The 54,047-nt window shown below is 72.7% G+C and carries 49 protein-coding genes and 1 pseudogene (1 of these 50 running past the window's edge); 27 read left to right on the top strand and 23 right to left on the bottom strand.

Going from position 1 to position 54,047, the window contains the following annotated elements; all coding sequences use genetic code 11:
* Positions 1-97 precede the first annotated feature (97 nt).
* Both AB0G10_RS35210 and AB0G10_RS35205 read right to left on the bottom strand, forming a co-directional pair.
* Positions 98-1,648: an alkaline phosphatase D family protein gene (locus AB0G10_RS35210; protein WP_360931910.1), complete on the bottom strand. Its 1,551-nt coding sequence runs from the start codon at positions 1,646-1,648 to the stop codon at positions 98-100.
* Between the two features lie 36 nt (positions 1,649-1,684).
* Positions 1,685-2,494: an NmrA family NAD(P)-binding protein gene (locus tag AB0G10_RS35205; protein WP_360931907.1), complete on the bottom strand. Its 810-nt coding sequence runs from the start codon at positions 2,492-2,494 to the stop codon at positions 1,685-1,687.
* A gap of 104 nt (positions 2,495-2,598) precedes the next feature.
* Between AB0G10_RS35205 and AB0G10_RS35200 the strand changes: the two genes are divergently transcribed.
* Entirely contained in the window at positions 2,599-3,534 is a 936-nt protein-coding gene (locus AB0G10_RS35200) for an AraC family transcriptional regulator (protein ID WP_360931905.1), read from the top strand.
* Here the strand turns inward: AB0G10_RS35200 and AB0G10_RS35195 are convergent.
* A complete protein-coding gene (locus AB0G10_RS35195) occupies positions 3,497-4,048 on the bottom strand; it encodes an aminoglycoside adenylyltransferase (protein ID WP_360931902.1) in 552 nt (183 codons plus the stop codon). The two genes, AB0G10_RS35200 and AB0G10_RS35195, sit on opposite strands and share 38 nt — an antisense overlap.
* A 184-nt stretch (positions 4,049-4,232) precedes the next feature.
* Here AB0G10_RS35195 and AB0G10_RS35190 point away from each other — a divergent pair, with 184 nt between their 5' ends.
* From AB0G10_RS35190 to AB0G10_RS35180, 3 genes are all read left to right on the top strand, one after another.
* Positions 4,233-5,288: a discoidin domain-containing protein gene (locus AB0G10_RS35190; RefSeq protein WP_360931899.1), complete on the top strand. Its 1,056-nt coding sequence runs from the start codon at positions 4,233-4,235 to the stop codon at positions 5,286-5,288.
* A 157-nt stretch (positions 5,289-5,445) separates the two neighbouring features.
* Positions 5,446-5,934 (top strand): hypothetical protein, encoded by a 489-nt coding sequence (locus tag AB0G10_RS35185; protein ID WP_360931896.1) that lies wholly within the window; start codon positions 5,446-5,448, stop codon positions 5,932-5,934.
* Between the two features lie 40 nt (positions 5,935-5,974).
* On the top strand, positions 5,975-6,592 hold the full coding sequence (locus AB0G10_RS35180; RefSeq protein WP_360931893.1) for a 2'-5' RNA ligase family protein: 618 nt from the start codon (positions 5,975-5,977) through the stop codon (positions 6,590-6,592).
* On the opposite strand, the gene AB0G10_RS35175 is transcribed toward AB0G10_RS35180, so the two are convergent.
* From AB0G10_RS35175 to AB0G10_RS35165, 3 genes are all read right to left on the bottom strand, one after another.
* Positions 6,589-6,960 (bottom strand): VOC family protein, encoded by a 372-nt coding sequence (locus AB0G10_RS35175; protein ID WP_360931890.1) that lies wholly within the window; start codon positions 6,958-6,960, stop codon positions 6,589-6,591. The genes AB0G10_RS35180 and AB0G10_RS35175 overlap by 4 nt on opposite strands.
* A gap of 25 nt (positions 6,961-6,985) precedes the next feature.
* Positions 6,986-8,599, bottom strand: a complete 1,614-nt coding sequence (locus AB0G10_RS35170) for a methyl-accepting chemotaxis protein (RefSeq protein ID WP_360931887.1) — start codon at positions 8,597-8,599, stop codon at positions 6,986-6,988.
* A gap of 73 nt (positions 8,600-8,672) precedes the next feature.
* The gene (locus tag AB0G10_RS35165) at positions 8,673-9,308 is read right to left on the bottom strand and encodes an HNH endonuclease family protein (protein ID WP_360931884.1); all 636 of its coding nucleotides are present in this window, start codon (positions 9,306-9,308) and stop codon (positions 8,673-8,675) included.
* 132 nt (positions 9,309-9,440) lie between these two features.
* Here AB0G10_RS35165 and AB0G10_RS35160 point away from each other — a divergent pair, with 132 nt between their 5' ends.
* Positions 9,441-10,136, top strand: a complete 696-nt coding sequence (locus AB0G10_RS35160) for a GNAT family N-acetyltransferase (protein WP_360931943.1) — start codon at positions 9,441-9,443, stop codon at positions 10,134-10,136.
* A 25-nt stretch (positions 10,137-10,161) separates the two neighbouring features.
* On the opposite strand, the gene AB0G10_RS35155 is transcribed toward AB0G10_RS35160, so the two are convergent.
* From AB0G10_RS35155 to AB0G10_RS35135, 5 genes are all read right to left on the bottom strand, one after another.
* Entirely contained in the window at positions 10,162-10,479 is a 318-nt protein-coding gene (locus AB0G10_RS35155) for a hypothetical protein (RefSeq protein WP_360931881.1), read from the bottom strand.
* A 74-nt stretch (positions 10,480-10,553) separates the two neighbouring features.
* Positions 10,554-10,715 (bottom strand): hypothetical protein, encoded by a 162-nt coding sequence (locus AB0G10_RS35150; protein ID WP_360931878.1) that lies wholly within the window; start codon positions 10,713-10,715, stop codon positions 10,554-10,556.
* A 31-nt stretch (positions 10,716-10,746) separates the two neighbouring features.
* Entirely contained in the window at positions 10,747-11,157 is a 411-nt protein-coding gene (locus AB0G10_RS35145) for a VOC family protein (RefSeq protein ID WP_360931876.1), read from the bottom strand.
* A 10-nt stretch (positions 11,158-11,167) separates the two neighbouring features.
* Positions 11,168-11,587, bottom strand: a complete 420-nt coding sequence (locus AB0G10_RS35140) for a helix-turn-helix transcriptional regulator (RefSeq protein ID WP_360931874.1) — start codon at positions 11,585-11,587, stop codon at positions 11,168-11,170.
* A 66-nt stretch (positions 11,588-11,653) separates the two neighbouring features.
* Complete coding sequence (locus tag AB0G10_RS35135) at positions 11,654-13,240, bottom strand: GGDEF domain-containing protein (protein ID WP_360931872.1); 1,587 nt, start codon at positions 13,238-13,240, stop codon at positions 11,654-11,656.
* Positions 13,241-13,323: 83 nt separating this feature from the next.
* Between AB0G10_RS35135 and AB0G10_RS35130 the strand changes: the two genes are divergently transcribed.
* The 4 genes from AB0G10_RS35130 (at position 13,324) to AB0G10_RS35115 (ending at position 17,829) form a co-directional block, all read left to right on the top strand.
* Positions 13,324-14,511 (top strand): MFS transporter, encoded by a 1,188-nt coding sequence (locus AB0G10_RS35130; RefSeq protein WP_360931869.1) that lies wholly within the window; start codon positions 13,324-13,326, stop codon positions 14,509-14,511.
* A 74-nt stretch (positions 14,512-14,585) separates the two neighbouring features.
* Positions 14,586-15,677, top strand: a complete 1,092-nt coding sequence (locus tag AB0G10_RS35125) for an endo-1,4-beta-xylanase (protein WP_360931866.1) — start codon at positions 14,586-14,588, stop codon at positions 15,675-15,677.
* 103 nt (positions 15,678-15,780) lie between these two features.
* Complete coding sequence (locus tag AB0G10_RS35120; protein WP_360931940.1) at positions 15,781-16,428, top strand: hypothetical protein; 648 nt, start codon at positions 15,781-15,783, stop codon at positions 16,426-16,428.
* A 24-nt stretch (positions 16,429-16,452) separates the two neighbouring features.
* Positions 16,453-17,829, top strand: a complete 1,377-nt coding sequence (locus AB0G10_RS35115; protein WP_360931863.1) for a hypothetical protein — start codon at positions 16,453-16,455, stop codon at positions 17,827-17,829.
* Positions 17,830-17,961: 132 nt separating this feature from the next.
* Here AB0G10_RS35115 and AB0G10_RS35110 read toward each other — a convergent pair whose 3' ends face one another.
* From AB0G10_RS35110 to AB0G10_RS35100, 3 genes are all read right to left on the bottom strand, one after another.
* Positions 17,962-18,678, bottom strand: coding sequence for a DUF4097 family beta strand repeat-containing protein (locus AB0G10_RS35110; protein ID WP_360931860.1), 717 nt, complete (start codon positions 18,676-18,678; stop codon positions 17,962-17,964).
* Positions 18,679-18,829: 151 nt separating this feature from the next.
* The gene (locus AB0G10_RS35105) at positions 18,830-19,243 is read right to left on the bottom strand and encodes a VOC family protein (protein ID WP_360931857.1); all 414 of its coding nucleotides are present in this window, start codon (positions 19,241-19,243) and stop codon (positions 18,830-18,832) included.
* A gap of 153 nt (positions 19,244-19,396) precedes the next feature.
* Positions 19,397-20,563, bottom strand: coding sequence for an acyl-CoA dehydrogenase family protein (locus AB0G10_RS35100; RefSeq protein ID WP_360931854.1), 1,167 nt, complete (start codon positions 20,561-20,563; stop codon positions 19,397-19,399).
* An 82-nt stretch (positions 20,564-20,645) separates the two neighbouring features.
* Here AB0G10_RS35100 and AB0G10_RS35095 point away from each other — a divergent pair, with 82 nt between their 5' ends.
* Together AB0G10_RS35095 and AB0G10_RS35090 are read left to right on the top strand one after the other, a co-directional pair.
* Positions 20,646-22,115, top strand: a complete 1,470-nt coding sequence (locus tag AB0G10_RS35095; RefSeq protein WP_360931851.1) for a GGDEF domain-containing protein — start codon at positions 20,646-20,648, stop codon at positions 22,113-22,115.
* Positions 22,116-22,212: 97 nt separating this feature from the next.
* The gene (locus AB0G10_RS35090; RefSeq protein ID WP_360931848.1) at positions 22,213-24,525 is read left to right on the top strand and encodes an RICIN domain-containing protein; all 2,313 of its coding nucleotides are present in this window, start codon (positions 22,213-22,215) and stop codon (positions 24,523-24,525) included.
* A 66-nt stretch (positions 24,526-24,591) separates the two neighbouring features.
* On the opposite strand, the gene AB0G10_RS35085 is transcribed toward AB0G10_RS35090, so the two are convergent.
* The 5 genes from AB0G10_RS35085 to AB0G10_RS35065 all read right to left on the bottom strand — a co-directional run bounded on the left by AB0G10_RS35085 (position 24,592) and on the right by AB0G10_RS35065 (position 32,411).
* Positions 24,592-25,254: a GNAT family N-acetyltransferase gene (locus AB0G10_RS35085; RefSeq protein WP_360931845.1), complete on the bottom strand. Its 663-nt coding sequence runs from the start codon at positions 25,252-25,254 to the stop codon at positions 24,592-24,594.
* 117 nt (positions 25,255-25,371) lie between these two features.
* Positions 25,372-28,416 carry an EAL domain-containing protein gene (locus AB0G10_RS35080; RefSeq protein WP_360931842.1) on the bottom strand — a complete coding sequence of 1,015 codons (3,045 nt, stop codon included), beginning with the start codon at positions 28,414-28,416 and terminating at the stop codon, positions 25,372-25,374.
* Between the two features lie 71 nt (positions 28,417-28,487).
* Positions 28,488-29,396 (bottom strand): 5'-3' exonuclease, encoded by a 909-nt coding sequence (locus tag AB0G10_RS35075; RefSeq protein ID WP_360931839.1) that lies wholly within the window; start codon positions 29,394-29,396, stop codon positions 28,488-28,490.
* A gap of 10 nt (positions 29,397-29,406) precedes the next feature.
* Positions 29,407-31,725 carry an ABC transporter permease gene (locus tag AB0G10_RS35070; protein WP_360931837.1) on the bottom strand — a complete coding sequence of 773 codons (2,319 nt, stop codon included), beginning with the start codon at positions 31,723-31,725 and terminating at the stop codon, positions 29,407-29,409.
* Complete coding sequence (locus AB0G10_RS35065) at positions 31,722-32,411, bottom strand: ABC transporter ATP-binding protein (protein WP_360931834.1); 690 nt, start codon at positions 32,409-32,411, stop codon at positions 31,722-31,724. Before AB0G10_RS35065 ends, AB0G10_RS35070 begins: the two co-directional genes overlap by 4 nt.
* A gap of 163 nt (positions 32,412-32,574) precedes the next feature.
* On the opposite strand from AB0G10_RS35065, the gene AB0G10_RS35060 reads away from it, so the two are divergent.
* From AB0G10_RS35060 to AB0G10_RS35045, 4 genes are read left to right on the top strand one after another with little or no spacing between them, the layout of a single operon-like run.
* Positions 32,575-33,369: a histidine kinase gene (locus AB0G10_RS35060; RefSeq protein ID WP_360931831.1), complete on the top strand. Its 795-nt coding sequence runs from the start codon at positions 32,575-32,577 to the stop codon at positions 33,367-33,369.
* Complete coding sequence (locus tag AB0G10_RS35055; protein WP_360931828.1) at positions 33,362-34,027, top strand: response regulator transcription factor; 666 nt, start codon at positions 33,362-33,364, stop codon at positions 34,025-34,027. Before AB0G10_RS35060 ends, AB0G10_RS35055 begins: the two co-directional genes overlap by 8 nt.
* Positions 34,028-34,048: 21 nt before the next feature.
* Entirely contained in the window at positions 34,049-35,188 is a 1,140-nt protein-coding gene (locus AB0G10_RS35050) for an acyl-CoA dehydrogenase family protein (protein ID WP_360931825.1), read from the top strand.
* Positions 35,189-35,203: 15 nt separating this feature from the next.
* Positions 35,204-35,662, top strand: coding sequence for an Lrp/AsnC family transcriptional regulator (locus AB0G10_RS35045; protein ID WP_360931822.1), 459 nt, complete (start codon positions 35,204-35,206; stop codon positions 35,660-35,662).
* Here the strand turns inward: AB0G10_RS35045 and AB0G10_RS35040 are convergent.
* A complete protein-coding gene (locus AB0G10_RS35040) occupies positions 35,659-36,567 on the bottom strand; it encodes a GNAT family N-acetyltransferase (RefSeq protein ID WP_360931819.1) in 909 nt (302 codons plus the stop codon). The genes AB0G10_RS35045 and AB0G10_RS35040 overlap by 4 nt on opposite strands.
* Before the next feature lie 202 nt (positions 36,568-36,769).
* Here AB0G10_RS35040 and AB0G10_RS35035 point away from each other — a divergent pair, with 202 nt between their 5' ends.
* Complete coding sequence (locus tag AB0G10_RS35035) at positions 36,770-37,333, top strand: maleylpyruvate isomerase N-terminal domain-containing protein (RefSeq protein ID WP_360931816.1); 564 nt, start codon at positions 36,770-36,772, stop codon at positions 37,331-37,333.
* A gap of 608 nt (positions 37,334-37,941) precedes the next feature.
* Here the strand turns inward: AB0G10_RS35035 and AB0G10_RS35030 are convergent.
* Positions 37,942-38,811 carry a LysR family transcriptional regulator gene (locus AB0G10_RS35030; RefSeq protein ID WP_360931813.1) on the bottom strand — a complete coding sequence of 290 codons (870 nt, stop codon included), beginning with the start codon at positions 38,809-38,811 and terminating at the stop codon, positions 37,942-37,944.
* Between the two features lie 69 nt (positions 38,812-38,880).
* Between AB0G10_RS35030 and AB0G10_RS35025 the strand changes: the two genes are divergently transcribed.
* The gene (locus tag AB0G10_RS35025; protein WP_360931810.1) at positions 38,881-39,894 is read left to right on the top strand and encodes an EamA family transporter; all 1,014 of its coding nucleotides are present in this window, start codon (positions 38,881-38,883) and stop codon (positions 39,892-39,894) included.
* A 157-nt stretch (positions 39,895-40,051) separates the two neighbouring features.
* On the opposite strand, the pseudogene AB0G10_RS35020 reads toward AB0G10_RS35025, so the two are convergent.
* A pseudogene (locus tag AB0G10_RS35020) lies at positions 40,052-40,462 on the bottom strand (class I SAM-dependent methyltransferase); the annotation flags it as partial.
* Between the two features lie 115 nt (positions 40,463-40,577).
* Here AB0G10_RS35020 and AB0G10_RS35015 point away from each other — a divergent pair.
* The gene (locus tag AB0G10_RS35015) at positions 40,578-40,769 is read left to right on the top strand and encodes a CsbD family protein (RefSeq protein ID WP_127552726.1); all 192 of its coding nucleotides are present in this window, start codon (positions 40,578-40,580) and stop codon (positions 40,767-40,769) included.
* Positions 40,770-40,833: 64 nt separating this feature from the next.
* Here AB0G10_RS35015 and AB0G10_RS35010 read toward each other — a convergent pair whose 3' ends face one another.
* The gene (locus AB0G10_RS35010) at positions 40,834-42,186 is read right to left on the bottom strand and encodes a lysine 2,3-aminomutase (RefSeq protein WP_360931807.1); all 1,353 of its coding nucleotides are present in this window, start codon (positions 42,184-42,186) and stop codon (positions 40,834-40,836) included.
* A 133-nt stretch (positions 42,187-42,319) separates the two neighbouring features.
* Between AB0G10_RS35010 and AB0G10_RS35005 the strand changes: the two genes are divergently transcribed.
* From AB0G10_RS35005 to lnt, 9 genes are all read left to right on the top strand, one after another.
* A complete protein-coding gene (locus AB0G10_RS35005) occupies positions 42,320-43,333 on the top strand; it encodes an L-erythro-3,5-diaminohexanoate dehydrogenase (RefSeq protein ID WP_360931804.1) in 1,014 nt (337 codons plus the stop codon).
* 4 nt (positions 43,334-43,337) lie between these two features.
* A complete protein-coding gene (locus AB0G10_RS35000) occupies positions 43,338-44,891 on the top strand; it encodes an amidohydrolase family protein (RefSeq protein WP_360931801.1) in 1,554 nt (517 codons plus the stop codon).
* An 11-nt stretch (positions 44,892-44,902) separates the two neighbouring features.
* On the top strand, positions 44,903-46,447 hold the full coding sequence (locus AB0G10_RS34995; protein WP_360931799.1) for a lysine 5,6-aminomutase subunit alpha: 1,545 nt from the start codon (positions 44,903-44,905) through the stop codon (positions 46,445-46,447).
* Positions 46,444-47,187 carry an OAM dimerization domain-containing protein gene (locus AB0G10_RS34990; protein WP_360931797.1) on the top strand — a complete coding sequence of 248 codons (744 nt, stop codon included), beginning with the start codon at positions 46,444-46,446 and terminating at the stop codon, positions 47,185-47,187. Before AB0G10_RS34995 ends, AB0G10_RS34990 begins: the two co-directional genes overlap by 4 nt.
* Positions 47,184-47,549, top strand: a complete 366-nt coding sequence (locus AB0G10_RS34985; protein ID WP_360931794.1) for a hotdog domain-containing protein — start codon at positions 47,184-47,186, stop codon at positions 47,547-47,549. Before AB0G10_RS34990 ends, AB0G10_RS34985 begins: the two co-directional genes overlap by 4 nt.
* The gene (locus tag AB0G10_RS34980) at positions 47,546-48,805 is read left to right on the top strand and encodes a glutamate mutase L (protein WP_360931791.1); all 1,260 of its coding nucleotides are present in this window, start codon (positions 47,546-47,548) and stop codon (positions 48,803-48,805) included. Before AB0G10_RS34985 ends, AB0G10_RS34980 begins: the two co-directional genes overlap by 4 nt.
* A gap of 139 nt (positions 48,806-48,944) precedes the next feature.
* On the top strand, positions 48,945-50,744 hold the full coding sequence (locus AB0G10_RS34975; protein WP_360931788.1) for a hypothetical protein: 1,800 nt from the start codon (positions 48,945-48,947) through the stop codon (positions 50,742-50,744).
* 134 nt (positions 50,745-50,878) lie between these two features.
* Positions 50,879-52,978, top strand: coding sequence for an RNA polymerase recycling motor ATPase HelR (helR, locus tag AB0G10_RS34970; RefSeq protein WP_360931785.1), 2,100 nt, complete (start codon positions 50,879-50,881; stop codon positions 52,976-52,978).
* Positions 52,979-53,467: 489 nt separating this feature from the next.
* Positions 53,468-54,047: the beginning of an apolipoprotein N-acyltransferase gene (gene lnt / locus AB0G10_RS34965; RefSeq protein WP_360931937.1), read on the top strand. Its footprint extends 1,040 nt past the window's final position; only the first 580 of its 1,620 coding nucleotides appear in the window; the start codon lies at positions 53,468-53,470; its stop codon lies beyond the right edge, outside the window.

Raw genomic sequence — 54,047 nt, 5'->3', positions numbered from 1 at the left:
CCGTTACGAGGCAACGGTTACCGTCGCCTCAATCATGATCTGGCTCCGTGCGAAACCCGACCGGAGCCGACCATGATCCGTCAGATTCGCTCTAGGTCTAGACCTGGTGGGCGCCGGGCCGGCCGCTCTCCACCACGAAGGTGGCGTGCGTGTACTGCGGCGCGTCCCGGCGGGCGACCGTGGTGACCATCCGGGCCTCCATCCGCAGAGTGTCGCGGTCGATCCGGAAGCGCTGGTGGCCGCGCCGGTCGCCGTCGAAGAAGCGGATGTGCGGGTTGTATTCGATCATCGGGCCGTAGTAGGGGCCGTACGGCGTGCCGTCGCCGTTCGACGAGATCGAGGTGCCGACGAACTCGGTCGCCACCACCGGTGAGCCGGGCCGGTCGAAGTCGGCGTGGATGTCGTTCACGAACGTCGAGTGCCAGTCGCCGGTGAGCACGACCGGGTTGGACACCCGGTGGCCGGTCCAGGCCCGGGTGATCCGGTTGCGGGCGGCCGGGTAGCCGTCCCACGCGTCGTGCCAGAGCTTGTCGCCGGCGTCGCCGTCGTGGTCGAGCCGGGCCATCATGACGTTGCTGCCGAGCAGGTTCCACCGGGCGGACGAGGCGGCCAGCCCGGCCGAGAGCCACTTCTCCTGGTCGAAGCCGAGCATCGTGACGTCCGGGGCGTACTGGGCGTCGCAGGCGTCGCCCTCACCCCACGAGCAGGCCGGCCCGGTCCGGTACTGCCGGCCGTCCAGGATGTCGAGCTGGGCGAGCCGCCCCCAGTGCAGGCGGCGGTAGATCCGGGGCAGGCGGCGGACCGGCTGGTGCTCGTACCAGGCCTGGTAGGCGGCGGCGCGCAGGTCCGCGATGTCCGTCTCCTGGTACTGGCTGTGCGTCCCGGCGTAGTCGTTGACCACCTCGTGGTCGTCCCAGGTGACCGCGAACGGCACCCGGGCGTGCGCCGCCTGCAGATCGGGGTCGGACTTGTAGAGCGCGTACCGGATCCGCCACTGGTCGAGGGTCTTCGGCGCCGGCCGGGCGGTCTCCGGGACGGCGACGCCGCGGTACCCGCCGGTCGCGCCGATGCCGCCCTCGTAGACGTAGTCGCCGAGGTGCAGCACCAGGTCGACGTCGTCCCGGGCGATGTGCGCGTACGACGGGTAGTAGCCGTTGTCCCAGGACTGGCAGGAGACGACCGCGAGGTCGAGCCTCCCGCCCGGGCTGCGCCGGGCCGGGGCGGTCCGGGTGCGGCCGATCGGGGAGCGCTGGTCCCGGTACGCGAACCGGTAGAACCACTCGCCGTCCGGCGCGAGCCCGTCCACCTCGACGTGGACGCTGTGCGCGAGCTGCGGCAGCGCCCAGGCGAGGCCCTCCTTCACGACGTGCCGGAACCGTTCGTCCCGGGCCACCTGCCAGCGCACCGGCAGCGCCGTGGCGGGCAGCCCGCCGTCCGGCTCGTACGGCTCCGGCGCGAGCCGGGTCCAGAGCACCACCCCGGACGGGGTGGGGTCGCCGGAGGCCACGCCGAGGGTGAACGGGTACTTCCGGCCGGGCAGCGCCGGCGCCGCCGCGACGGTCTCGGCCGGCACCTGGGCGAGCGCCGCGGCACCGGCGACCGCTCCCGCGCCGGCCAGCAACCGGCGACGATCGATGTTCGAGGTCATGGACCAACGTGTATACGGCGGATCTGAACGCCCGCCCTACGCGCCGAGAACCGTGCGGAGCGTCTCGGTGATCTCGGTGGCGCAGCGGACCGTGCGGTCGCCGCGCGGCTGGAGGAGGCCGTCCTCGGCGGCCTCGTGCAGGGCGACCAGTTCCGCCGCGAGCACCGGCGGGACGGCCGCCGCCGTGAGCGCGCCGAGCCAGCCCTCGCGCGGGATGGTGACCACCTGGAGCTGCTTGCCGAGCCGCTCGCCGAGGGCCTCGGCGACCTGCCGTTCGGTGTACTCCGGCGCCTCCAGCACGACGATCTCGCTGGAGGCCGGCGGGCCGGTCAGCGCGCGGGCCGCCACGGCGCCGATGTCCCGGGTGGCGACCATCGGGATCGGCACGTCGGCGGAGGCGCCGAAGACCGGGTAGACGCCGACGCCGGTGGCCGCCTCGAGCACGGTCTCCACCTTCTCCTGGAAGTGCGGCGACCGGATCGCGGTGAGCGTCGTGCCGGTGTCGCGCAGACCGTTCTCCAGCTCGTGCAGCCACCGGATCGGGCCGGTGCCCCCGGCGAGGTCGGCGCCCCACGAGGAGAGCAGGACGGTGTGCGGCAGGCCGCTGTCCCGGACCGCGGCGACGATCGAGCCGGCGATCTCGCGGTGCGCCGCGCCGGTGAACGGCGGGACGGTCGGCAGCAGGACGAACGCGCCGTCGCAGCCGTCGAACGCCTTGGTGAGCGCGGCGGTGTCGGCGAGATCGGCCTCGCGCCGGCTGACGCTCCGGACCGGCGCGCCCTTCTCCCGCAGCGCGCGGATCGTCGCGCCTCCGACATGACCGGTGACGCCCGTGATCGCGTACATCTGAAGCTCCTCTGGTGTGAAGGTGCTTTCAGTCAATCCGCGAACGGTGAGACGATCCATGTTCGGGAGCCTCGGCCGCATGTCTGAGCGTCTACCATGCCGCCATGGACCCGCTCGGCGATCTCCTCGACGGGGTACGTGCCCACACCGCCGCCTTCTGCCAGGCCGTGCTCGATCCACCCTGGTCGCTGCGGATCTGCGACGAGGCGCCGCTCGGCCTCGCCGTCCCGCTGCGCGGCCACGCCTGGGTGGTGCCCGACGACGGCGAGCCGGTCCTGATCGAGGCCGGTGACGTGGCGGTCGTGCAGGGGCCCGCGCCGTACACGGTGGCCGATGCCGTCACGACCGAGCCGACCGTTTTCGTTCATCCGGGCAACCGGTTGGTCACGGCGGACGGCGAGGACATCACGATGCGGAAGCGGATCGGCGCGAGCACCAACGCCCTCGGTCTCGGCGGCGCCGGCTCGACCCTGCTGGCGAGCGGCGCCTACCAGGTGCGGAGCGTGGTCTCCGGCCGGCTGCTGGCCGCCCTGCCCACGGTGTTGCGGGTGCCGCGCGAGCAGGTCCAGTCGCCGATCATGGACCTGCTGCACGCCGAGGTGAACCGGGACGCGCCCGGCCAGCAGATCGTCCTCGACCGGCTGCTCGACCTCGCCCTGATCGCCACGCTGCGCGCCTGGTTCGCCCGGCCCGGCGGGGATCCGCCCGGGTGGTACCGCGCGCACGGCGACCCGGTCGTCGGCCGCGCGCTGCGCTTCGTGCACGAGGATCCGGCGCGGCCGTGGACGGTCGCCGGCCTCGCCGCGGTGACCGGGGTGTCCCGGGCCTCGTTCGCCCGGCGCTTCACCGATCTGGTCGGCCAGCCGCCGATGGCGTACCTGACCCAGTGGCGCCTCGACCTCGCCGCCGAGTCGCTGCGCGGCTCCGACGCGACGCTCAGCGCGATCGCGCGCCGGGTCGGCTATGCCAACGCGTTCGCGCTGACGGTTGCGTTCAAGCGGGTCAAGGGGACGACTCCGCAGCAGTTCCGGGCCGGTTGAGGGCGGCTTCCAGCCGCCTGACGTCCTCGTCGTCCTTCGGCCGCCTCGGCAACCCCGGGACCCAGACCGGCATCATCCGCTTGATCTCTTTCTGGGCGTACGGGTGGATGACCGCACAAGCGACCGCCCCGATCCGGCCGACCGGCCCGGCCAGCATCCCGTCCGGCCACCGCTCGCCGGCCCAGGGCCCACCGGCCACCACGACGTGCCGCTCCGCGTCGGTGGTGATCAGCGCGAAGCTCAGGTCGACGCCGTCGGAGACGAAGTCGAGCTGCCGGTCGTGCGGGGGTTCCGGCAGCAGCTCCCAGCCCCGCGCCGTCAGCTCGCCGGTGATCCGGCCGGCGTCGGCGGCCCAGGCGAACCAGTCGACGTCGCGGTGCGGCCGGGTCACGTGACCGAGGAAGAAGTCGACGGCCCACCCACCCCGCAGCCAGACCGGGATGCCGAGCCCGGCGACCTCGGCGATCGCGGCCAGCTGCCGTTCCGTGGCGGGGTCCGTTCGGTGCGTATTCATTGAGGAATCCTTCTCATGACGACACGCGGGGTGACCGGCATCACTGGTGGGAGCGTTCCCGCTGCCCCGCCGCGATCCCACCGCCGCGCGGCCGTCCGATGTGCTCGCCGGGACGGGGACATGCGCCAAGATACGGCGCTGCGGCGCGCAGATCGCGCGCCGGACGACACGGGGAGACGGTTTCGTGAACGGCTTCGACAGCCCCGGCCCAGCGCCCGGCGGCGGCGGCGCGGGCGGCGGCGCGGGCGGCGGCGTGGGCGCTGGTCGCGCAGGCGGCGGTGGCGCGGCGGGCTCGGGTGGCCCGGGCGGCGGTGGCGCGGCGGGCTCGGGCGGCTCGGGCGGCGGTGGCGCGGCGAGCTCGGGTGGCCCGGGCGGCGGTGGCGCGGCGGGCTCGGGCGGCGCGGGGGCGCGGCGGCCCACTCGGGCCGGGAATCTGCGGCTCACCCGGATGCCGCAGCGCCCGCCCTCGCGGACCGGACCGTCTTCGCCGGCGCCGGACTGGCTTTTGTCCGCGCAGCCGGAGGAGGGCGCGGCGGCCGGGGCGGCGCGCGGGTCGCGGAAGCGGGGGCGGGTGGTCACCGGGCTTCTCGCCACTCTGCTGGTGGTGGCCGGGGGCGCGGTCTACGCGTACACATCGGGCTGGGCGCGAGAAGGCACCCGGCCCTCGCCCTCGCAGGAGGGCGACCCGGTCGGAAGCGGGGATGCACCTCTGACCGGAAGTGTTCAGCCTGTTCCGGTGTCCTCGATGGATGTGGCGAGTGCGGAACCGCCCAGCTCTTCCTCGACGCCGAGCCTTTCCTCGTCGTCGGCGAGTCCCTCCTCGTCGCCTGCGGTCGCCGGGAAGGCCAATCCGCGCGGCGTCAACCTCGCACTGGGCGGCGTGGCCACCGCGTCGGCGGTCGAGGGCGATCCGTGGAAGGCCGGGAACGCGATCGACGGCGACGAGAGCACCCGCTGGTCGAGCGGCTTCTCCGACCCGCAGTGGATCACCGTCGATCTGAAGGAGCGGTGGCGGATCTCCGAGGTGACACTGCACTGGGAGGCGGCCTACGGGGTGGCCTATCGGGTCGACGCCTCGCTGGACGGCCGGAAGTGGACGGCGCTCTACGCGACGAAGACGGGCAAGGGCGGCAGCGTCACGGTGAGCGCGTCGGGTGAGATCGCACGATATATCCGGATGTATGGTACCGAGCGCAACAGTCGCTACGGCTTCTCCCTGCTGGAGTTCGCGATCCGTTGACGCGGCGTAACGGTTGACGGTTCAATTCTTGACAATTCGCCGCTTCGGGTGACGATGAGTGACGATCGCATGGCGGGTGGTCGATCCGGAAGACCTAGGTCACAAACCCGCTTGCCCCGGCACGCCCGTGATGACCGGATCGGTAGCGTTGCCCGCCATGCGAGCAACCACCGCAGTGATCGCCACAAGCGTGCTGCTGACTCTGGCCCTGACCGGCTGCGGCAGCAACGACGACAACGCCACCGCTCCCGGCGCCGCCACCGCGGCCTCCGTGGCGGACCTGTCCGGACTGGACGAGAGCACCGCGACCGCCTGCACCCTGGCGGAGAACGCGGTCCTCGGCAAGGCCGGCCACGACCTCGACCTGGAGTCCGCGAACCAGATCATCACGGCCGGCAAGACGGCCAAGAGCACGCTCGTCGCCACCCAGACCGGCGTTCTCGAGCTGAGCGTCCGCAAGGCCGAGGCCGCCGCCGGCAACCCGGACGAGCAGACCCTGACCGCGCAGGTCAGCACCGAGATCCTCAAGTTCCGTACGGTCTGCCAGGACGTCGACTCCCTGAAGGCGAGCATCCCGGAGGAGACCACCGGCGGTTCGGGCGCGAGCGCCGACCCGGACGAGCCGGTCGACCGCAGCGTGAACTGAGACCGTCCGGCAGCGGCGGCAATCTTCTACAGTTGCCGCCGTGAAACCCTTTGCATTCCGGCACGGAACCGGCAAGTGGCCCGCGGGCGAGACGCTCCTGCACGTCTATGCGATCCCCGACCTCGCGCGGAATCCCGAACTGGCGAAGCTGGCCCAGGGCTGCCGCGACGCGCTGGCGCCCTATCCGCTGACCATGGTGGAGGACCGCTGGCTGCACATGACGCTCATGCAGATCGCCGACAAGTTCGGCGCCCGCTACTCGGCGGCCGAGCGGGCCGAGCTGGCCGCCGCGCTCCGATCGGATCTCGCCGGGTTCGGCGCCTTCGACCTGACGATCGGGAGCTGTCTCGCGCAGAACACCGTCGTGATGTTCGACGTCCACCCCGACGAGCGGATCGGCGCCCTGGCGAAGCGGGTCCACGACACGGTCGGCCGGGTGCGCGGCGCGGGGGCGCTCGCCTACGACGCCGGCATCCCGCACATGACGATCGGCTATGCGAACGGCGAGGCCGACAACGCCGACATCCAGCGTGACCTGCGGCGGGTCCGGCCCGGTCACGCCGTCATGACGATCGCGGCCGTGCAGTTCGTGGAGGTGACCGTCGACGCCGACGCGAAGACCGTGACCTGGTCGCTGCTGGAGACGATCCCGCTCTAGTGCTCCGCGACGCAGAAGCGGTTTCCCTCGGTGTCGGTGAGCACCACGAACTCCGGCTCGCCCGGCCCCGCCCGGTGCGGCCAGTCCACCCGCCCGGCGCCGAGCCCGACGAGCCGCTCCACCTCGGCCTCCAGCCCGTCCGGGCCGGCCCGCAGGTCGAGGTGGATCCGGGGATACTCCTCGACCCGGCTCTCGCTCTGGTCCATCGCGATCGGGGCGCCCTCCACCCCGGCCGGCGGTTCGAGGACGATCCAGTCGTCGCCGTCCCACCGCGGCGCCCGCCGCACGTAGCCGAGCGCCCCGCTCCAGAATGCGGCGGCCCGCTCCGGTTCCCCGACTCCCAGCGAGATCTGCGCGATGAAGGCCATGCCCCCACCGTACGGAAGGAAGCCGTCAGAGCTTGAACCCGGCGACCAGGCCGTGCAGCTCGGCGCTGGTGCCGGCCAGGCTCTCGGCGTTGTGCTGCGCCCGGCCGGCGACGGTCGTGGTGGCGCCGACCGCGGTCGCCACCCCGGCGATGTTCGCGGCGATGGCCGCGCTGCTGTCCGCCACCTCGGCGACGTTGCGGCCCATCTCGCTGGTGGTGGCGGTCTGCTCCTCGACGGCCGCGGCGATCAGGGTCTGGAAGTCGCTGATCCGGGCGACCACGTCGCCGATCTCGCTGATCGCCCCGACCGCGTTGGACGAGTCGGCTTGGATGGCCTTGACCAGGCGGGCGATCTCGTCGGTGGCCCGGGCGGTCTCCTGGGACAGCTCCTTGACCTCGCCGGCCACCACGGCGAAGCCCTTGCCCAGTTCGCCGGCGCGGGCCGCCTCGATGGTGGCGTTCAGGGCGAGCAGGTTCGTCTGCTCGGCGATCGACGTGATCATGGCGACCACGTTGCCGATCTCGGTGGACGAGGCGCCCAGCTTGCCGACGGTGTGATTGGTCTGGTTCACCACGGTGACCGCCTCGCCGGCGACCCGGGCCGCTTCGCCGGCGTTGCGGGCGATCTCGTCGATCGCCTGGGTCATCTCCGAGCTGCCGGCCTGCAGGGTGTGCACGTTGCCGGAGACGTGCTCGGCCGCCGCCGCGACGGCGGCCGCCTGCGAGCCCATGTCGGTGCTGGCGCCGGCGATCTGGGCGGACACCTCGGAGAGCTCCCGGGAGGCGCCGGAGAGGGTGCCGGCGTGCCCGGCGATGGCGGACACCGTCTCGCGCAGGGACCCGGCCGTCTGGTTCAGCGCGTCGCCGAGGCGGCCGAGCTCGTCCCGGCGCCTCAGGTCGACGTGCGCGGTGAGGTCGCGGCCGGCCAGGCGTTTCAGGGCGACCACCACGGCGGTCAGCGGGCCGGTCACCGAACGCGTCACCCAGACGCCCATCAGCAGCGCCAGGACGATGGCGAGCGCCAGCGAGACGCCGAGCACCGCCGACGCGGTGCCGCGGACCCGCTCGACGTCGTCGCGCAGCGCACCGGCCCGGGCGTTCACCGATTCGTCCAGCTCCGCGGTGATGTCCAGGATCTTTCCGTACGCGTCCGAGGCCTCCCCGCCGTTGATGCTCGTCATCGCCTTGGCCCGGGACGCCCTGGTGTCCGCCGACAGCCACTGCATGACGGTGTCGTCCCAGGTGAAGAAGTCGTCCCAGGCCGTCTTCAGGCCGGCGAACGTGGCGCGCTCGGCCTCGGTCATGGCGGCCGTGCGGGTCGCGGTCAGACCGGCGTAGACGGCCTCCTTCGCCTTCAGCTCACCCTGCCGGTTGTAGCCCTCCGGGCCGGTCGCGTGCGCGTACCCGAAAGCACCCACGTCCGCGACGACCAGGCCCTGCCAGCCGGTGACGTCGGCAGCGGCGTACTCGGCCGCCTGGATGTCGTCGCGGACCTCCTCCAGCGCGGTGAGCCGGTCCTGCGCCGTCTCCTGCTGGCGCAGGCCCCACCAGCCGGTGCCGGCCGAGGCCACGAGCAGGACGCTCAGCACCAGGTAGGACGCCCCGAGACGCTTGCCGACGCTGACGTCGTAGATACGCATGGGCGGTCTTCCTGTGAGCGGCGATCCGGCCCGTGGCAACGGTGATCTCCATCAGTATTCCGGGAGACGGTCCTCAGCCGCAGGAGTTCAGCGCCGTCTGCAGCGCCGTCTTCTCGGAGGCCTGGAGTTTGAGCGCCCAGTAGTGCTTCACCGCGATCCACATGCGGGCGTAGGTGCATCGGTACGAGCTCACCGACGGCTGCCAGGTCGACGGGTCCTGGTCGCCCTTCGACTGGTTGACGTTGTCGGTCACGGCGATGAGCTGAGGTCGGGTCAGGTCGTTCGCGAAGCTCTGCCGCTTGCTGGTGGTCCACGCGCTGGCCCCGGAGCGCCACGCCTCGGCGAGCGGCACCACGTGGTCGATGTCGACGTCGGCCGCGGCGGTCCAGGTGGCGCCGTCGTAGGGGGAGTACCAGGAACCGGACGTCGCGGCGCAGGCCGAGCTCGTCACCACGCTGGAACCGTCCCGCTTGAGCACGGTCTCCCGGGTGTTGCAGGTGCCGCTGATCGTGATCCAGTGCGGGAACAGGTCGCGGTCGTAGGTGCTCGCGTTCGCCTCGGCGGCCACGGTCAGCGCGTTGAGGTAGGTCTGCGCGGTGGCCTTGCTCGGGATCCCGGAGGGCGCCGCCTCGGCCGGGGCGCCGAGGAACAGGCTGATCAGGATCGCCGCCAGGGTGGCGGGGACGAGGGGGCGGGGGGACAGGCGCATGGTGGCTCCCATCGATACGGTGCCCGTGTCGGACACGCATAGATCTACGGGAGCCGGGCGTCACAAGATGTCGATGAACGTGAATTTCTTGTGTCCGGACGAGAAAGAACGGCGGATAGCATTCCGGCCGTGATGGGAATGCACGTGGGGAATGCGGCGGCGATGTGGGCCTCGAAGGGCCCGGATTCCGTGCGCGGGGACGACTATCTGCTGGCCGAGCACGACACCGGGGCGCGCGTGATCCTCGTGGGCGGGGCGGCGCGCGCGGCGGAGGTGCTGGCGCTCGCGCCGCGGCGGACGCTGATCGTGGAGGATGCCTTCGGCATCCTGGGGGCGCACGAGCCGGGGACCCTGCGCATGCCGATCATGGTGCGGCGGCCTGGGCGGGTGGTTGCGGCGGCTTCGAGGGTACGGGTGGAAGAGGTCCGCGACGAGGCCGGGCTGGCCGCCGCGGAACGCGTGATCGTCGACGGTTTCCCGCTTCCCGCCCATCAGCCGTGGCGGCGGGGCGGGGCGATGCCGGCGGACGTGCTCGGGCGGCCCGGCTGGCGGGTGTGGCTGGGCCGGTGCGACGGCGACGGTGAGCCGGCGGCGGCCGCCTACACGTTCGACGACGGTACGGCCGTCGGTGTCTACTGGCTGGCGACGCTGCCGGAGCACCGTTCGAAGGGGGCCGGCCGCGCGGTGCTCACCACGGCGCTCGCCGCGGCGCCGGACCGGCACTTCACGCTGATCGCCACCGAGGCCGGGCTGCCGCTGTACGAGTCGGCCGGCTTCGCGGTCGCCGGCACCTCGGTGTGGCACACCCGGCCACCGCTGGAGGGATGACGCGGAAAGAGATCGGCCGGGTGGCTCACGCGAGGACGCGGAGCGCGGCCACCGCGACCGGCGCGATGCTGGTGACGGCGAATCCGGCCGCTGCCGAGGAGGATGCGGCGGCGGTGAGGAGGGTGGCGGTAACGGTGGGAGAGCCGGCTGCCGAGACGGTCGTGGGGGAGACGGCGACGCCGTGGTCGGTGTGGCGGAGGGCCGCCGTGCTGCCGGCCGTGCCGAGCACGACCGCGGCCGCCACGGCCGCGCCGCGGAGGCGCCAGCCGGCCGCGAGGGAGCCGGCCGTGGAGGCGAGGGTGGCGGGCTGGGTCTGCGGGAAACGGATCGCGATGTCGGTCATGGGAACAACGATCGGCCCCGCTCTTGGCCCTGGCCCATGAAGGATCTGTGGGCCTCCTGTGTGAGCGAGGCCCCTCAGCCGGCCGGCTCGATCTGCGGCGCAGGCACGCCCGGCTCGTCCTCGGCCGGCTCCGGGCGCTTCTCGTCGTCCTGCCGGTTCTCGTCGCTGTTGCGGACATCCTGGAGGTCGATCGGGCGCTCGATGTCCGGCTGCTGCTGCGGTTCGCTCGCGGTCATACCGGGAGGCATACCCAGCGGAGACCCGAACTCACTTCCTCTGGTTGATCCGGATCATGTTGCCGGCCGGGTCGCGGAAGGCGCAGTCGCGGACACCGTACGGCTGGTCGATCGGCTCCTGGAGCACCTCGCCGCCGGCGGCCCGGACCTTCTCGAACGTGGCGTCCACGTCCTCGGTGGTGAGCAGCACCGAGCGGAGCAGGCCCTTGGCGAGCAGCTCGGCCATCGTGGCGCGGTCGGCGGGGGAGGCGCTCGGGTCGGCGAGCGGGGGTTCGAGGACGACCTCGACGTCCGGCTGGTCGGGGGCGCCGAGGGTGATCCAGCGCATGCCCTCGAAGCCGACGTCCTTGCGGACCTCCAGGCCCAGGGCGTCGCGGTAGAAGGTGAGCGCCTTGTCGTGGTCGTCGACGGCGATGAACGCGGTGGCAATCCTGACTGTCATGCGGACCACGCTACGGACGGGCGGCCCGGCCGGCTTCTCCGTTCCTGACCGGTCTCGTGTAAATCTTGGCGTAGCAGGCCGGGATGGCCGCGCCGGCCCGATGGTCGCGGGCCCGGTACGCGCTCGGGCTCTCCCCGACGAGCTCGGTGAACCGGGAGCTGAACGAGCCGAGCGACGTACAGCCGACGGCGAAGCAGACCTCGGTCACCGACAGGTCGCCGCGCCGCAGCAACGCCTTGGCGCGCTCGATCCGGCGGGTCATCAGGTAGCTGTACGGCGTCTCGCCGAACGCGGCCCGGAAGCTGCGGGAGAAGTGACCGGCCGACATGCAGGCGTCGCGGGCCAGCGCCGGGACGTCGAGCGGCTCCGCGTAGTCGCGGTCCATCCGGTCCCGGGCCCGGCGCAGGCGCACCAGGTCGTCGAGGGTCACGCGCCCACCATCGCACAGGGTGGCCCCGGGACGCTTCCCCCCGTACCCGGAATCAAGCGCAGGCGATCAGCCTGCCTGGACCCTCACGAGACCCGGATGGAAGGTTCGCCAGCACCCCTTGCCGGCCCGCTTCGCCGCATACATCGCGATGTCGGCGTCGCGCAGGAGCGTCTCGATGTCGGCGTCGGCGCCCGCGGTGGCCGCCCCGATGCTCGCGTTCGCCTTCGCCATCGCGCCGTCGCCCACCTCGATCGCGCCCTCCATCGACAGCAGGATGCGGCGCGCCGTGTGCTCGGCCGCGGTCTCGTCGCAGTCGCGCAGCAGCACCGCGAACTCGTCGCCGCCGAGCCGGGCCACCAGATCGCCGGCCCGCACCGACTCGGTGAGCTTGCGGGACACGCCGACCAGCAGGGCGTCGCCGGCCGGATGACCGAGCGTGTCGTTCACCGCCTTGAAGCCGTCCAGATCGATCAGCAGCAGCGAGATGGTCCCCGGCTCGTGGTCGTCGAGGGCCGCGGTCATCTCCTCCTGGAGGTGGGTGCGGTTCGCGAGGCCGGTGAGGCCGTCGGTGTTCGCCTGGTGGCGCAGCCGGGTCTCGTGCTCGCGCAGCTCGGCCAGGGTGTGGTCGAGCTCGGAGATCAGCCGGGTGTTGTCGTGGAACGCCACGAGCTGCCGGCCGGCCACCAGCGCGATGATCACGCCGAGGCCCGCGATGACGCCCCAGAGCTTGCCCTCGTCGCCGCGCTCGAAGGACTGGCTGGAGCTGACGATGAAGACGAGCGCGCCGAAGACGATCGCGATCGAGCCGTAGGGGAGCAGACTGTAGGGCTTGCGCCGCTTCGCGCCGAACGCCGTCTCGTCGAACCGGGCGATGATCTCCTGGGTGCGCGGGCCCGCCGCGATGAGCAGGCTGGGCAGGAAGCGCACGGCGAAGACGTACGCGGGGAGCTCCTCGACGCTGCCCGGCGCCAGGAAGAAGCCGACGCTGTTCACCCCGGCCGACAGGATCATCGGCAGGACCGCGGCCCGGTGCATCGGGGCGTTGCCGCTGAGGCTCATCTTGGCGGACGCGAACGCAGCGGTCAGGATCACGGCGCCGGCCGCGAGGGTGGCGATCAGGTCGCCGGTCGTGCCCTCGGTGTCGGCGGCGAAGCACCAGGCCACCACCGCGCCGCCGACCAGCACGGTCGCCGAGTCGAGCCAGAAGGCGAGCCGTTCCCGGCCGGAGCGGGACGGGTGCGGGTGGGCCAGCATGGCGAGGATCAGGATGCCGAGGCCGGCCGCGAAGCAGGTGCTCTGCACGGCGCCGCCGTTGGTGAGGCCGCCGGTGCCGCCGAGCAGCACGGTGAGCGTCTGGGTGGTGTCGCCGACGACGAACAGCACGCCGCAGGCGGTCAGGACGCGCCAGAACCGCCGGATCGGACCGGTCGCGACCCGGGAGACCCGCCAGGACGAGTACGCCAGCAGCAGGTCGAGCGGCACCTGGAAGGCCCAGTAGATCCGGACCTGCGCGTCGGTGTGCCCGGACAGCGTGAAGAGGAGGATCACCGCGAGGATGGTCCACCAGCCGGCCGCGGTGAGCAGGGGATCCTGACGCAGGGCAGGCGCGATGATCTCGCGACGCCGCTCCGCGGCCTTGGTTGACCTACTCACGCATGCGTTATCGGCCGTACCGCCGTGAGCATGAGGAAAGACGGATGTGTACAGACGTACATAGCGTATGTACGATCGTACGCATGTCCACCGCCACCCGCATCGCGCCCCCTCGTGAGGCGCGCCTGGCCCGCATGGCCGTCGCCCTGGTGTTCCTGACCAACGGCGCCCTGTACGCCAACGTCGTACCCCGGTTCCCGCAGCTCAAGGCGGAACTGGGCCTCACCAACGCCGCCCTCGGCTCGGCCATCGCCGCGATGCCGCTCGGCGCCCTCCTCGCGGGTCTGTTCGCCGCCACGGTGATCCGCCGGTTCCGCTCGGCGCGGGTGGCGTCGATCGGCATCGTGCTCCTCGCGGCCCTGGTCTTCCTGCTCGCCTTCGCGCCGAACGTGTGGGCGCTCGGCGCGGTCTTCTTCGTGGCCGGCGCGCTCGACGCGATCATCGACGTGGCGCAGAACGCGCACGGCCTGCGGGTGCAGCGGGTCTACGGGCGGTCGATCCTCAACTCGCTGCACGGGCTGTGGAGCGTCGGGGCGGTGCTCGGCGGCCTGATGGGGTCGGCGGCGGCCGGGCTGGCGCTGTCGTTGCCGCTGCACCTGGGGATCTCGGCGGTCGTCTTCTCCCTCGTCGCGATCTTCGCCTTCAGGTTCATGCTGCCGGGGCCGGACGGCGGCGTCACCGAGACAGCGGGTGGTTCGGGAACGAAACGGGCGTACAGCGCGCACGCCGTCAAGATCCTCGCGGTGCTCGGCGTGCTGGCCGCCTGCGGCGCGCTCGTCGAGGACGCCGGCTCCTCGTGGGGCGCCCTCTATCTGCGCAACGAGCTGCTGACCAGCGCCGCCGTGGCCGGCCTCGCGTTCGTGGCGCTGCAGGTCGCGATGACCTTCGGGCGGCTCACCGGCGACCGGGTCGTCGACCGGTTCGGCCAGCGGGCCGTGGTCCGGGCCGGTGGCGCGCTCGCGGCGGCCGGCATGGGCCTCGCCCTCGCGTTCCCGTCGGTGACCACCACGCTGATCGGGTTCGCCTGCGCCGGCCTCGGGACGGCCACCCTGGTCCCGGCCGCGATGCACAGCGCCGACGCGCTGCCGGGGCTCCCGGAGGGCGTCGGGCTGACCGTCTCGAGCTGGCTGCTGCGCGCCGGCTTCCTGCTCTCGGCGCCGCTCGTCGGTGCGGTCGCCGACCTCTCCAGCCTGCGCGTCGCCCTGCTCACGGTGGTGGTGGCGGGCGTTCTCACGGTGGTCTGCGCCAGGGTGCTGCCGCGCCGAGATTGACGGCGGGCGATCGAGTGCCTAACTTACGAGTGGGTTACGTAAGTTTCGCGCTCCTCCCCACCGAAGGAGTTCCGTTGAGAAAGGCAATCCTCGCCGCGCTCACCACGGCGGCGATCCTGGCGCCCCTCGGCCCGCCCGCGTTCGCCCACGGCTCCGCCGATTCGCTGCGGGAGGCCGCCCCCCGATACTTGCGGATCGGTTCCGCGGTAGCGGGCGGCGGCCACCACGTCGACCAGCCCTATCCCGACCCGTTCCCCAACGACAGGCAGTACCGCCGCGTCCTCGCCCGGGAGTTCTCCTCGGTCTCCCCGGAGAACCAGATGAAGTGGGAGTTCATCCATCCGGCTCGTCACGAGTACAACTTCGGGCCGGCCGACGCGATCGTGGCGTTCGCCCGGAAGAACGGCCAGGCCGTCCGGGGGCACACCCTGCTCTGGCACAGCCAGAACCCGGCGTGGCTGCAGGAGGGCACGTTCACGAAGGCCGAACTCCGGAAGATCCTGAAGGACCACATCTTCACCGTCGTCGGCCGGTACCGCGGCAAGATCCAGCAGTGGGACGTCGCCAACGAGATCCTCAACGAGAACGGGGAGTACCGGCAGGAGAACATCTTCATCCGGGAGCTCGGCCCGGGGATCGTCGCGGACGCGTTCCGGTGGGCCCACCAGGCCGACCCGCACGCACAGCTGTTCCTCAACGACTACGGCGTCGAGTGGCCCGGAGTGAAGGTGGACGCCTACGCGACGCTGGCCCAGCAGCTGCTCGCCCAGCGGGTGCCGCTGCACGGGTTCGCCTCGCAGGCGCACCTGAGCATGCGGTACGGCGCGCCCGACCAGCTGGCCGGCGTGCTCCAGCGCTTCGACGACCTCGGCCTGAAGACGGCGATCACCGAGCTCGACGTCCGGATGGACCTGCCCGCCTCCGGGGTCCCGACCGCGGAGCAGCTCGCCACCCAGGCCACGTACTACAAGACCGCGCTGGACGCCTGCCTCGCGGTCGACGGCTGCAACTCGTTCACCATCTGGGGCTTCACCGACAAGTACTCGTGGGTGCCGGTGTTCTTCCCGTCCGAGGGCGCCGCGACGGTGATGTGGGACGACTTCGGCAAGAAGCCCGCGTACTTCGCGCTGAAGAAGACCCTGGCCGAGGCGCCCCGCCGCCGCTGACGTTCCGCGATCTTGAGCGATCCTCCGCCGCGCCGGTTTTTTCTGCCGCGCTGGTGGAGGATCGCTCAGATCCGAGCGAGGTACGCGTTACGGTACGGACGTGATGCTGGGACCGGACGAGACGCCCGCGGAATCGTGGCGTGAGCAGACCTGGGACGCATTCACCGCGTCGGTGCTGACCGAGGCCGGCATCCCGGAGGGGCGGCCGATCCTGGTCGCCGTCGACGGTCGCGGGGGCGGCGGCAAGACCACCCTGGCCGAGCAGCTGCTGCGCCGCGTACCGGGGTCGGCGATCGTGCACACCGACGACGTGGCCTGGTGGCACTCCCGGTTCGGCTGGTCCGACCTGATGGCCGACGGGATCCTCAAGCCGCTGCACGCCGGCGAGGCCGTGCACTACCGCCCGCCCGCGTGGGAGGAGCGCGGCCGCGACGGCCACATCGAGGTGCCGGCCGGGTGCCCGGTCGTGTTCGTCGAGGGCGTCGGCGCATCCCGCAAGGACCTCGCCGAATACTTCGACGTGGCGGTCTGGGTGCAGTCCGACTTCGTCGAGGCGGAACGCAGGGGCATCACCCGCGACATCCGGCTGCACGGTCACGACGAGGAGGTCGCGAAGCGCGAGTGGGACGAGTGGATGGCCGAGGAGATCCCGTTCCTCAGCGAGGACCGCCCGTGGGAGCGGGCCGCCTTCCTCGTCCTCGGCACCGGCGACGGAGCTCCCGGGACGGTGAGCACGTCGAAGCGGGCATGAAGCGGTGCGCTAGCGTTTCGACCCATGTCGATGTTCGTCAGCTACTGCCAGTACGGGGTGTACACCGGCGACGGCGGCGACGGCCTTCCGATCTACACCGTCGGCGACGAGCTTCTGCACGTCGGCGGCCCGGCGGAGTGCACCGGCTTCACCGGCGTGCACACCGGCGAGATCGACATCCGGATCGTGGTGTCCGAGGCCGAGCCGCCGCTGATGAGCGACGACGACTGGGATGCCGCGAGCGAGACCACCCTCTGGTCGGCGGACGGCCGGGTCACCGTGCTGGGGCTGATGGCCGGTCCGCGCGAGGGACTCACCGGCGTGCCCCTGCCGAGGCCCGGGCTGGCGAGGGTACGGATCTACGCCCGCAACCGCATCCACGAGTCCGTCCGCACCGACGAGGATCCGCCGGAGCAGCACGAGGTGCACATCTGGCCGGCGACCGAGGAGCAGGGCCTGCGCACCCTCTTCGACGACGGCTCCCGGGGCCCGTGGCCGCGGAGGACGGCCGAGGCGGCGGTGTGGGCGATGGAGAAGCTGCTGGCCGGCCCTCCCGCGGGACCGGACGCCGACCGGGTGACTGTCGTCCGGAACATCACGCCGCCCTGGGCGCCGCCCCCGGCGATCTCCGCGGGGAACCTGGAGATCCGCCTCGAACCGGCCGGCGACGGGTATGCGTTCGCGTGGCACCCGCAGGCGTCGGACTCCCGGCCCGATGACGCCACCGGCCACGTACGGATCGATGGTCTGACCTTGAGGCACGAGAACGTGGCCGCTCACCAGGCCGTGCTGCTGGGCCTGATCTGGGACCATCTGCTGGAGTCGCCGCCGGGCCGGGAACCCGCCTGGGAGGCGCCGATGCGGGCGCGGATCGCCGCCGAGTCCCGGCGTGCTGAGGAACGGCGCCGGGAGAGGGCGGCGCGGGAGGCGGCCGCGTGGGGTGGGAGCCCGCCCACCGAGCGGTTGCGCGGGCTGCGCGCCCGGGCGAGGAGCCTGGCCGAGCTGGACCGCCCGCTGCTCGACGGCCTGGTCGCCCTGCCACCGGACCGCCGGCGCGCCGTCGCGAACTGGGCCGCCCGCCGGGCCCTGGAGTCGGCCGGCCTCGATCGGGTCGGCTGGATCGCGGAGGCCCTCGCCACGGTGGAGGCCGGCGAACCGCTGCCCGCCTCCCTCGCCGATGACGGCTTCGGCCGCCTGCTCGACGATCCGCGGGTACCGCAGACGCTGCTCGACACCGGCGGCCACACCCGCATCCTGCACCAGGCCGTGGCGTTCCCGGCGCTGCTCGCCCTCGACGAGGAGGACGACCTCGCGGCGGCGGTCGAGGCCCTCTACATAGCGGCCCAGGCGTCCGGCGCCCGTTTCCGGACCTTCCTCGCGGACGCCCGCGCCCAGTTGTGAGCGCGGCTGTGAGTGCGGTTGTGATCGCGCCGGTGAGTGCGGCTTCGAGCGGGTCGGTGAGCGGGGTGGCTGTGGGCGCGGCTCTGAGCGGGGCTGTGATCGCGGCTGTGGGCGCGGCGGTGAGTGCCATGGTCAGAGCGTCCGGGCCGTGAGGGCGCCGGGCGACGTCGTGGCGGTGAGAGTGCCGGGCGACGTCGTGGCGGTGATGTCGCCGTGCGACGTCGTGGCCTTGATGGTGACCGCGGCGGTGCCGTCGTTCCGCAGGGCGTTCGCGACCCTGCCGTAGCCGGTGCCCGCGTCCAGAGCCGCCGATACCCCCGCCGCCGTGACGACCGCGATGTCACCGGACTGCGTGGTCAGCACCAGGTCGCCGCGCACCGCCTCGGCGATCCGGATGTCGCCCCGGGCCGTGGTGATCTCGGCCGGGCCGGTCAGCCGGCCCACCTCCACGTCACCGTCCAGGGCGGACAGCCGGACACCGGACGCCTCGTCGATCTTCGCCTGCCGGTGGGCGCCGTCGAACACGACCTCGCCGAGCCGGCCCACGCCGCGCAGCTCGGTCCCGGCCGACGCGCCCTCGACCCGGGAACCGGCCGGCAGCTGAACGGTGACCTCGACCGAACCGGGCCCGAAGAGCTGGTTGCGGGCGTTCGGGGTGCTGACCCGCAGCACGCCGTCCGCGTAGGAGACCGTCGTCTGCTCGGAGGCCCGCACGTCGCGGCTCTTACCCGGATCGGCCGGCCGGACATCGACGGTGGTGTCCGCCCGATCGGCGGCGATCAGCTGGATCCGCCCGGCCGGGATCTCGAGCACGGTGGCGATCGGGGCGGGGGTGGCGAAGCTCTGCATGGTGGCCTCCTGAGCCGGTCCGTTGTTTCCGATGTAGGAAAAGCTACGTTGCTTTCCATATTACGGCAACAAGCGGATTGCAACTATCGGATATACTCCCAGCTCAGGAGGTCTAAACTGTTGCAATGGGGTGGAGGTTCAATGCAACGCTTCAGGCCGCTACGCAGAATTCGTTGCCCTCGGGGTCGGACATGACGATGTGGTGGCCGTCGACAGTGGTGAGGATCCGGCCGCCCGCCGCTTCCAGTTGGGCGGATTTCGCGCGGATGCGCTGCCAGGCGTCGTCGCCCTTGCCGACGCGGACGTCGATGTGCAGGCGGTTCTTCGCGGTCTTCGGCTCGGGGACGTCGAGGAAGCAGAGCCTCGGCCCTGCCCCGGCCGGGTCGCGCAGCCAGGCGCCGCCGCCCTCGTCGTCGTCCGGCTCGCCGAAGGAGGCGGCCCACTCCGCCCGCGTCGCGAACGGCGCGGGCGGCGGCTCGTCCTCGTAGTCGAGCGCCAGCTTCCAGAACTCGGCCAGCGCCTCGGCGTTCACCGTGTCGAAGGTCAGATCCACTCGTATGCCCATGCCCGCATGCTGCCACCCGGGTCCGACAAAAAAGGGTGACGGCATCCCCGGGGCCGGCGCCGTCGTGCGCCGGGGGAACGGACCGTCAGGTGTCGGCACGGACGGGACGGGCCGATTCGTCCCGGACGGGCGTCATTCTTCGTACGAATATGGTCAGATCTGCCCGTGGTTGGGCGGAAGGACGTCCGAGAGCTCGAATGCGGCGATATGCGTGTATTTCCAGTCGAGCGGATCGTGGATGCTGTGGGTGCGCGCGTTGCGCCAGTGCCGGTCGAGATCCCACTTCGCGGCGGCGGCGCTGGTGCCGCACATGACGAAGAGCTCGGAGCCGGCCTCGACCGCGACCTCGCTGGCGAAGGCCTTCGCGGCGGCTACCGTGAGTGACCCCTGGGCGGCCTCCTCGGGAGACGACGGGATCAGGCCGATCTCCTCGAGCGTGCCGGCGGCCGACGCCAGCAGCGCCTCGGCGGCACGCACCCGGCTGGCCAGGCGGCCGTAGCGGTAGCGCACGTTCGGATCCTCGGCGGCGCTGCCGTGACCCGCGCGGACGGCCTCCGACGAGGGGCGGGCCGTGGAGCGGAGATAGGAGCGGGCGTCCCGCAGGGCCGCGCCGGCGATGCCCGCCTCGATGGCGGTGTGCACGAGCTGGGCCCGCGCGCCGAGCTGCTGCGGAACCTCGTAGGCCGAGGCGTAGTCGATCACCAGGGACACCGGGACGTCACGGAAGGTGGCCGTTCCGCTGATCGTGGCGCGCTGGCCGATCACGTCCCAGTCGGTGTCGACGGTGACGCCCCCGGCCGTCCGCGGCACGAAGGCCAGCACCAGGCGGCCGTTCTCGTCGAGCGCGCTCACGGCGATCCAGGCGCTGGTCAGGGCGCCCGTCGTGTAGAACTTGACGCCGTTCAGCAGGCCGCCGGAGACGCGCGTCCTCAGATCCTGCGCGTGCTTGCCGCCCCGCTCGGCCAGGCCGTTGCCGAGCCGGCGGCCGGCCAGGACGTCGCCGAAGAGCCGCTCGCGCGCCTCGGCGGTCCCGTGCACGGCCAGGATGTCGACCATCAGGAAGTGGCCCTGCGGCACCTGCGCGATCGCCGGGTCGGCGGCGGCCAGGATCCGGGTGACCTCGGCGAGCGTGCGCGGGCCGAGGCCGGGACCGCCGTCGGCGACCGGGATCGTGATGCCGAGCAGGCCGGAGCCGTCGAGGGCGGCCAGGGCCTCGGCCGGGATCACCGTGGCGCCGTCGCGATCGCGCTGGGCCGCGCCGGGCTCGAGCTCGGCGGCGAGCCGGTGAGCGGTGCTGACTGCTACTTCGTGGGTGAGCATCCGGTGATCTTAGGAAGGCTTCCTCAAGTCGCCGGTGGCCGGGACCGATCACCAGCAGACCGGACCGGCGGAGGAGGACCACTTGCACACCTGGACCACGCGTGTGCCACCGGCGCGCCGGGTGCCGGTCGCCTACGTCGCGCTCGGCGTCCTCTACGTCGCGGCGATGCTCGGCCTGGCCGGCTCGTCGGCGCTGCCGGAGTCCTTCACCGCGGCCGAGGCGGCCCGGTTCGGATTCGGCCTGTTCGGCGTGTTCGCGGCCGTCCGCGCGGCCCGGCTCCCGCACCTGCCGCGCCGGCTGCGGCAGGCCTGGGCCGCGGTCGCCGGCTGCTTCGCCGTGCTGGTCGTCAGCGTCCCGGCGCTGCTCGTGATCGGCACCTCGGACACCGCCGACGACGTCATCCACATGGTGTTCGTGGTGGCGCTGCTGATCGCCCTCCAGCTCTTCCCGCTCGCCCGGACCAGCCGCCGGGACCGGCTCAAGACCGCCGTCGACGCGCTGACCGTGCTGGTCGGCGGCTCGATGGTGCTCTGGTACACCGCCTTCGACCCGCTGCTGCAGAGTGGCCGGCTCACCGTCGACATGACCGTGAGCGCCGTGCTCTACCCGATCGGCGACCTCGCGCTGCTGTTCAGCGTCTCCCGCGCCCTGCTGCGCGGCGCCGACGACACCGCCCGCCGGCCGTTGCAGCTGCTCACCGCGGGCACGCTGGTGCTCTTCCTGGGCGACGCGGTGAACGGCTACCTCGACGCGCACGACCTCATGCTCGACTCCACCTGGCCGTTCTACTGGTGGATCACGACGGACGCGCTGCTCGCCGCGGCGGCCGTGGAGCAGAGCCGGCCCGCCGTGCCGCGGGCGGTGCGCTCCGGCTTCCGGATCGGCCGGTTCCTGCCGTTCGTCGCGGTCGTGGTGGCGCACGCGCTGATGTTCGAGGCGGCCGTGAAGTCCGGGGACTTCTCGCCCTGGGGCGGCCTCGCCCTCGGCGGCGCGGCGCTCAGCGCGCTCGTGCTGTACCGGCAGACGCTGGCGCAGCGGGAGTCGGACGAGCAGGCGCTCACCGACCCGCTGACCGGGCTGGCGAACCGGGCGCGGTTCCGGGCGACGTCGCACCGGAGCCTCACGCGCGGCACGACAGCGATCCTGGTGATCGACATGAACAGCTTCAAGGAGATCAACGACACCCTCGGGCACCAGGCCGGCGACCTCGTCCTGGTCGAGTTCGCCGAGGTGCTGCGGCGGTGCGTGCCCTCCTCCGGCCTGCCGTGCCGGCTGGGCGGCGACGAGTTCGCGGTGGTGCTCTCCGATCTGGCGTCACCGCGGCATGCGTACGAGGTCGCCGGCCGGATCGCCGCCGAGCTGGGCCCGGTGGCCGTGGACGGCAAGCTGATCACACTGGCCGCGAGCATCGGCGTCGCGGTGTCGGCGGCCGGCGAGCTGCACCACGACGAGCTGGTGCACCGGGCCGACCTGGCGATGTACAAGGCGAAGGGTCTCGGCCCGGAGACCCGCTGGGCGGTCTGGCAGGAGGCGCTCGAAACAGCCGCCTGAAAAAGCGTTGTCGCGCGGGTGGCGGCGCATCCACTGGGTTGGACTCCCCGGTCCGCACATCCCCAGTGGAAGGATCCCCATGAGATCAAGGCGTGCCTTGGCTCTGGGGGGCGGCATCACCGTCCCCCTCGTCATCCTCGGCATCTCGATGATCCCGGCCGGCGCCGCCGTCGCGCCCGTCGCGAACGGCGTCTACACCCTCGCGGCGGGCGCCAGCGGCAAGTGCGTCGACGTGGCCGGCGCGTCGGCCGAGAACGCGGCGCTCCTCGTCCAGCTCGCCTGCGGCACCACCGCGACGAACCAGCAGTGGAAGGCGGTGCCGCAGGCGAACGGGCAGTTCAACCTCGCCAACGGCAACAGCGGCCGGTGCGTCGACGTCCCCAGCGCCTCGACGGTGTCCGGCACCCAGCTCCAGCAGTACGGGTGCGGCGACGGCCTCAAGACGAACCAGCTGTGGACGTTCAGCGCGTCCGGCGCGGCGTCCGGCAAGTATCTGATCAAGAGCGTCGCGACCGGCCTGTGCATCAGCGACAAGGACGGCTCGACGGCGGGCAACAACCCGATCGTGCAGGAGACGTGCTCGGACATCTCCCGCATGCAGTGGTCGTTCAACCACATCTCTGGCCCGACGGCACCGCCGGCCACGACCCCGCCCGCCGGGACCGGCCGGCAGATGGAGGATCTCGACCGCGGCCTGATCAGCGTCCGCTCCGGCAGCGCGAACCTGGTCTCCTGGCGCCTGCTCGGCACCGAGGCACAGTCGACGGGGTTCAACGTCTACCGGGGTACGACGAAGGTCAACGCCACGCCGATCACGAACTCCACGAACTACCTGGACGCCGGCGCGGCGGCGAACGCCACCTACACGGTGCGCGCCGTCGTCGGCGGCACCGAGCAGGCCGCGTCGGCCACCTCGCTGACCTTCGGCAACGGCTACCTCGACGTCCCGCTGAGCGTCCCGGCCGGCGGCACCACCCCGTCCGGTGAGGCGTACACCTACGCGGCGAACGACGCCTCGGTGGGCGACCTGGACGGCGACGGCGACTACGAGATCGTGCTGAAGTGGGACCCGTCCAACGCCAAGGACAACTCCCAGTCCGGATACACCGGCAACGTCCTGGTCGACGCGTACACCCTGCAGGGGCAGCGGCTGTGGCGCATCGACCTGGGCCGCAACATCCGGGCCGGCGCCCACTACACCCAGTTCCAGGTCTACGACTACGACGGCGACGGCCGGGCCGAGGTCGCCATGAAGACCGCCGACGGCACCCGGTCCGGCACCGGCGTGGTGATCGGCTCGTCGAGCGCCGACCACCGCAACTCCTCCGGATACGTGCTGTCCGGCCCGGAGTACCTGACCATGTTCGACGGCCGGACCGGCGCGGCGCTCTCCACCGTGAACTACACCCCGGCCCGCGGCACCGTGTCGAGCTGGGGTGACAGCTACGGCAACCGGGTCGACCGCTTCCTGGCCGGCACGGCCTACCTGGACGGCAGCCGGCCGTCGCTGATCATGGCGCGCGGCTACTACACCCGGGCCGTCGTCGCCGCCTGGGACTTCCGCAACGGCACGCTGACCAGCCGCTGGACCTACGACTCCGGGAACGGCAACACCGGCGCCTACGGGCAGGGCAACCACCAGCTCTCCATCGCCGACCTGGACGGGGACGGGAAGGACGAGATCGCGTACGGCGCGGCCGCGATCAACGACAACGGCACCCTGATGTGGCGCAGCGGCCTCGGCCACGGCGACGCCCTGCACGTCGGCGACCTGATCCCGGCCCGGGCCGGCATCGAGGTCTACCGGCCGTCGGAGAGCACCACGCAGCCGACCGACGCGATGCTCGACGGCCGGACCGGCGCGGTCATCTGGTCGCACCCGGCCTGCGGCTGCGACAACGGCCGGGCGGTGGCCGGCGACGTCTACGCCGGCAGCGCGGGCGCCGAGGCCTGGTCATCGTCGGTCTCCGGGCTGTCCAGCACGTCCGGCGCCAACGTCGGCCGCAAGCCGTCCTCGACCAACTTCCTGGCCTGGTGGGACGCCGACCCGGTCCGCGAGCTCGTCGACGCCACCCGGGTCGACAAGTACGGCACGAGCGGCGACACCCGCCTGCTGACCGCCTCCGGGGTGGCCTCCAACAACAGCACGAAGCAGACCCCGGCGCTCTCCGGCGACATCCTCGGCGACTGGCGTGAGGAGATCATCTGGCGGACGTCGGACTCGTCGGCGCTGCGCGTCTACAGCACCCCCACGGTCACCGACCGCCGCATCCACACGCTCGTGCACGACGCGCAATATCGCGTGGCGATCGCCTGGCAGAACACCGCCTACAACCAGCCGCCGCACCCGAGCTTCTTCCTCGGCAACGGCATGAGCACCCCGGCGCAGCCGAACATCCACGTTCGCTGACCGGGGAGAACCCGTCCGGGCCCGGTGCTCGTCAGGCGCCGGGTCCGTCAGGCGCCGGGTCCTCCGTCAGGCGGCGGTGTGCCGGAAGGACGCGAAGACCACGTCGCCGCTGTGCTCGAAGCCGAGGCGCTCGTAGAGCCGGATCGCCGTGTCGTTGTCGTGCACCGTGTGCAGGAACGGCAGCTCGCCCCGGGCCAGGATGCCCGCCGCGACGGCCAGGGTCAGCCGCGCGCCCAGGCCCTTGCCGCGGAACTCCGGGTCGGTGCAGACGGCGCTCACCTCGGTCCAGCCCGGCATCCGGAAGCGCTCGCCGGCCATCGCGACGAGCCGGCCGCCGTCGCGGATGCCCAGGTAGCGGCCCAGGTCGACGGTCCGCTTGCGGAACGGGCCGGGCTGGGCGCGGGCGACCAGCTCCAGCATCTCCGGCACGTCGGCCTCGGTGAGCACCACCGCGTCCGGGTCCTCGACCCCGGTCATGCTCTGGCCGACCATCTGGACGCCGGCCATCACCTCGGTGGTCTCCCACCCGGCGAGCGGGGTGATCGACGGCCCGGTGAGCACGACCTCGGAGGTGAGCCCGGCGAGGTCACGCCAGGCCGCCGGGTCGGACGGGTCACGCAGGGCGCCGAAGGGCGCGATCTCGGGAGAGAAGCGGGCGGCGTCTCCGGCGGCCTCGGCGAAACAGGCCTGCGGCCCGGAGAGGGCGGCCCACACGGGATTGTTCAGCACAGTTGCGACCCTGCCCCTTACTGGTTCGCCGCGCCAGTGGATATCGGACCTGCCACCCGCGCGGGAACGCACACTCGTCTGCCGGTTCTGTCAACGATCCGGCAGACAAATGGGCAACTACAGGGAAGCGGCGAGAGTGCGGGCCGCCGCGGTCAGCGCCGGGATGTCGGCCGGCCACTGCGGCTTGGCGAACAGGTAGCCCTGGCCGTACTGGCAGCCCATGGTGTCGAGGGCGGCGTGCTGCCCGGCGTCCTCGATGCCCTCGGCCACCACGGCGAGGTCGAGGTTGCCGGCCAGGGTCACGATCGCCTCGACGAGCGCGCGCTGCTGCCGGCTGTGCAGAATGTCGTCGATGAACGACTTGTCCAGCTTCAGCACGTCCACCGGCATCTGCCGCAAGTAACTCAGCGAGGAGTACCCGGTCCCGAAGTCGTCGATCGCCACCCGCACGCCCAGGGCCCGCAGCGCCTTGAGGTCGGACAGCACCTTGTCGGCGTCCCGGAGCACCAGGCTCTCGGTGATCTCCAGGAGCAGCCACTCCGGGCGGGCGCCGCTGTCGGCGAGGGCCCGGCGGACCACGTCGGCGAAGTCCGGGCTGCGGAACTGCCGCGCCGAGACGTTGACGCTCACGTAGCGCAGGGTGGTCGACGGGTCGGCGGCCTTCCACGCGGCGAACTGCCGCAGCGCCTCGCGCAGCACCCAGGTGCCGATGCCGACGATCGCGCCGCTCTCCTCGGCGGCCTCCACGAAGTGGTACGGCCCGAGCAGCCCCCGCACCGGGTGCTGCCAGCGGACCAGCGCCTCGACGCCGGTGACCGCCTGGTCGGCGAGCTCGACGATCGGCTGGTACTGGAGCACGAACTGCTCGTCCTCGATCGCCTCGATGAGCTGGGTGCGCATCTCGAGCCGCTGCACCATCCGGGTGTGCAGGTCGCGCTGGTACCGCTGCCAGCCACCCTTGCCGAGGCCCTTCGCCAGGTAGAGCGCGAGGTCGGCGTGGCGCAGCATCTCGGTGGCGCCGGCGGCGTCCGTGTTGGTGGCCACGCCGACGCTGGCGGCGCCGTTGACCAGGTGCACGCCACCCTCGCCGTCGGCCAGCTCGATCGGCGCGGCGAGCGCGGCGACCAGGCGGGCGGCCACGTCCTCGGTCGCGGCGGCGTCGTGGCTCGGCGCGACCAGCACGGCGAACTCGTCGCCGCCCATCCGGGCCGCGGTGCTGCCGGCCCCGACCGCCGCGGTGATCCGCTGCGCCACGCTGATCAGCAGCTGGTCGCCGACGGCGTGCCCGAGGGTGTCGTTGACCTCCTTGAAGTCGTCGAGGTCGACGAAGAGGACGCCGATGGTGGCGCCGTCCCGGGCGGCCGCGGCGTACGCCTGCTCCAGCCGGTTCCGGAACAGCACCCGGTTGGCGAGGCCGGTCAGCGAGTCGTGGTACGCCTGGTGGGTGAGGTCGTCCTCGAGCCGGCGGCGCTCGGTGACGTCGCGCATGGTGAGCACGATCCCTCGTACCGTGGGGTCTTCGCGCAGATCGCGCAGATCGCACTCGATCTCCACCCGCCGCTCGCCGCGGTAGGCGGCGAGCGCGACACCCTCCAGATCTCCGGCGCCCGGCGTGAACATCGTCTGGAGCACCGGCCGGACGTCCGGGGCGAGCAGGCCGGCGAACGAGCCGCCGGCGGAGAAGGAGTCGCCGAAGAGCTTGCCGGCGGACGGGCTCGCGTAGCGGATCGACCCGTCCGCGTCGACGATCATGATGACGTCGGCGGCGCTCTGGATCAGCGTCCGGAAGTACGCCTCGCTGTCCCGGCGGCTCACCTCGTCGGTCAGCGTGATCCGGTCCAGCACCACGGCGATCTGCGCGGCGAGGGTCTCCAGGGAGCCCTGCATCGCGCGCAGCACCGGGTCGGGGGCGCCGAGCACGATGATCCCGTGCCGGTCGCCGGGGAGCGCCTGCGGCGAGCACAGCGTGTGCGCGAACCCGCCGCTGCCCAGGCCGGCGGGCAGGTCGGCGGCGGCCACCCAGGTCACCCGCAGGTCGGCGGCGCCTCCCGGGCGGGGGTCGGCGAACTGCAGGTGGTAGGGCTGATCCGGGGGCATGAGCCGGGCCACCGCGCTGCGGATGCACTCGACCAGGTCGTCGACCGTGGTGGCGGCGACCAGCAGCGTCCCGGCCTCGCGCAGCGCCCGCTCCCGGCTGCTCGCCTGCCGCTGCGCCAGCGCCAGGTCGCCGACCCGGGCCAGGACCAGCAGGAACATCACCGCCGCGGCGCCCGCGATGACCGGCGCGTCGACGACGCCCCCGCGGGCGAGCTCCACCTCGTGGCCCTGCGCGTATTCGAGGGCGAGCACGGCCGGGGCGATCAGGGCGGCGGCGCTCAGCCAGAACAGCCGGTTCCGTCCCATCCCGCTCTCGGTGGTGTGCTGGCCGGCCGGCTCGGTGAGCAGGCGCATCGACGGCCGCAGCGCCGCGTAGCCCATCGACGCGTAGAAGACGATCCAGCCGAAGTCGACCGGCCCGCCCAGCTCCCACGCGCTGTTGAGCTGGGACTGGCCGTAGAAGACGTCGGAGACCAGCAGGCCGACCATGGCGACGCCGATCGTGCTGACCGCGCCGGGCTTGCGGCCGGAGCCGGTGAGCATCCGCAGGATCATGGCGAGCACGAGCACGTCGCCGAGCGGGTAGCCGATCGAGACGACCTTCTCGAGCAGCGACAGCTCGGCCGAGCGGGTGAACGGCGCGATCCAGTAGACCCAGGCGAGCAGGCCGAGGCCGACCGTCGGCACCAGCGCGTCGAGCAGCGCCCCGCGGTCCCCGCCGCCCGACCGGACCCGGATGAAGATCAGCAACCCGGCCGTGAGCAGCGGGTAGACCAGCAGGTAGAACACGTCGGCGAGGCCGGGGAAGCCCGGCTCCCGGCCGAGCTCCAGCACGAGGTTGTACCAGCTGTCACCGGTCGTGAAGAACGCGATCGCCGCGCTGATCAGGTACCACGGCAGGCGCCGGGCCGGCCGGTGCATCCGGGCCCCGACCAGCACCGCCGCGGCCGCGGAGTAGCCCAGCGCCGCCCAGGTGTAGAGGTGAGCGTCCGGGAACGCGTAGTAGAGCCCGGTGATCACCACGATCCAGGTGGCGAAGCACGCGCGCACGGCTCGCGTCGACAATGCGTACTCCGATCGTGAGACAGCAGGGTTGCTGACTCACGATCGGAGGGATCGGCCCCCGATCTGAGGATTTAGCCGGCGAGAGCGTCCACCAACCGGCGCGCCGAGCCTGCCAGATTCCACCGCTCGGCGAGCGCGAGCAGCGCGTCCGGATCCTGCGGGGCCTTCGGCAGGGCAGGATCAAAAGCGGGCAAGGGTACGTCGAGAGCGACCTTGCACACCGGCAGCGCCTTCGCCAGGTAGTCGCGGGACGCGTCGAGCTTCGTCCGGACCCCCGGGGCGAAACCGGCGTCCGGGTCGCCGAGCGCCGCGAGGATCTGCTCCACGCCGCCGTAGCGTTCGATCAGCCGGGCCGCGGTCCTCTCGCCGACGCCGGCCACGCCGGGCAGGCCGTCGCTCGGGTCGCCGCGCATCGCCGCGAAGTCGGCGTACCACCGGGCGGCGACGCCGTACTTCGCCAGGACCAGGGCCTCGTCGGCGTCCTCCAGCTTGGCCACGCCCCGGCCGCAGTAGAGCAGGCGGGTGCCGCGGGCGTCGTCGACGAGCTGGAACAGGTCGCGGTCGCCGGAGACCACCTCGACCGGCGCCGGCTGGGTCGCGGCGAGGGTGCCGAGCACGTCGTCGGCCTCGTAGCCGGGCACCCCGAACGCCGGGATGCCGATCGCGGCGAGCACCTCGAGCAGCACCGGGACCTGCCGTTCGAGCGAGGCCGGCACCTCCTCGACGTCCCCGTGCGCGACCCGGTGCTTCTTGTACGACGGGACCAGCGCGACCCGCCAGGCCGGCCGCCAGTCCGCGTCGAGCGCGCAGACGAGGCGGTCCGGCCGGCGGGTCCGGATGAGCTGGGCCAGCATGTCGAGGAAGCCGCGGATCGCGTTGACCGGCTCGCCGGCCTCGGTCCGCGCCGCTTTCTCGGGGATGCCGTGGAAGGCCCGGAAGTACAGGCTCGGTGCGTCGACGGCCAGCAGCGGTGAGGTCACGCCGAACACCCTATTCGTTGTGCAACACCCGTGCGATCGTCAGCCGCGCCGCGGCGCGGGCCGGCAGCAGCGCCCCGGCCACCGCGATGCCCACCCCGCTCGCGAGCAGCACCGCGAGGGTCGCCGGGTCCCAGACCTGCAGGACGTACTCCGGGAGGCGGATCTTCGCGGCGTCCGCGGAGAGCGGCACGACGAACCGGTGCGCGGCCAGGCCGATCGGGATGCCGATCACCCCGGCGGCCACCCCGAGCGCCGCCATCGACGTCACCATCATGACGACGACCTGCCGCGGGGTCATCCCGATCGACTTGAGCATGCCCAGGTCGCGGCGGCGCTCGGTGACGTTCAGCGCGACCGTGTTGAGCACGCCGAGCGCGGCCACGGTCGCCAGCAGCAGCGCGAGCACGACGGAGAACGCCGTGATCACGGTGGAGAACGAGTCGCCGCCGGTGTTGTTCCAGGCGTCCAGGCCGGGGTCGGCCTCGGTCACCCGCGAGGCGTACGCGTTCAGGTCGGTGCCGGGGACGGTCTGCACCTGGTAGAAGTACGCGTTCGGGTCGGTGGCCGGGAAGTCCCGCCAGGCGGCGAACGCGCCCTCCGGGCCGGGCAGGCCGCGGACCGTCTCGCCGACGATCGTGAACCTGGCCCAGGCGCCGTCCAGCGCGACGGTCACCTCCTGGCCGATCGCGAGGCCGCGCTCGTTGAGCAGCTGGGTCGGCAGCACGAGCTGGTCGGCGGCGGTCATCCAGTGGCCCTCGTAGAGCTGCTCCTCGTAGCCCATCGCCGCCATGTCGCCGCGCACGAAGTTGACCTGCAGGGGCTCGCTCTGGCCGGCCACCGACAGCACCCGGTTCACCGCGACGCCGACCCGGGCCGTGCCGGGGATGCCGCGCAGCATCCGCTCGACCTCGGCGTCGGACTGCCGGCTCGGGGTGTGCTCGCGCCCGTTGAACGGCCGGACGCCGATCTCGCCGGAGGCGCGCGCCCCGACCTCGCTGATCCGGATGACCGTGTCGGACAGCCCGAGCGCGAACGTCACCGAGGCCACGCCGAGCAGCAGCGACGCCATGGTCAGCGCGGTCCGGGCCGGCCGCGCGAAGGGCAGCCCGAGGCCGAGGCTGATCGGGCGGGGCAGCCGGGACCCGCTGAGCGCCCGCTGCGCCCGCAGCCCCCGGCCGCGCCGGGGCGCGCTGCCCGCGCTGATCGCCTCGGCGGCGGAGAGCCGGTGCGCCCGCCGGGCCGGCAGCAGCGCCGCGATCAGGACGATCATCGGTACGCCGGCCAGCGCCGTCACGATCACCCAGGGGCGGATCTCCGCCTCCTGCCCGAAGCCGAGGCCCCGGAACGTGTCGGTCAGCATCGGCCGTACCGCGGCGACGCCGAGCGCGGCGCCGAGCACCGCCCCGGCGACGGCCGGCACCGAGACCATCGTGAGGTAGACGGCGACGACCTGGCGCGGGGTGAAGCCGAGCGACTTGAGCACACCGATGTGCCGGAATCCGGAGATCACCGCCCCGCTCACCACGTTGCCCACGATGATCACCGCGACGAGCAGGCCGAGGACGCCGAACGTGCCGAGGAACGGCAGGTAGACGCCGGGCCCGGCGGCCGCGTCCTCCTTCATCACCAGGTACGGCCGGCTGGCGAGCAGCGCGTCGCCGGGGAGCCCCGTGGTCACCCCGGAGACCTGCGCCGCCAGCGCCTCACGATTCGCGACGTCGCCGGTGAAGCGGTAGAGCATCTGGGTGCCGGTCGGCTTCATGCCGGCCACCTGCTCCGGGGTCACCCAGCCGTCGGCCGATCCGCTGATCGAGAACGCGTAGCCGACGACCTTCAGGGTGCCGAGCGGCGTGACCAGCTCGGTGACGGTGGCGAGCGGGCCCCTCCGGAAGTCGTCCTCGGTCGCCGGCGGTTCGTTGAGGACGATCTCCCCGGGGGCCGACGGCCAGCGGCCGTGCCACACGTGGATCCGGTCGACCGGTCCGGCCGGGTCGGCGCGCCCGACCACGGTGAGCGGCTGCCCGAAGACCGGGCCGACGTCGTTCCGCGGCTCGGCGATCACCTGGCCGAAGGGCCCGGCGGCGGCCTGCACCCCGGTCGTAGCCGCGCCCAGTTCCGCGGCGGTGACCCGGGCCGGGTCGTACGTGACGACCGCGTGGGCGCCGCTCTGCGCGTCGAAGGCCCGCTGGAAGGGTGAGCTCGCCGCGTCGAGCAGGGCCAGCGAGATCAGCGCGCTCGTGGTGCAGGCGAGCACCACCAGGAAGATGACGAAGGTCTGCGCCCGGCGCCGCCGCACCGCGGCCCGGGCGGCGGTCCACACGGCCGTCATACCCGGTCCAGGGCGGACTCGCGGGCGATCCGGCCGTCGGCCAGCTCGACGAGCCGGTTCGCGCACCGGTGGGCCAGCCGCTCGTCGTGCGTCACGATGAGCAGCGTCTGGCCGATCTGGTTCAGGTCGAGCAGCAGGTCCATCACCTGCTCGCCGGCCCTGCTGTCCAGCGCGCCGGTCGGCTCGTCGGCGAGCAGCAGCGCCGGCCGGTTCATCAGCGCCCGGGCCACCGCGACCCGCTGCCGCTCGCCGCCGCTCAGCGCGGCCGGGTAGACGTTGCGCCGGTCGGCGATCCCCAGCTCGTCGAAGAGCTCCAGGGCGCGCCGCCGGGCGTTCCCGGCCGAGCTGCCGGTGAGCTGGGCGGCGAGCGCCACGTTGTCCAGCGCGGACAGGTCGTCGAGCAGGTTGAAGAACTGGAAGATCATGCCGAGGTGGTGGCGGCGGAACAGCGACAGCTTCGTCTCGCTCATCGTGGTCAGGTCCTGGCCGTGCACGGTGATCCCGCCGGCGGTCGGCCGGTCCAGCCCGGCGATCATGTTGAGCAGGGTGGACTTGCCGCATCCGGACGGCCCCATCACGGCGACCGCCTCGCCGGTCCGGATCTCCAGCGAGACGCCGTCGAGGGCGACCGTGTCGCCGTACTCCTTGCGGACGCCGTCGAGGCGTACCACCGGGTTCTCTGTCATGCGGGGATGCTCTGTTCTGTCATGCGGGGAACGGTACGGACATCCGTACCCATGAATCATCGGCCGGAGGATGCAACCAGCCGGCGGCGTCATCCCCCGGATGTAGGCGCCTCGGCGCCCGGGATGATGCGGCGGCGGGCGCCCGTCTGACAGGGTGGGGCGCATGGTGATCCTGGGGCTGGTGGTGGCCGTCGTGGCCGCCGTCGTGCTCGCGGTGGCCCTGCGCCGGGCGCGGCGGCGTTACGACGCGGCCGTGGGGGAGCGGGGCTGGCTGCTGGAACGCGAGCGGGAGAGCGCCGCGCAGTCCGCCGCCGACGCCGAGCGGGCCAGGATCGCGAGCGAGCTGCACGACATCGTGAGCCACAACGTCAGCGTCATGATCGTGCAGACGTCGGCGGCCCGCGAGGTGCTGCGGACGATGCCGGACGAGGCCCTCGCCGCGCTGGAGGCGGTCGAGAAGGCGGGCCGGGACACCATGACCGAGCTGCGTCATCTGCTGGGCCTGCTCAACCCCTCCTCGCCGGAGGACGACCTCGGCCCGCAGCCCACCCTCGACGGCCTGAGCGCGCTGGTCGACCGGATCGCGTTCGCCGGCCTGCCGGTCGAGGTGCGCGTCTCCGGCGAGATCCGGCCGCTGCCCTCCGGGATCTCGGCGACCGCCTACCGGATCGTGCAGGAGGCGCTCACCAACGCTCTGAAGCACGGCAGCGGCGGCAAGGCGGAGGTCACCATCCGGTACGCGCCGCGTGCCCTGCGCGTCGAGGTGCTGACCACGGGGCCCAGTGTCTTGAAGGAGTCCCGTGTCCTGACCGGTTCCCCGTCGAGTCCTCTCAGCGAGGGTACGGGGAGAGGCCTGCTCGGTCTGCGCGAGCGGGTGGCCGTCTACGGCGGCGACCTGGACGCCCGGCGGCGGCTCGGCGGCGGCTACCGGGTCCGGGCGAGGATCCCCCATGAGTGAGCCGCGGGTGCTGATCGTCGACGACCAGGAGCTGATCCGGACCGGGTTCAGGCTCATCCTGACCGCCCGCGGCATCGAGGTGGCCGGCGAGGCGTCCGACGGGCACGAGGCGGTCGAGGCGTGCCGGCGGCTCGCGCCGGACGTCGTGCTCATGGACATCCGGATGCCGGGGATGGACGGCCTCGAGGCGACCCGGCGGATCCTGGCCCGCGACCCGCGCTCCCGGGTGCTCATCCTGACCACGTTCGACCTGGACAGGTACGTGTACACCGCGCTCGCGATCGGCGCGAGCGGCTTCCTGCTCAAGGACGTGACGGCCGACCACCTGGCCGCGGCGGTGCGCCTCGTCGGCACCGGGGACGCGCTGCTCGCGCCGTCGATCACCCGCCGGCTGGTGGAGCGGTTCGCGTCCTCCGGCGACGCCGAGCCGGCCGTGCACCGCGACCTCTCCGCGCTCACCCCGCGCGAGCTCGAGGTGCTGACGCTGCTGGGCCGGGGGCTCTCGAACACCGAGATCGCCGCCGCCTTCCACCTGAGCGAAGCGACGGTCAAGACACATGTGGCCCGGATCTTCGCCAAACTGGAGCTGCGGGACCGGGCGCAGGCCGTGGTCCTGGCGTACGAGACCGGGTTGGTGACGCCTTCTCGTGGTGGCTGAACGTTCGTTAAGCTGACACGCATGACTGTGGATCGGCTGCTTCCCACCCCAGAGGCACACGACCTTCTCGACCTCACCCGCGAGCTCGTCACCCGTGAGCTGGCCGGCAAGGTCGACGACTTCGAGGCGCGCGGCGAGTTCCCGCGCGAGGTGCTGCGGACGCTCGGCCGGTCCGGGCTGCTCGGCCTGCCCTACCCCGAGGAGGCCGGCGGCGCCGGTCAGCCGTACGAGGTGTACGTGCAGGTCCTGGAGATCCTCGCGGGCACCTGGCTGTCGATCGCCGAGGCGGTCAGCGTGCACACGCTCTCCTGCCTGCCGGTCGCCTACTTCGGCACGCCGGAGCAGCGGAAGATGCTGCCCGACATGCTCGGCGGCGAGCTGCTCGGCGCGTTCGCGCTCTCCGAGCCGCAGGGCGGATCGGACGCGGCGGCGCTCACCACGAAGGCCGTCCTGACCGGCGACTCCTGGGAGGTCACCGGGACGAAGGCGTGGATCACGCACAGCGGCTTCGCCGACTTCTACAACCTGTTCTGCCGCACCGGCGGGCCCGGGCCGAAGGGCATCTCCTGCCTGCTCGCCGACGCCGGCACCCCCGGCCTCCAGCCCCAGCAGCGGGAACGGCTCATGGGCCTGCGCTCGTCGGCGCCCGCGCAGATCGTGCTCGACCAGGCCCGGGTGCCGCGCGACCGCCTGGTGGGCGCGGAGGGCTCGGGGTTCGCCATCGCCATGAAGGCGCTCGACGCCGGGCGTCTCGGCATCGCCGCGTGCGCGGTCGGGCTCGCGCAGGGTGCGCTCGACCACGCCGCGTCGTACGCGCGGGAGCGTGAGCAGTTCGGCCAGCCGATCGGCCGCTTCCAGGGGCTCGGCTTCATGCTGGCCGACATGGGCACGCAGATCTCGGCCGCCCGGGCGCTGCTGCTGAACGCGGCCCGGCTCAAGGACGCCGGCCGGCCCTTCTCGATCGAGGCGGCCAAGGCGAAACTGTTCGCCACCGACGTGGCCATGAAGGTCACCACCGACGCGGTGCAGGTGCTCGGCGGCGCCGGCTACGTGAGCGACCACCCGGCCGAGCGCTGGTTCCGCGAGGCGAAGGTCCTCCAGATCGTCGAGGGGACGAACCAGATCCAGCGAATGGTGATCGCCCGTTCGCTTTTGGGGTGATCTAGGGTTACCTGCGTGGAAGAGATCGACCAGGCCATCGTGTCGGCGCTCACCGTGGACGGCCGGCTGTCGTACACCGACCTGGCCGAGCGCGTGGGCCTCAGCGTCTCCGCCGTGCACCAGCGGGTCCGGCGCCTCGAACAGCGCGGCGTGATCGCGGGCTACACCGCGCGCGTCTCCTACGAGGCGCTGGACCTTCCGCTGACCGCGTTCGTGGCGATCCGCCCCTTCGACCCGTCCCAGCCGGACGACGCCCCGGAGCGGCTCGCCCACCTCACCGAGATCGACTCCTGTTACTCGGTGGCCGGCGAGGATTTCTACATGCTGCTGGTGCGCGTGAAGTCCCCGGCCGACCTCGAACGGCTGCTCCAGGACATCCGGACGGCCGCCAACGTGACGACGCGGACGACGGTGGTGCTGTCCACGCCGTACGAGGGGCGGCCGCCGCGGATCGTCTCCCCCTCGGGGGACTAGCCCCAGGTCATGTCGATCTGGTTCTCGAACGTGACGTAGCCGGCCCGGGCGAACGCGGCCGCCATCGGCACGTTGCCGACGTCGGTGGACGCCCGGATCCGGGGCACGCCCTCGCCGGCCAGGACGCGGGTGCCCTCGGCGAGGACGTCGTCGATCAGGCCGCGCCCGCGGAAGGCCGGCAGCACCCCGAGGTACGCGATGATCGGGTTGTAGCCGTTGTGCGCGGGGATCACGAACCCGGCCGGCTCGCCGTCCCGCGCGACGGCCACCCGCCACCAGTCGTGCGGACTCGCGTACCGATCAAGCTCGGTCTTGAATTGCTCCTCGGCCGCCTCCCGGGCGGTCATCCGGGTCAGCTCGGCGCGGCTGTACGCGTCGAGCGAGCCGTCCAGCACCTGCGTCATCAGGCCGATCAGCTCGTCGGCGTCCGCCACCGGACGGAACGTGAGACGGGTGCCCGGCCCGGGAATCGGCGTGCCCGGCCGCCATTCGAGCCGCAGGCGCTCGACGAAGAGCTTCGCGCCGGTCCGCTCGAGGGCCGCCATCCGGAGGTCGTTCGCCCCGCGGATCTCCGGGTCGTCGCGCCAGCCCGGCGGCAGATAGCGGAGGTACTCCGGGGGAGTGGCGCCGTCCGGGGCGATCGCGGGCAGGGCGGCCCGGAGCAGCTCCACCCCGGCCTCCTCGTCCGCGATGTCGAAGACGTCCATGAGCAGCGGCTGCTCGTCGCCGGGACGGGACCACCAGGCGGCACGGGCCACCACGCGGTCGTCGCGCAGCGCGAGCCAGAGCCACTCCGGGCGGCGGCGGCCGGCTTCCAGATCGGCGGCGATCTGGTCGTTGAGCTGATAGTGCAGCGTGTTGAAGAGATCCAGTTCGCCGGGGCCGGCGAGAGGGCGGATGATCAAGGCGTTTCCTTCGGTTCGGGGAATCGCCCGGTCCTGCTCCGGGAGTGTCAGACGGTCTGCACGGCCCGGGAGGTCGCGAGCGCGGTGTTCGGTGCGGACATCGGCCGGCCTCCTTTCTCTCGTCGCGTAGTTTCCTACCGGACCATCGCCGGTGCTCGCAAAGGATTAGTTATGGCCTTCGAGGGCGGGTGACACTGGGCGCATGGATGCTGATCACGTCGATCGGGCGGCGGGGGAGCTGCTCGCGGTGCTGACCCCGCTCGCCGGCCGGGACTGGGAGATCCCGGCGTACGGCCTCGACTGGACCTGCCGGCAGACAGCGGCGCACGTCGCGCACGACCTGACCGCCTACGCCACCCAGCTGACCGGCCGACCGGACGACGACTACCTGCCCCTCGACCTCGTGGTCCGGCCGTCGTCCCCGGCCGCGACCCTGCGGGTGACCGCCGCCTGCGCCGGCCTGCTGTCGGCGGCGCTGCGGACCGCCGGACCCGGCACCCGGGCATGGCACTGGGGCCCCACCGACCCGTCCGGGTTCGCCGCCCTCGGCGTCAACGAGATGATGGTCCACACCTACGACATCACCCGGGGCCTCGGCGTGGACTGGCGCCCGCCCGGCGATCTGAGCGCGGCCGTGCTGGCCCGCCTCTTCCCGGACGCCCCCGACGGTGACCCGGCCGAGGTCCTGCTCTGGTGCACGGGCCGGATCGCACTGCCGAACCTGCCGAAGCGCCCATCGTGGACACTCCAGGCCGCCGTCACCTGAGCCCGCCGCAGCCTCGTGCCAGCCCGCCCCGCCCCACCCCGCCGATCTTGGACGCCGGACCACCGCCCTCTCGCAATCTTGAACGCCTGCCGACCGCCCCTCCTCAGATCTTGGACGCCTGCCGACCGCGCCCTCGCAATCTTGGACGCGTGCCCACCGCCCCTTCGCGATCTTGGACGCTTGCCCACGACTGCGCGATCTTGGACGCGTGCCCACCGGAATCGGTAGTGAAGCGTCCAAGATCCGGCGGTGGGGGTCGATCGTCCAAGATCTGCGGGCGCGCGGTGGTCCGGCGTCCAAGATCTTGGAGGCGCGGTGGGCAGGCGTCCAAGATCTGAGGGGAGGCGGGGGTCAGACGTTCAAGATTCGTGTGGGCGCGGTGGTCGGGCGTTCAAGATCGGCGTGGGCGTGGGCGTGGGCGTGGGCGTGGGCGTGGGCGTGGGCGTGGGCGTGGGCGTGGGCGTGGGCGTGGGCGTGGGCGTGGCGTGGCGTGGGCGTGGGCGTGGGCGTGGGCGTGGGCGTGGGCGTGGGCGTGGGCGTGGGCGTGGGCGTGGGCGTGGGCGTGGCGTGGACGTGGGCGTGGGCGCGGGTGGAGGCGGGGTCGGCGTTCATGGATTGGGGGCGGGGCCGGCGGTTATCGACCGGGCGAGTGTCACCAGGTCGGGGACGGCGGGGTGGCTCGGCGGCTGCTGCCAGGCCAGATGGACGATCACCTCGGGGGCGTCCAGGACCGGGACGTAGGCCACCGCCGGGTGGCTGTACATCACCGCGGTGGCGGTCACGGTCAGGCCGATGGCGCGGCCCGCGATGATGGTGGCCAGCCAGTCGTCGGTGTTCGTGACGATCACGGTGTGCGCCGGGGTGGAGGAGGCCGGCCACAGGTCGGGGGTGGTGATGCCGGCGATCCGGTTCACCGCGATCGGCTCGGAGGCCAGGTCGGCGAGGGTGAGGTGGGGCCGGGCGGCGAGCGGGCTGTCGGTGGGTACGGCGGCCACCCGCTGTTCGACCAGCAACGGCACCGACCGCACCCCGGAGAGGTCGGCCGGGCCGCGGACGATGGCGATGTCGACGGCACCGCGGCTCAGGCCGGCGTCGCGCTCGTCGACGCGGAGGAGTTCGAGCGGGGTGCGCGGGTGCTCCTGTTTCCAGCGGCGCAGCAGCGTCGTGGTGTGCACGCCGAGCGCCGACCAGGCGTGGCCGAGCCGCAGCGGCCAGGTGCCGGCCCGGGACGGGTCGAGTACGTCGTCGACGGCCGCGACGGCGGCCCGGGCCCGGGACTCGAAGGCCTGCCCGGCCGGGGTGAGCGACAGGTGGTGGGTGGAGCGGTCGACCAGCCGGAGGCCGAGGTGGTCCTCGAGCTGCCGCAGGGTGCGGGAGAGCGCCGGCTGGGTGACGTGCAGGTCGGCGGCCGCCCGGGTGATGGCGCCGGTCGCGGCGATCGCCAGGAACGCCCGGAGATGACGGACGTCGACTGTCATAACCGGAGAGCATAACCGCGGGCGGATAGGCATTTCTCAGTCCGGACATCCGCTGGAAACGTGAGCGGGGTGCCAACGATTTTCGTCCTCGCCGCCGTGCTGTCGCTGCAGTTCGGCGGCGCCGTCGCCACTCTGCTATTCCCGAGGGCCGGCGTGCACGGCGTGGTGGCCCTGCGCCTGACCATCGCCGCGCTGATCCTGCTGGCCGTGTGCCGGCCCTGGAGAAAGAGCCGAAGCCGGTCCTGGGGAAAGAGCCGAAGCCGGCCCTGGAGAAAGAGCCGAAGCCGGCCCTGGAGAAAGAGCCAAAGCCGGGCCGACTGGCTGACGATCGGCGCGTTCGGTGTCGCCCTGGCCGGCCTCAACACGCTCTTCTACCACGCGATCGACCGCATCCCGATGGGCACGGCCGTCACGCTGGAGGTGCTCGGCCCGCTCACTCTGTCGGTGGTCACGGCGCGCAACCGGAAGTCCTGGCTCTGGGCGGGCCTGGCCCTGGCCGGTGTCGCGCTGCTGGGCCGGGAGGGCTTCGGCCGCCTCGACCCGGCCGGCGTCGGCTTCGCGCTGGGCGCCGCGGTCATGTGGGCCGCCTACATCGTATTGAGCGCCCGGGTCGGCCACCGCTTCCCGAAAGCGGACGGCCTGGCCCTCTCGGTCGCCGTCTCCGCCGTGATCATGCTGCCGTTCGGGGTGGCCGGGGCAGGCACGGCGCTGCTGGACCCGGCAGTCGTGGCGATGGGCGCCGTCGTCGCGGTGCTGGCGTCGGTGCTGCCGTACACGCTGGAGATGCTGGCGCTGCGCCGGATGCCCACGACGACGTTCGCGGTGCTGATGAGCCTCGGCCCGGCGGTGGCCGCGACGGCCGGCTTCCTGTTGCTGGGTCAGGACATGACGATCGTCGAGTGCCTGGCGATCGCCCTGGTGATCACGGCAGCGATCGGCGCGACCCGACAGAATCGGAACGCACGCACTCCGTCACGTAGGGGAGCTCGTAGGACCCCCGCCCCAGCAGCGCCGGATGCGTCGCCGTCAGCTGCCGCACCTGCGCCAGCACCGCGGCCCGCTCGTCAGCCGGCAGCAGGATGATCCGGCTCCGGGAGGCCACCAGGTCGAGCAGCGCGTCCGGCGCGATGGTGTGCGTCCACGCGAAGAACGTCTCCTCGAACGGCACGTCCAGGCGCGGCGAGCGGTCCGTCTCGGCACTCCCGATGATCGTGCCGAGCCGCCGGACCCAGTCGGTCCGCTCGTCGCGGACGTTCCAGATCAGCCCGAGCCGGCCGCCCGGGGTGAGCACCCGGGCGATCTCCGGCAGCGCCCGAGCCGGATCCACCCAGTGCCAGGCCTGCGCCACCAGCACCACGTCGACCGAGGCGTCCGGCAGCGGGATCTCCTCGGCGCTGCCGCGGTGCGCCGGGACGTCCGGCAGGACGCGGCGCAGTTCGGCGAGCATGCCCTCGGAGGGGTCGACCGCGACGACGTCGAGGCCGCGGTCGCGCACCTGCCGGCTGAGCTTGCCGGTGCCGGCGCCCAGATCCAAAACCCGCGGCCTGCCGCCGGGCAGGAGCCAATCCAGCGCCTGATGAGGGTACGGGGGACGACCGCGCTCATAGGCGTCGGCGGCCGCACCGAAGGATCCGGCGTGCGGGTCAGTCACATTGATGATCTTAGCGAGCGGCTGGGTCCGGCCCGGCGTACCGGGTGTGCGTTCCGTTTCAAAGCGGGCGGCTCCGGGCACTCCTTGCGACGTAAGCACGACCAAGGAGGTTGCGATGAGCTTCACCGATAAGGTCAAGAACAAGGCCGAGGAACTGACCGGCAAGGCGAAGCAGGGTGTCGGCGAGGCGACCGACAACGAGCGCCTCTACGCCGAGGGCCAGGCTCAGGAGGCCTCCGCGCACGCGAAGCAGGCCGGCGAGCACGTGAAGGACGCCGGCCGCGACGTGCGCGACGCCCTGAGCTGAGGAAAGCCACTCCAGGGGTGTGGAGTAAGGGGAGGGCCCGGCGGGATGACCGCCGGGCCCTCTCTCATGCCGCCTGCTGCTGCTTGCGCCACCAGTCCTGGCCGGAGCGCGGCAGCGTGTCGATCGGGTCGTAGTAGGCGTACTGCTTGGACAGCGCCTCGGCGTCCTCGGCCTCGATCGAGGTGCGGTAGTTCTTGGTCCAGTACGAGATGCCGTGCTCCCGGTCGTAGTCGGCGATCATGTGTACCCACCGCTTGCCGACGAACGGCACGTCGCAGACAATCCGCGGGGTCGCGTAGCCGGGCAGGTAGCCCATCAGGTCGTGCTGGAGCTGCTGGGCGTGCCAGACCGGGACCCGCCAGTGCTCGGCGTTCGGGATCATGTCGCACATGTAGAAGTAGTACGGCAGGATCCCGGCCTCGCCCTGCAGCGCGAAGCAGAGGTCGAGCAGGTCCTCGGTGGTGGCGTTGACGCCGCGCATGAGCACGCCCTGGTTGCGCACGTCGCGCACGCCGACCTCGAGCAGGGTGCGCACCGCCCGGGCCACCAGCGGGGTCAGCGAGTTCACGTGGTTGACGTGGGTGTGCACGGCCAGGTTGACGCCGCGCCGCTCGGCCGTGACGGCGACCCGGTGCATGCCCTCGACGACGTCGTCCTGCAGCCAGTGCTGCGGCAGGCCCATCAGCGCCTTGGTGGCGAGCCGGATGTCGCGCACGGTCGGGACCGAGAGCAACCCCATGAGGTACGCCTCGAGCTGCTTCCACGGCACGTTCGCGACGTCGCCGCCGGACACGACGACGTCCCGTACCCCCGGGTGGTTCCTCAGGTAGTCGAGGTGCGCGGCGTAGCGGTCGACGGGCTTCTCCAGCAGGCGCAGCTTCGACACCGTCGGGGTGCTGTTGCCGACCAGGTCCATCCGCGTGCAGTGCCCGCAGTACTGCGGGCAGGTGCTGAGCAGCTCGGCGAGCACCTTGGTGGGGTAGCGGTGGGTGAGGCCCTCGGCCACCCACATGTCGTGCTCGTGCAGCGAGTCGCGGGTGGCGTGCGGGTGCGACGGCCAGTCGAGCTGGCGGTCGGTGGCGACCGGCAGCATGTAGCGGCGGACCGGGTCGGCGTAGAACGACGCGGTGTCCGGCGCCCGGTCGGGGACCATGGTGTTGAGCATCTGCGGCGGCAGCAGCATCGACATGGTGGCGAGGCGCTGCTGGTCGGTCTCGAGGTCGGCGTAGAAGGTCTCGTCGAGCAGGCCGCCCATCACGGCGCGCAGCTGCTTCACGTTCTTCACGCAGTTGACCCGCTGCCACTGCGCGGACGCCCACTGGGCCGGCGTGACGTCGCTCCACCCGGGGAACCGCGTCCAGTCCGGCTCGGCGAGCTCACGGCGGCGGTACTCGTAGGGCTGTCCCACTTCCAGCACGGGTCCTCCCAGACGTCGTCGGCTGGCCCATCACGCTAACGGATAATCTCCGGCCTAGTAAGGATGTTGACGAAAGATTTGCGGTCAGGCAGGGTTTCGGGACGATTGTTTTGATGTGAGGAGGCGGCGCGCGATGGGATCTGCCGGACTGGACCGGGTGCTGGAGCCGCAAGGTGTGCTGCCGCAGGCCGCCTGGCGGCTCGACGCCTCGCCCGCGATCGGGCCGGACGAGGTGCGGATCCGGGTGCAGCGGCTCAACCTGGACGCCGCCAGCTACCGGCAGCTCGCCGAGAAGCACGGCGGCGACGGCGCGAGGATCCGCGCCGAGGTCCTCGAGATCGTCGGGACCCGCGGGAAGATGCACAACCCGGTGACCGGCTCCGGCGGCATGCTGATCGGCGTGGTCGACGAGGTCGGGCCGGAGTCGCCGCTGCCGGTGCAGCCCGGTGACCGGGTCGCCACCCTGGTCTCGCTCACGCTCACCCCGCTGCGGATCACCGACGGGCTGGCCGGCTGGGACGGCCGGAGCGAGCAGGTGCCGGCCGAGGGCACCGCGATCCTGTTCGGCCGCTCGATCGTCGGCGTGCTCCCCGACGACCTGCCGCCGGAGCTGGCCCTCGCCGTCTACGACGTGTGCGGCGCGCCGGCGCTCGTCGACCGGGTCGTCCGGGGATACCGGGAGCCGGCCGTGCTGGTGCTCGGCGGGGCCGGGAAGAGCGGCTCGCTGGCCCTGGCGGCCGCCAAGCGTGCGGGAGCCCGTACCCGAGCGGTCGTCGTCTCCGCGCAGGAGCGCGACGCGCTCCACGAAGCCGGACTGGCCGACGAGATCGCGGTCGCGGACGCGCGGAACCCGGTCGCCGTCGCCGAGGCGGCGGGCGAGGGCGCCGACGTGACGGTGGTCTGCGTGGACGTGCCCGGCTGCGAGCACGGCGCGATCCTGGCGACCGCACCGGGCGGCACCGTGATCTTCTTCTCGATGGCGACCAGCTTCGCCGCGGCCGCGCTCGGCGCCGAGGGCCTCGCCGCCGACGTGACGATGCTGATCGGCAACGGCTACGTGCCGGGGCACGCCGAGTTCGCGGTCGGGCTGTTGCGCAGCACACCGGGGGTGCGTGCGCTCTTCGAGGCCCGTCTGGCGGCAGACTGACGCCATGACTGCGCTCGACTCTCCCTCGGTCCGCTACCTCAACGGACGCTTCTACTCCGCCGCCGACCCGCGCGCCACCGCGATGCTGGTCCGCGGCGGCCGGATCGCCTGGCTCGGCCAGGACGCCGACGCCCCGGCCGCCGACCGGACCGTCGACCTCGGCGGCGGCCTGGTCACCCCGGCGTTCGTGGACGCGCACCTGCACGCCACCGACACCGGCCTGGCGTTCGACGGCCTCGACCTGTCCACGGTGCGCTCGGCCGGCGAGCTGCTCGACGCGGTCGCGGCGTTCGCCGCCGGCAAGGCGCCCGACGCGGTGGTGCACGGGCACGGCTGGGACGAGTCGACCTGGGCCGACCAGGTCCCGCCCACCGCCGCCGAGCTGGACCGGGCCGCCGGGGGGCGCCGCGTCTACCTGTCGCAGGCGTCCGTGCACTCGGCGCTGACCTCGTCGTCGCTGCTCCCGGTCGCCCGCGGGGTGGAGGGGTTCGACGAGTCGGGCTGGGTGCGCGAGCAGGCACACCACGCGGTCCGGGAGGTGGCGCTCGGCGCGCTCAGCGACGCGCAGCGCACCGCGGCGCAGACCACGGCGCTGCGCCGGGCCGCGGCCCTGGGCATCGCCGCGGTGCACGAGTGCGGCGGGCCGGGCACGTCCAGCGAGGCCGACTTCGCGTCGGTGCTCGCGCTCTCCGGCCGGGGCCTGCCGCGGGTGTACGGGTACTGGGGCGAGCTGGGTGGCGCCGAGCGGGCCCGGGACCTGGGCGCGCACGGCGCGGCCGGTGATCTGTACGCCGACGGCGCCCTGGGCTCGCGGACCGCCTCGGTCCGGCAGCCCTACCTCGACGGCGACCACGGCTGCGGCGAGGCGTTCCTCACCGCCGAGCAGGTCGGCGACCACCTGCTCGACTGCGTGCGGATCGGGTTCCAGGGCGGCTTCCACGCGATCGGCGACGCCGCCATCGCGACGGTGCTGGACGGGTTCGCGCTCGCCGCGAAGCAGGTCGGCGTCGACCGGCTGCGCGCCGGCCACCACCGCATCGAGCACGTCGAGCTGGTCGACAAGGCGATGATCGCGCGGATGGTCGAGTTCGGGGTGATCGCCTCGGTGCAGCCGGTCTTCGACGCGCTCTGGGGCGGCGCCGACCGGATGTACGCGCAGCGCCTCGGCGTGGACCGGGCGCTCGCCACCAACCCGATCGGCGCCATGCACGCCACCGGGGTGGCCCTCGCCTTCGGCTCGGACTCGCCGGTCACCGCGCTCGACCCGTGGGCCGTCGTGGTCGCCGCGGCCGCGCCGCGCAACCCGGTCTACCGGATGAGCGTGCGGTCGGCGTTCGCGGCGAGCACCCGCGGCGGCTGGCGGGCGGCCGGCCTGGAGGAGGGCAACGGCGTGCTGGCGCCGGGATACGCCGCGACCTTCGCGGTGTGGGACACGCCGGGCGGCGTGCAGGGCGGGCTGCCGGCGCTGCTGCCGGACGCCGACGGGGCGACGCCGCCCCGGCCGGTCTGCACCCGGACGGTGCTGTCCGGAGAAACGATCTTCGAGTTCGGGGAGTAGGGAGCAGAAGCGTGGCCGGGAAGCTGGATCTGGACCCGCGCATCGTGGCGCGGGCACGTGCCCTGGCGGCGCGGGCCGGGCAGCCCGTCGTCGACCTGGCGCGGTCGCACACCACGGTGTCGGTGGAACGTGCGGTGCTGCGCCTCGCCGGGGTGCGCGGCGCCGATCCGGACGGCATCCCGTGGGTGAACCGCCTGGTCGACGCGGTGCGGGCGGACGTCGGTCTCGGTCACGGGGTGGCCGTGCCGGCGTTCCACGCGATGCTGTCGCAGGGCGTGGAGGACCTCACCACGCTGGCGCAGAAGGCGGCGGCCGGGTCGGTGCGGTTCACGCTCCCCTCCGGAAAGAGGGACGCGACGGCCGCGCGCCGGGCCGCCTCCCGGGCCGCCCGGGCCGGTCTCAAGATCGTGGATCGGCAGCGCGCCGCCCGCGACCGGCTGATCAAGCGGCACGGCGACCCGGCCCAGCGGCCGTGGATCTATCTGATCGTCGCGACCGGGGACATCTACGAGGACATCCCGCAGGCGCAGGCCGCCGCCCGGGCCGGGGCCGACGTGATCGCGGTGATCCGGTCGACCGGTCAGTCGCTGCTCGACTACGTGCCGGAGGGCGCCACCCGGGAGGGCTTCGCCGGCACGTACGCCACCCAGGAGAACTTCCGGCTGATGCGGGCGGCGCTCGACGAGACGTCGCGCGAGCTGGGCCGGTACATCCGGCTGACGAACTACGCGTCCGGGCTGTGCATGCCGGAGATCGCCGCCCTGGCCGGCTTGGAACGCCTCGACATGATGCTCAACGACTCGATGTACGGGATCCTGTTCCGCGACATCAACCCGATCCGCACCTTCGTCGACCAGCGGTTCTCCCGGCAGGTGCACGCCCGCGCCGGGATCATCATCAACACCGGCGAGGACAACTACCTGACCACCGCCGACGCGGTCGAGGCCGCGCACACGGTCACGGTCTCGCAGCTGCTCAACGAGTTCTTCGCGCACGAGGCGGGCCTGGCGGACTGGCAGCTCGGGCTCGGACACGCCTTCGAGATCAACCCGGATATCCCGGACTCCTTCCGGCTGGAGCTCGCCCACGCGCTGCTGGCCCGGGAGCTGTTCCCGGACGCGCCGCTCAAGTGGATGCCGCCGACCAAGCACATGACCGGCGACGTGTTCCGGGGCAACCTGCTCGACGGGTTCTTCAACCTGGCCGGGGCGCTCACCGGGCAGGGCATCCTGCTGGTCGGCATGATGACCGAGGCCGTCGTCACCCCGTGGCTGTCCGACCGGGACATCGCCCTGCAGAACGTCCGGTACGTGCTCAACGGCGCCGGCAACCTGCACGAGGACTTCACCCCCGGCCCGTTCATCAGGGGCCGCGCCAACCAGGTGCTCGGCGAGGCCATCGACCTGCTCGAGAGGATCGTCGACGACACGCTGCTCACCGCGATCGCCGACGGCACCTTCGGGATCATGAAACGGCCCGCCGACCGGGGCAAGGGCCTCGACGGGGTCGCCCGCTGCGACGAGGACTACTACAACCCGGTTGTGGAGGCGCTGTGACCGTCATCCGGCCCTACGGAGACACCACCGGGGACGGGATGGTGCAGCTCTCCTTCACCCTGCCGATCCCGCACGACAAGCGCGCCGAGGGGGCCGCGCTGCAGCTCGCCGGGAAGATGGGCATGGACCCGGCGATGCTCGTGCACGCCAAGCAGATGGGTGACGGCTACACCTTCTTCGTCGTCTACGGCAGGGTGAACCACCTCGTCGACACCGACCGGGTGCAGGTCGTCGAGCGCGACTATCCGCTGCTCGGCGCGAAGGAGGTGAACGCCGCGATCAAGCGGGGCCTGCGGCGGCGGCTCACCGTGGTCGGCGCGTGCATCGGCACCGACGCGCACACGGTCGGCATCGACGCGATCCTCAACCTCAAGGGGATCGCCGGGGAGAAGGGCCTGGAGTCGTACTCCGAGCTGTCCGTCACCAACATGGGCGCCCAGGTCTCGGTGCCCGATCTCGTCGAGACCGCCCGCTCGCTCAAGGCCGACGCGGTGCTGGTCTCCCAGGTCGTCACCCAGCGCGACGCGCACCTGCAGAACACCCGGGCCATGTCGGCCGCGTTCCGGGAGGCGCTGCCCGCCGGGAGACGGCCCCTGCTCATCGCCGGCGGCCCGCGCTTCGACGAGCTGATGACCGCCGAGCTCGGCGTCGACCGGATCTTCGGCCGCGGAACCACGCCCCGGGAGGTCGCCTCCTATCTCGTCCACGCACTCGTCGCTTCCCCGGGAGGCCGCAAATGATCACCGTGACGCACCGCCGCTACGTGCCCTACGCGCACGCCCACTACGCCGGGAACCTGGTCGACGGGGCGTACTCGCTCGGCCTGTTCGGGGACGTCGCCACCGAGGTGTGCATCCGCCTCGACGGCGACGAGGGGTTGTTCGCGTCCTACTCGGACGTGCAGTTCACGGCGCCGGTGCAGGCCGGGGACGTGCTCGAGGTGACCGCCACGGTGGTGCACATGGGCACCCGTTCGCGGCGCATCGAATTCACGTCCACCGTCGTCTGCCGGGGCACGGGCGGGTCGTCGGCGGCCGTGCTGGAGGAGCCGATCGTGGCCGTCACCGCGGTGGGCACTGTCGTGGTGCCACCGAAGCCGTGACCACCGTCGTCTGTGTCGACGTCGGGTCCACGTACACGAAGGCCGCGAAGATCGACCTCGACGGCGCGCGACTGATCCGCCGGGCCGAGGTCCCCACCACCGCCGCGACCGACGTCCTGGAAGGGCTCGACGCCGCCGTCGCCGCCGTGGGCGGCGACGGCGGCGAGCTCCACGTCTGCTCCTCGGCCGGGGGAGGGCTGCGGCTCGCCGTGATCGGGTACGAGGCACTCGTCACCGCCGAGGCCGGCCACCGGGTCGGGCTGTCGGCGGGTGCGCAGGTCGTGCACGTGGCCGCCGGCCCGCTCACCGGCCCGGACGTGGCGGCGGTACGCGGCGCCCGCCCCGACGTGATCCTGCTGGCCGGCGGCACCGACGGCGGTGACGGTGATACGCTGCTGCACAACGCGCGCCGGCTCGGCAGGGCGCGCTTCCGGGTGCCGGTCGTGCTGGCCGGCAACGCGGACGTGCGCGCCGAGGCGGTCGCGCTGCTGACCGCGGGCGGGGTGCCGGTGACCGCGACCGCCAACGTGCTGCCCCGCATCGGGGTGCTCGACCCGCTGCCGGCCCGGGCCGCGATCCGCGAGGTGTTCCTCCGGCACGTGATCGGCGGAAAGCGGCTGTCGAAGGGGCCGCGCTTCGGTTCCCTGGTCCGCGCCGCCACCCCGGACGCCGTGCTCGCCGGGGTGGAACTGCTCGCCGATCTGACCGGCTACGGCGTGCTCGTCGTCGACGTGGGCGGGGCGACGACGGACGTCTACTCGGCCCTGGTCCCGGACGCCGAGAGCGAATCCGGCCCGCGCCGCGACGTGGCCGGGACGCTGTGGCGCGCCCGGACCGTCGAGGGCGATCTGGGGGTGGCCGTGGGGGCGGACGGGACGAGGGCGGCGGCCGCGGCGGAGAAGCTCTCTGGGGATCTCTCCGGTGCGGGTTGTGACGATCGGGATCTGGCGGCTGCCGCTGCGGTGATCGCGCTGCGGCGGCATGCCCGCGGTCATGCGGAAGGCCCGGGGCGGCCCCGGATCGGCGGCCGGGATCTGCGCGACGTGCGGCTGGTGATCGGGTCGGGCGGGGTGCTGCGGCACGGCGGCGGTGACCGGGTGCTGAACGCCGTGCTGAGCGACCTGGCCGGCGGGTGGGCGTTGCCGGAGCGGGCGCGGACCGTCGTCGACGCGCAGTACGTGCTGGCGGTCGCCGGTCTGCTGGCCGCCGAGCACCCGCGGGCCGCGGCCGGTCTGCTGGGCGGCCTGCTGGGCTGATCGTCCGGAGTCGGGTCGGCCGTACCGGCGGGCTTCGGACGCACGGGTATCGAGCCGGATTCGGGCGGACATTTCGCGGCGGGGCGCCACCTACCGTGACGCAGCGAATTGCTGTGTACGGGGAAAGTGGAGGTCACCGGTGGGTGGCAGACGACTGTTCGGCCTGGTGGTAGCGGCTCTGAGTGTTCTCCCGGCGACGGTTGCCGCGTTTCCCGCGACGCCCGCCTCGGCGGCCGTCTCGTCGCGGATCACGGTGAGCGTGCCGGCGGCCCTGCGTACCGGGGTGACCGCGGCGGTGACCGGGAAGCTGACGCCGGGCCGGAACCGGACCGTGCGGCTGGAGCGGCTCTCCGGCACCAGGCGGTACGTGCTGGCCACCGCCCGGACCGGGCGGGACGGCCGGTACACGCTGAAGGTCCGGCCGTCGTCGTCCGGCGACTGGACGCTGCGGGTCTCCGCGCCCGCGTCCGGGTCCTACCGTGCGGTGACCTCGGCGCGGCGCACGGTCCGGATCTGGACCGCCACGACCGCCACCGCAGCGTTCAGCCCGGCCGCCGGCACCGTCGGCAAGCCCGTCGCGCTGACCGGCCGGCTGACCCCGCAGGACTCCGGCCGTGCCGTGACCGCGCAGCGCTGGAACGGGCGGACCTGGGTGACCGTCGCGCGGGCCACGTCGGCGGCGAAGGGGGCGTACCGGATCGCGCTGCCGTCACCGGCCGCGGCCGGCCGCACCTCGTGGCGGGTCACGGTGGCGGCGACCCGCCATCGGGGCGCCTGGACCGGCCCGGTCCAGATCCTCACGACCAAGCCGGCCCCGACGACGCCGGATGTCCCATTAAATCCGACAAATCCGTCGCCCACAACCGCGCCCACGCCGACCGCGCCCCCGCCGACCGGCCCGACCGCGCCCCCAGGCCCGACCGCCCCGACCGGCCCAACCGCCCCGATCGGCCCAACCGCCCCGACCGGCCCGACAAATCCGACAAATCCGTCGACCGCCGTCCCGACACCGCCGGTCACCCCGACGACCCCGGCCCCCACAACCCCGGCCCCCACAACCCCGGCGGCTCCCTTCCTCGTCGCGGCGAACGGCCCGGACCTCCACACCGTCGAGATCAACGCCCCGCACCGCACCACCAAGGTCGCCACCGGCGAATACGTGGCCTCGACCGCCACCGGCCGCGTGCTCTACCGCGACGCCGGCCTGCACCTCACCGGCGCCGGCCTGCCACCCACCCTGCTCGCCACCGAGACCGCCACCACCTGCCTCATGGACGAGACCCTCGAGACGACGGGCCGCTACGCGGCTTGGATGACCGGCAGACCGGTACGCCTCAACGACGGCACCAGACTCTGCGCGGCCGGCACCGACGTCCGCCTCCACGACGCGACGACCGGCACGACCACCGCGATCACCATGCCGCGCGGCGTCCCCGGCAGTTCGTCGCTGGACCAGCGGGCCGCCTTCACCCGGGACGGCGCGCACCTGGTGGTGGCCGATACGGGTCATGCCGTGTACGTCTACACCCTCGCCACCGGCCGCTGGACCCAGCCGCCGCGGCCCGGCACCGGAACCGTCACGATCGCCGACGTTCCGGCGCCGGCCGGCTACGTCGCGATCGACCAGCAGGTGACCGGCTGCGCCTCGGGCCGCTGGTATCTCGACGCCGCCGGCGTCGCCCCCGCCGTGTGTGTGGCGTCGTCGGTGGCCGGCCGGCGGGTGAGCCCGGACGGGACCCGCACCCTGTGGACCGCGACGGCCGGCGCGGAGACCCTCGTCATGGTCGGCGACGCGGCCGGGGTCCGGGATCTCGGGGCGGTCGCCGCGGGCACCGTGCCGCGGTTCGCCGGGGACGGCGCGGTGGGCTGGAACGGCGAGATCACGCCGCTCGACGGAGCCGCCGCCTGGCGGCTGCCCGCCGGATGGGAAATGAAATGAGGGCACAAAAATAGGGCCCGGTCTCCCTGCCCTCTTTAACGTATAACACAGAGGGCCTCTTGCGGCAAGCCCCGGTTCGTGGCGCAAAATCGCAGCTCGAAGCTGTTTTCGCTGTCGAATCGGGGTCCACTGCATTGACGAATGTATTCAGCCTGCCGGAAGAAAGCGGAAAGAACGACCCGGCAATGATCGCGGACGACGAGAAGCATTTCGCCGCGATGGACGCCGGCATCCGGCGGTCGACCGGCGAGCTGACCGCCCGCCTCGAGGCCGCCCGCAGGGCGCCGGCCGGGAAGGGCCGGCAGGCCGTCGACCGCGACGAGGAGGTCAAGCGGCTGACGTCGCGGCTCGCGCTGCTGCGGCGCTACGGCGTGGACCTGTGCCTCGGGCGGATGGTCGGTGAGGACGGGGTGTCGACCTACATCGGGCGGCGCGGGCTCACCGGCGACGACGGGGGCCGGCTCCTGCTCGACTGGCGCTCGCCGGCCGCCGAGCCGTTCTTCGGCGCCACCCACGCCGACCCGATGGGGCTGGTGTTCCGGCGCCGCTACCGGTGGACCGGCGGGCGGATCACCGACTACTGGGACGAGGTGTTCGACGCCGCCGGGTTCGAGGGGCACGCGGCCGCGCTCGACGACCAGTCGGCGTTCCTCGCGAGCCTGGGCGGCGCCCGCACGGAACGGATGCGGGACGTGCTCGGCACGATCCAGGCCGACCAGGACGCGATCATCCGGGCCGGGTCGAAGGGCGCGCTCGTGATCGACGGCGGTCCGGGCACCGGCAAGACGGTCGTGGCGCTGCACCGCACCGCCTATCTGCTCTATTCCGACCCGCGCCTGGGCAACCGGCGTGGCGGGGTTCTGTTCGTCGGGCCGCACGAGCCCTATCTCGCCTATGTCGGCGACGTCCTGCCGAGTCTCGGCGAGGACGACGTGCAGACCTGCACGCTGCGCGATCTCGTGCCGGAGGGCGCCGGCGCGGGCCGTGAGGACGACCCGGGCACGGCCCTCTTGAAAGAAGGAGCGGCAATGGTACGGGTCGTCGAAGCGGCCGTGCGGTTCTACGAGGAGCCGCCCGCGACGAGGACGGTCGTGAGCACCGAGGACGGCGACCTCACGGTGACGCCGCGGGACTGGGCGGCCGCGTTCGAGGCGGCCGAGCCGGGCACGCCGCACAACGAGGCCCGCGAGCAGATCCTCGACGAGCTGATCGCCATCCTCGCCGAAAGATCCGACATGTCGGAGAGGGTGCTGCGGCGCAGTGGTGATCTCCACCGAGCCCTGCATCGCGCCTGGCCCCTGCTCGACACCGCCGACGTGATCGGCGATCTGTGGTCGGTCCCCGCCTACCTGCGCCGCTGCGCGCCCTGGCTCACCGCCGCGGAGATCGCGAAGCTCCAGCGCCCCGATCCGAAGGCCTGGACCACGGCCGACCTGCCGCTGCTCGACGCCGCCCGCCGCCGGCTGGGCGACGCCACGGCCGAGGCCCGCGACCGCCGCCGCCGGGCCGAGGCGGAGGAGGGGAGGGAGCAGATGGGCCGGGTGCTCGACGACCTGATCGCCTCCTCGGTGCACGACGACGGCGAGGGCCTCATGAAGATGCTGGTCCAGCAGGACCTGCGGGAGAACCTGGCGGGCGGCCTGGCTGCGGCGGGCCCGGACGCGGCGGGATCGGCGGCGTTCGAGGGCCCGTACGCGCACATCGTCGTCGACGAGGCGCAGGAGCTGACCGACGCCGAGTGGCAGATGCTGCTGTCCCGCTGCCCGTCGCGCAGCTTCACGATCGTGGGGGACCGGGCGCAGTCCCGGGCCGGGTTCACCGAGTCGTGGCGGGAGCGCCTCGAGCAGGTCGGGTTCGACCGGATCGAGACGGCCGCGCTGACCGTGAACTACCGCACTCCGCAGGAGGTGATGGAGGAGGCCGCGCCGGTGATCAGGGCCGTGCTGCCGGACGCCAACGTGCCGGTCTCGATCCGGCGGAGCGGTGCTCCGGTCGTACACGGCAAGGCAGTTGATCTGGAAAGGGTCCTGCGCGGGCGCGGGGAGGGGATCGCGTGCGTGATCGGCGACCCCGGCTTCGCGGAGCGGGAGGGGGTGCGCTCGCTCACGCCGGAGCTGGCCAAGGGCCTGGAGTTCGATCTCGTGGTGCTGGTCGATCCGGAGCGGATGGCGCCGGTCGATCGATATGTCGCGATGACCCGCGCGACCCGCGAGCTGGTGGTCCTGACCAGGTGATTTCCCTGAACGGAAGATGACACGCCGACGAACGCGACACGCCGGAACGCACCGGACCCGGTTGACACGCCACGGGTGTCCGGACGTACCGTCTTCAGGTCTTTGTTAACGGCGAGCGTGTCAAGATCCGTTTCGTTCCTCCACCCACTGGCCGCAGTCCTCGCTGGGGTCGCGCGTTCAGCCAGGTCCAGGGGGTGAGAGGTGCGCGGGGCGGGGCGGGCCGAACCGTGTTCAGGTGGCACCTCCGAGGGTTGAACGATGGCCAGTAGACAACGGCACGACGCGGGCAGCCGGCTCGCTCCGGGTCGGTCCGAAGGTCATCGCGAGGTCCCCGGGCCCACCGGCCGGGAACACTGACGAGCGGATGTGCTCCAGGGGCGCAGCCACAGCCGGGCTGCGCCCCTGCGTCCCCGGGACCTGTTCCGTGGAGAGGGCCGGAGCGAGGCGAGGTCCTAGCAGCTAGATGCGGGTAACCTGCCATCCGTGGAAATGACTCTGCCGCCGCCGGCGCTCGCCGGTCCCTCACCCGAGCCGGGCACCCCCGGCGCGACGCGACCACTGCGCCTCCCGGTCGCCACGGTGCTGGCGGTGGCCGCGGGAGTGGCCCTGCTGCTCGCGCTCCCGCCGTACGATCTCTGGTTCCTCGCCCCGGCAGGCGTGGCCCTCTTCGCCGCGGCGGTGCACCGGCGCCGGCTGCGCGCGGGTTTCGGGCTCGGCTTCCTGGCCGGGGTGACACTGTTCTTCCCGCTGCTGTGGTGGACGTCGTTCCAGGCCGGCTGGCTGCCCTGGGCGCTGCTCTCCTCGGCCCAGGCGGCGATCCTCGGCCTGGCCGGCCTGGCGGGCGCGTGGCTCTCCCCGCTGGTCGACCGGTGGCGCTGGTCCTGGCCGCTGCTCACCGGCCTGCTCTGGACCGCGCAGGAGGCGGTGCGCGACCGCGCGCCGTTCGGAGGCTTCCCCTGGGGGCGCCTGGCCTTCAGCCAGGGCGATGCGCCCGCGCTGCGGCTTGCCGCGTACGGGGGAGCGCCGCTCGTCACCTTCGTGGTCGCGGTCACCGGCGGGGCGATCGTGG

Source organism: Actinoplanes sp. NPDC023714, assembly GCF_040639855.1.
Lineage (GTDB): Bacteria > Actinomycetota > Actinomycetes > Mycobacteriales > Micromonosporaceae > Actinoplanes.
This window is presented reverse-complemented; position numbering and strand designations above follow the sequence as displayed.

Coding starts and splice junctions, on each gene's coding strand:
- AB0G10_RS35060 (WP_360931831.1), top strand. CDS start 32,575: ATGGTGATCCTGGGGCTGGTGGTGGCCGTCGTGGCCGCCGTCGTGCTC.
- AB0G10_RS35015 (WP_127552726.1), top strand. CDS start 40,578: ATGAGCTTCACCGATAAGGTCAAGAACAAGGCCGAGGAACTGACCGGC.
- AB0G10_RS35155 (WP_360931881.1), bottom strand. CDS start 10,479: ATGACCGACATCGCGATCCGTTTCCCGCAGACCCAGCCCGCCACCCTC.
- AB0G10_RS35175 (WP_360931890.1), bottom strand. CDS start 6,960: ATGGCCTTCATCGCGCAGATCTCGCTGGGAGTCGGGGAACCGGAGCGG.
- AB0G10_RS35145 (WP_360931876.1), bottom strand. CDS start 11,157: ATGACAGTCAGGATTGCCACCGCGTTCATCGCCGTCGACGACCACGAC.
- AB0G10_RS35110 (WP_360931860.1), bottom strand. CDS start 18,678: ATGCAGAGCTTCGCCACCCCCGCCCCGATCGCCACCGTGCTCGAGATC.
- AB0G10_RS35130 (WP_360931869.1), top strand. CDS start 13,324: ATGTCCACCGCCACCCGCATCGCGCCCCCTCGTGAGGCGCGCCTGGCC.
- AB0G10_RS35115 (WP_360931863.1), top strand. CDS start 16,453: ATGTCGATGTTCGTCAGCTACTGCCAGTACGGGGTGTACACCGGCGAC.
- AB0G10_RS35170 (WP_360931887.1), bottom strand. CDS start 8,599: ATGCGTATCTACGACGTCAGCGTCGGCAAGCGTCTCGGGGCGTCCTAC.
- AB0G10_RS35050 (WP_360931825.1), top strand. CDS start 34,049: ATGACTGTGGATCGGCTGCTTCCCACCCCAGAGGCACACGACCTTCTC.
- AB0G10_RS35185 (WP_360931896.1), top strand. CDS start 5,446: ATGCGAGCAACCACCGCAGTGATCGCCACAAGCGTGCTGCTGACTCTG.
- AB0G10_RS35030 (WP_360931813.1), bottom strand. CDS start 38,811: ATGACAGTCGACGTCCGTCATCTCCGGGCGTTCCTGGCGATCGCCGCG.
- AB0G10_RS34985 (WP_360931794.1), top strand. CDS start 47,184: ATGATCACCGTGACGCACCGCCGCTACGTGCCCTACGCGCACGCCCAC.
- AB0G10_RS35065 (WP_360931834.1), bottom strand. CDS start 32,411: ATGACAGAGAACCCGGTGGTACGCCTCGACGGCGTCCGCAAGGAGTAC.
- AB0G10_RS35105 (WP_360931857.1), bottom strand. CDS start 19,243: ATGGGCATACGAGTGGATCTGACCTTCGACACGGTGAACGCCGAGGCG.
- AB0G10_RS35000 (WP_360931801.1), top strand. CDS start 43,338: ATGACTGCGCTCGACTCTCCCTCGGTCCGCTACCTCAACGGACGCTTC.
- AB0G10_RS35070 (WP_360931837.1), bottom strand. CDS start 31,725: ATGACGGCCGTGTGGACCGCCGCCCGGGCCGCGGTGCGGCGGCGCCGG.
- AB0G10_RS35100 (WP_360931854.1), bottom strand. CDS start 20,563: ATGCTCACCCACGAAGTAGCAGTCAGCACCGCTCACCGGCTCGCCGCC.
- AB0G10_RS35165 (WP_360931884.1), bottom strand. CDS start 9,308: ATGCGCCTGTCCCCCCGCCCCCTCGTCCCCGCCACCCTGGCGGCGATC.
- AB0G10_RS35195 (WP_360931902.1), bottom strand. CDS start 4,048: ATGAATACGCACCGAACGGACCCCGCCACGGAACGGCAGCTGGCCGCG.
- AB0G10_RS35150 (WP_360931878.1), bottom strand. CDS start 10,715: ATGACCGCGAGCGAACCGCAGCAGCAGCCGGACATCGAGCGCCCGATC.
- AB0G10_RS35120 (WP_360931940.1), top strand. CDS start 15,781: ATGCTGGGACCGGACGAGACGCCCGCGGAATCGTGGCGTGAGCAGACC.
- AB0G10_RS35210 (WP_360931910.1), bottom strand. CDS start 1,648: ATGACCTCGAACATCGATCGTCGCCGGTTGCTGGCCGGCGCGGGAGCG.
- AB0G10_RS35160 (WP_360931943.1), top strand. CDS start 9,441: ATGGGAATGCACGTGGGGAATGCGGCGGCGATGTGGGCCTCGAAGGGC.
- AB0G10_RS35005 (WP_360931804.1), top strand. CDS start 42,320: ATGGGATCTGCCGGACTGGACCGGGTGCTGGAGCCGCAAGGTGTGCTG.
- AB0G10_RS35205 (WP_360931907.1), bottom strand. CDS start 2,494: ATGTACGCGATCACGGGCGTCACCGGTCATGTCGGAGGCGCGACGATC.
- AB0G10_RS35035 (WP_360931816.1), top strand. CDS start 36,770: ATGGATGCTGATCACGTCGATCGGGCGGCGGGGGAGCTGCTCGCGGTG.
- AB0G10_RS35055 (WP_360931828.1), top strand. CDS start 33,362: ATGAGTGAGCCGCGGGTGCTGATCGTCGACGACCAGGAGCTGATCCGG.
- AB0G10_RS35200 (WP_360931905.1), top strand. CDS start 2,599: ATGGACCCGCTCGGCGATCTCCTCGACGGGGTACGTGCCCACACCGCC.